This is a genomic window from Kocuria sp. KH4, from assembly GCF_053711175.1.
Map to the genome: position 1 here is coordinate 54,855 of NZ_JBSJYX010000002.1, position 56,289 is coordinate 111,143.

The following is a 56,289-nucleotide window of genomic DNA, read 5'->3' on the forward strand; positions in this document are numbered from 1 at the left end:
GGGCGGTCAGCGCCAGCGCATCGGCATCGCCCGGGCCCTGGCCCTGGACCCGGAGCTCATCATCCTGGACGAGCCGGTCTCGGCCCTGGACCTCTCCGTGCAGGCACAGGTGCTGAACCTGCTCAACGACCTGCAGCAGCAGCTCGGCGTCAGCTACCTCTTCATCTCCCACGACCTGTCCGTGGTCCGCCACGTGACCGACCGGGTGGCGGTGATGTACCTGGGCCGGATCGTGGAGACCGGCCGGACCGAGGACGTGTTCGAGCGCCCGCTGCACCCGTACACGGCCGCGCTCATGTCCGCCTCCCCCAAGCTGGACCCGGCGCAGCGGCCCGCGGAGCGGATCGTCCTGCGCGGGGAGCTGCCCTCCCCGCTGGACCCGCCGTCCGGGTGCCGCTTCCGCACCCGGTGCTGGCAGGCCCGGGACGTCTGCGCCACGGAGGCGCCGCCCCGGCAGGACGGGGCCTCGCTGGGGCGCACGGCCCTGCCGGCGCCGGGGCGGCGCGAGGACGTGGCGCACACCGCGGAGTGCTGGTTCCCGATGGCCGAGCCGGTCCCCGCCGGCTCCACGGCGCTGTCCGCCGGGGAGTGAGCCTCGGCGTCGTCGCCGCCCTGGCGGCGACGTTCCTCGTCGCCGCCGCGCTGCAGGGGTCGATCGGCTTCGGCCTGGGGCTGGTCGCCGCCCCGGTCATCGCCCTGGTCGACCCCGCGCTGCTGCCCGCACTCGTGATCATGCTGGCCACGCTGGTGACCCTCCTGGTGGCGGTGCGCGAGCGCGCGGACCTGGACGTGCGCGGCGCCGGGTGGGCGCTGTCCGGACGGATCCCGGGCAGCGTCCTGGGGGCGTGGCTGGTGGTCGCCGTGCCGACCACCGCCCTGGCGTGGCTCGTGGCCGGCAGCGTCCTGGTGGGCGTGGGCTCCGCGTTCCTGGGCTGGCGGCCCGGACCGCGCCGGCGGAACCTCGTGGTGGCGGGGGCGCTCTCCGGGGTGATGGGCACGGCGACCTCGATCGGCGGGGCGCCCATGGCGATCGTCTGGCAGGGGCAGCCGCCCGCCCGGCTCCGGGGGACCATGAGCGCGTTCTTCCTCGTGGGCTCCCTGGTGTCGATCGCCCTGCTGGTGGTCGCCGGGGCCGTCACCCCCGCCGTCGTGACGGCCGTGCTGGTGCTCAGCCCCGCCGTTCTCGCGGGCTTCGTGCTCTCCCGGTGGCTGAACCGGCTCCTGGACGCCGCCCGGCTGCGGCTACTGGCGCTGACCGCCTCCGCCGGCGGCGCCCTGCTGCTCGTGGCCCGGCTGCTGCTGGAGTGAGCCGGCCGGCGTCCCGCGCCGCACCACGTTGCGGAGATCCTCGCCGCGACCGAGCCGGACGACGTTGTCCGCGATGTCGTCGGCGCGGCGCTCGAAGGTGCTGCGGGCGTGCCCGGAGTGGTGGGGCGTGAGGAGCACGTTGTCCAGGTCCGCGAACGGCAGGTCGGCCGGCGGGGTGCGCCCGGGGGCGGGAGCGCCCCACCAGACGTCGATCGCCGCCCCCGCGATCGTCCCCTCCGTCAGCGCCCGGTACAGGGCGGCCTGGTCCACCACCGGGCCGCGGGCGACGTTGACGAGCAGCGCCCCGGGCCGCATGGCGGCGAGCTCGGCCGCACCGATCATGCCCTCGGTGGCCGCCGAGAGCGGGACGGTGACGACGACGACGTCGGACTCCGCCAGCAGGCGGGGGAGCGCCGCGGTGCCGCCGATCCAGCGCGGATGCACCCCCTCCGGGGCCGGGGCGTCGGGGCGGTGCCGGACCGCGGCGGTGGACATGCCGACGGCCTCGGCGAGCCGGACGGTCTCCAGACCGATGCTGCCCAGCCCCACGACCCCGAGGGTCATCGTGTCCAGCGTGGGGTGCAGCGGAATCAGCGGGTCGGTGGCGATGGTGCGCCAGGTGCCGCGGCGCAGCTCCCGGTCGGCCGGGATCAGCCGGCGGGAGAGCGCCAGGACCGACATGAGCACGTGCTCGGCGATGGGCCGCGCGTGGTGGAAGGTGTTGGCCACCGCGGCGCCGGCGGGCAGGGCGTCGACGGCGACCCGGTCCAGCCCGGCGCCGGTCACCTGGACCAGTCGTGCCGCCCGCGCGGATCCGGCCTCCGCCGCGTCCAGGCGGGAGCACACGATGACCTCGCCGGCGGCGATCCCCGCGGCCCGGGCGGCGGGGGGCGCCTCGGCCAGGAACCGCCAGCGGTGCCCGGGGGCCGCGGCGGCGAGCCGGTCCGCGAAGCGGCTGAGGATCGGGTCGGTGACGACGACGTCCAGCGCGCCGCCGGGGCGGGCGGTCACCACCGGGGGCTCCGGAGCTCGTAGCCGGGGTGGAGGCGCCGCATGTAGCCGGTGTCGTCCCGCTCGCGGAGGCCGCAGTCGAGGTACTGGCGGTGCAGCCGCTCGAGGCCGTCCGGGTCGAGCTCCACGCCCAGGCCCGGCGCGGTCGGCACGGCCACCGACCCGGCGTGGACGGACAGGGCACCCGGCCGGACGACGTCCTCCCCCGGGTCCTTCCACGGCCAGTGCGTGTCGCACGCGTAGTCGAGGTTGGGGGTGGCCGCGGCGAGGTGGACCATGGCCGCGAGGCTGACGCCCAGGTGCGAGTTGGAGTGCATGGACAGGCCGAGGCCGAAGGTCTCGGCGATGCCGGCGAGCGTCTGCGAGCGGCGCAGGCCGCCCCAGAAGTGGTGGTCGGAGAGCACGACGTCCACGGCCCCGGCGCCGAGGGCCGGCGGCAGGTCGGCGAAGCTCACCACGCACATGTTGGTGGCCAGCGGCAGGTCCACCTGCCGGCGGACGGCGGCCATCCCCTCGATCCCCGGGGTGGGGTCCTCGAGGTACTCGAGGACCCCCTCCAGCCGCCGCCCGATCCGCACGGAGGTCTCCACCGTCCAGGCCGCGTTGGGGTCGATCCGCAGCGGCAGCCCGGGGAACTCCGCGCGCAGCGCCTCGACGGCCTCCGCCTCGGCGTCGGGCGCCACCACCCCGCCCTTGAGCTTGAGCGCGGTGAACCCGTAGTCGTCCACCATGCGGCGGGCCTGCGCCACGATGCCGTCCGGGTCGAGGGCCTCGCCCCAGGAGTCGTCCGGCCCGCCGGGGTGTCCCGCCCACTTGTAGAAGAGGTAGCCGCTGAACGGCACGGCGTCGCGCACGCGCCCCCCGAGGAGCTCGCTGACGGGAACGCCGAGCAGCCGGCCCTGGATGTCCAGGGCGGCGACGTCGAAGGGCGAGAGCACCCGGTCGGCCGTGGAGGAGCCGGTGACCATCCCGCTCATGCCGTGGCCGCCCGCGACCGTGTCCACGGCGAGGGCCCGGGTCACCCGGGCCCGCAGGTCGTTGGTGTTGAAGGGGTCCGCGCCCACCACCGCGTCGGCCGCCAGGCGCAGGCGCTGCAGGTGCCCGGCGTCCCCGTAGGTCTCGCCGAGGCCGGTGACGCCGGCGTCCGTGGTGACCTGCAGGACGGCGCGCAGCGCGAAGGGCTCGTGCACCCCCACCGTGTTCAGGAGGGGCGGGTCGGCGAAGGCGACGGGGGTGACGGTGACCCCGGTGATGACGGTCTGCCCGGCGTGGGCGGACGGCGCGGCGGACGATCGGGTCGCGGCGGTGAAGGGCATCGGAAGCGGTCCTCTCCTGGAACGGCCCGGGAGACGGGCCGTCGGTCGTCCTCACGCTAGAGAGGCCCACCCATGCCTGTCCAAGCTAAAATAGGCACTCGATCATTCAAGGAGTGGATTGATGTACTCGCTGATCCAGCTCGAGTCGTTCGTGGCCGTGGCCGAGGAGCTCCACTTCGGCGCCGCGGCCGCCCGGCTGAACATGACGCAGCCCCCGCTGAGCCGACAGATCCAGCTGCTGGAGCGCGAGCTCGACGCCCAGCTGTTCAAACGCAGCAGCCGGAAGGTCCAGCTCACGGAGGCGGGCCAGACCCTGCTGCCGAGCGCCCGGCAGATCCTGGACCTGTGCGCCAAGACCGAGCTGGACGTCCGGCGGGTGGCCACGGGCGACGCCGGCTCCATCGTCATCGGCTACACCTCGATCGCCGGGCAGTCCAGTCTGCCGAGCATCCTGCGGCTCGCGCGCCGGCACATGGAGGGCGTGCACCTGGTGCTGCGCGAGGCCGTCTCCGTGGACCAGATGGACGCCCTCTCCCGCGGCACCATCGACATCGGCCTCCTGCGGCCGATCGTCAACCGCGTCGGGGTGGTCACCCGCCCCCACATGGAGGACCGCCTGGTGGCAGCCTTCCCCGAGGGGCACTTCCTGGCCACGGGCCGCGGTGTGCGGATGCGCGAGCTCGACGGCCTGCCCCTGATGATGTACTCCACCTCCGAGGCCCGGTACTTCCACGACCTGGTCATGCGGCTCTACGAGAGCGCCGGGGCCCACCCAGTGGTCACCCAGCTCGCCAGCCAGGTCCCCGCCCTGCTGGCCTTCGTGGCGGCCGGCCTCGGGGTGAGCCTGGTGCCCGCCTCGGCCATGGACTTCTCACCCCCGGGAGTGGTCTTCGAGGAGCTGACCGGTCCGGCCGGACTCACGGACCTGAACCGGGCGGACCTGCACATCGCCTGGAACCGCTCCAGCAACAACCGCGCCGTCGCCCGCCTGCTGAGCCTGATCCTCGACGACGACGAGGCGGTCCGGGCCCTCACCGATGGCGGCGGCCCCGAGACCGCACCGACCCGCTGACCACCGATCAGCCGACCGACGACCCCCCTGACCGACGATCCGACGATCCGACGAGGAGCCCCATGGACCGCATTCCCGACGCCGTCGACACCCCGGACGTGCTGATCGACCGGGACGTGCTCGGCCGCAACGTCGAGCGGATGGCCGCGGCCGTGCGCGCGCGAGGACTGGCGCTGCGCCCGCACGCCAAGACGCACAAGGTCCCGGAGATCGCGGCGCTGCAGCTGGCCGCGGGCGCGGTGGGCCTGACGGTGGCCACGATCGGGGAGGCCGAGGTCTTCGCCGCGCACGGGGTGCAGGACCTGTTCCTGGCCTATCCGCTGTGGGTGGGGCCGCGGCAGGCACAGCGCCTGCGCCGGCTGAGCGCCACGGCGCGGATCAGCGCCGGCGTGGACTCCGCGGAGGCCGCCGCGGCCATGGGCGAGCAGCTCGGGGACGCGGCCGGGGACGTCGCCGTGCTCGTGGAGGTCGACAGCGGCCACCACCGCAGCGGGGTGCACCCGGACGCCGCCGGGGACGTGGCCCGGGCGGCGGTGCGGGCCGGGCTGCGCGTGGAGGGGGTCTTCACCTTCCCGGGCCACAGCTACGCCCCGGGCATGCCGGCCGAGGCCGCCGCCCAGGAGCAGCAGGCCCTGGAGCGGGCCGCCGGTCGGCTGCGGGAGGCCGGGATCGAGGTCCTGCGCCGCAGCGGCGGCTCCACGCCCTCGGCCCTGCTGACCGAGGGCTCCGCCGCGACCGAGGTGCGCCCGGGGGTCTACGTCTTCGGCGACGCCCAGCAGCTGGAGCTGGGCCGGTGCGCCTGGGAGGACGTGGCCCTCACCGTGGCCTCCACCGTGGTCAGCCGGCACGAGGGCGGCCACGGGGTCCCGCGGCGGATCGTGCTCGACGCCGGCAGCAAGGTCCTCGGCGCCGACCGGCCCGCCTGGGCGACCGGCCACGGGCGGCTGCTCGACCACCCGGACGCGCGGATCACCGCGCTGTCCGAGCACCACGCCACGGTCGTGTGGCCGGAGGACTCCCCGCTGCCCGCCCTCGGGGAGCGGCTGCGGGTGGTCCCCAACCACGTGTGCATCACGATGAACCTCGTCGACGACGTGGCCGTGGTGCGCGACGGCGTGCTCCTGGAGCGCTGGGCCGTGGCCGCCCGCGGCCGCAACTCCTGAGGCGCCCCTCCCCCGCTCGGCGCTCCCGGCGCCCCGGAGCCGCCGGCTCAGCGGGGCGGTGACTCAGCGCGGCGGCGGCGGAACCGGGGCGCCCTTCGGCGGGGCGATCCTGGCGTGCACGGGAGCAGGGGCGGCGGCCGCGGTTCCCCGCTCGCCCGTCGTCGCCCCCGGCCAGGCCCGGCCCGGGGCCGGGTCCCACCTGGCGTCGACCACCCGGCGCTGCACCAGGACGGCCAGGCCCAGCAGGGCGAGGCCGATCAGCAGGATCACCACGATGCCCCCGGCCGAGCCGATCTTGGCCGCGGAGCCGACCGCGATCCCGAACCAGCCGAAGTCGGCGTCGCCGAAGGTGGTGTTCTCGGCGCCGAAGGCGCCCAGGACGGAGAGCAGGAACGCGGGCAGGAACGTGATCAGCAGGCCGTTGACGAAGCCGCCGGCGAGCGCCCCGCGGCGCCCGCCGGTCGCGTTGCCGTAGACCCCGGCCGCGCCGCCGGTGAAGAAGTGCGGGACGAGTCCCGGCAGGATCAGGGCGATCCCGAGGGCGGGGTTGAGCCACGCGGAGAGGACGAACAGCCCGATCAGGCCCCCGACGAAGCTGGAGACGAAGCCCAGCAGCACGGCGTTCTGCGCGTAGGGGAAGACGATCGGCGCGTCCAGGGCCGGGACGGCCCCGGGGACCACCTTGGCGGCGATGCCCTGGAACGCCGGGACCAGCTCGCCCAGGATGGTCCGGACGCCGAAGAGGATCACGGCCACCGCCACGCCGAACTGCAGCCCCTGGGTGACCGACATCATGAGGTAGTTGCCCACGCCGGTGGCGCCGCCCTCGAACGCGGTGAAGGCCTCCTCGGAGCCCGCCCGGACCAGGAAGAGCACGGCGAGGACCACGTACATCAGGGCCATGGACAGCGCGGTGGCGACCATGGAGTCGCGGAGGAAGCGCAGTCCCTCCGGCAGCTTCGCGTCCTCGGTGGAGCGGCTGTTCCGGCCCACCAGCCGGCCCACGGCCCCGGCCGCGATGTACCCGGCAGTGCCGAAGTGCCCGATGGCCACGCTGTCGTCGCCGGTGATCCGGCGCGTCCACGGGTGGGCGAGGGCCGGCAGGGACACCATGAGGATGCCCAGGAGCAGGGCGCCCAGGGACACGGTCACCCAGCCGTCGTAGCCGGCGGTGGCCAGGATGATGGTGAGCATCGTGGCCATGAACAGGACGTGGTGCCCGGTGAGGAAGACGTAGCGCAGCGGGGTGAACCGGGCGAGCAGGAGGCTGACGGCGAAGCCGAGGATCATCAGCCACGCCACCTGGGCCCCGTACTCGGCCTGGGCGATCCCGGCGATGGCCTCGTTGGTGGGGATGACGCCCTGGGCGCCGGTGGCGCCCAGGATCATGGCACCCAGGGGCTCCAGGGAGGCGACGACGAGGGTGGCGCCGGCGCCGATGAGCAGGAAGCCCAGGGTGGCCTTGATGGCCCCGCCGATGACCTGGCCGGTGCTCTTGCGCAGGGCCACCAGCCCGACCGCGGTGATGATGCCGATGAGGAAGGCGGGGACGGCGAGGATCTCGCTGACCAGGAACTCGGGGATGCTGACGAGCCAGTTCATTGCGGGCCTGCTTTCAGACGTCGTAGAGGTCGCGCAGGGCGGCGTCGAGCTCGGTAGTGCTGGTGAAGTTCTCGATCACCTTCACGGGCACGCCCACGTCCCCGAGGGCGCGGGCGATCTCCCCGGAGGTGAGGACGAAGTCCGCCTCCTTGGCCTTGCCGCGGGCCGAGATGGTGTCGGTGGCCTCGACGGTGAGGTAGGGGCTCCAGCCCCAGCGGTCGAGCACCTGCTCGAGGGTGTTCTTCAGGAACAGGCTCGTGCCGAGCCCGTTGCCGCAGACGGTGAGGATCTTGTGGCGGCTCTCCACGACCGCCCCGCGCGCCGGCTCGGGGGCGGGCTCGGGGGTCGGCTCGGCGGCCGCCTCCGTCGTCGTCGGGCCCGAGGGGGCCGGTCCGGTGGCCGCGGGCGCCGGGGCGTCCTCCGCGAGCAGGGCGAGCACCTCCTCGGGCGTCGCCGCCCGGTCCAGGGCCGCCCGGGTCCCCGGCGCCGCCAGCAGGGTGGCCAGCTGCCGCATGGCCTGCAGGTGCTCCTTCCGGTCCGTCGCCGCGAGGGCGACGACCAGGCTGACCGGGTCGTTGGACGCGTGCCCGAACTCGACCGGGCGGGCCAGCCGGACCCAGGACATCGCCGTGCGGTGCACGGCCTCCGAGGGCCGGGCGTGGGCGAAGGCGAACCCGGGGGCGACGACGATGTACGGGCCGTTCTCCTCGACGCTGTCGATCATCGCCCGCGTGTACGCGTCGGTGGTCGCGCCCTCGCGCTCGAGCAGCTCGCCCGCCGCGGTGATCGCGGCGCGCCAGTCGGCGGCCGGTTCGTCGAGGCGGATGGATGCGGGATCGAGCAGACGACCGATGTCAGACATGCCCACCATCCTAGGCCGGGGCGTCACCGGTGCCGGCGCGGTGCCGGCCGTCGGCGCTCAGTCGAGCTCGACGACGGTGACCGGCAGGGGCAGGGACTGCGCGTCGAAGGCGATCTGCTCGGAGAACGGGTTGCCGTCCTCGTCGCGGCCCACGCACAGGGCGAGCACCGTCGCGGCGTCGGGCCCGACCATCAGGGTCCAGTGCTGGCCGTTCGCGTCCACGGCGTGGGCCTGGTGGTCGAGGTCCACGCCGCCCTCCAGGTCGGCGAAGCGGACCCGGTAGTCCTCCAGCTCCTCGGGGGTCTGCAGCACCCCGGCGGAGACCACCGCCTCCTCGTCGCCGGTGACGGCCGGGGCCACCGGGTAGGCGATGCGGAAGGGCGGCTCGAGCACCTCCAGCAGCTCCCGGGCCGGGCTGGCGTCGTCGCCGCGCAGCCAGAGCCGGCCGGTCCCGTCGACGAAGCCGGCGTACTCCTCGTCGTTGGGGTAGAAGCACAGGAAGCCCGAGCCGGGGATCCGCGCGGCCAGCCCGGCGAGGTCCTCGGCGCGGTCCACGGCGAGGAATCGGGTGAGGGGCTCCAGCGGCAGGGGTTCCACGGGTGTTGTCTCCTTGGCGTTCGGCGGGCGGCGGGCCGACCGCGTGCTGGCCGATCCCGGACGCCCTACGCTACGCCGCCGGGGGCCGGTCGTGGGCCGGACCCGCGCGGACGGCCGCCGCCCTACGCGCAGTCCAGCGCGGTGCGCAGCGCCTCGAGGTTGCCGCGCATGACCTGCTGGTAGTCGGCGTTCTCGTCGCCCTGGGCCTCCACCGGGTCCAGCACCGCGGTCTCGATCCCGTGCTCGGCCGCCAGGGTCTCGGCGACCTTCGGGTTGACCAGGGACTCGGAGAACACCGTGGTGACGCCCTCGGCCTCGACGACCTCGCCAATCTCGGCCAGCCGGGCGGGAGAGGGCTCGGTCTCGGGGTCGAGCCCGGCGATGCCCACCTGCTCGAGGCCGTACTTGTCCGCCAGGTACCCGTAGGCCTCGTGGGAGACCACGATGGTGTTCCGCTCACAGGTGGCCAGCCCTTCGGTGAACTCCTCGTCCAGGGCGGTCAGCTCCGTGGTCAGCTGCTCGGCGTTGGCCTCGTAGGCGGCGGCGTTGTCCGGGTCGATCTCGGCCAGCTCGTGGGAGACCTCGGTGGCGACCGCGGCGAGCCGCTCGGGGTCCAGCCAGAAGTGCGGGTCCTCCCCGCCGTGGTCGTGGCCGTCGCCTCCGGCCGCCTCGGCGTGCTCCTCCTCGGCGTGCCCCTCGGGGCCGTGGGCCTGCGCGCTGTGGGCCTCGTCCGCGGCCGCGTGCTCCTCCGCCGAGTGGGCCTCCCCGCCCTCCACCCCGGCGTGCGCGGCGTCGAGGGCGTGCTCGGGAGCCGCCTGGGCCACGGCGTCGTCGACCGCCGGCTGGAACCCGGAGAGGTACACCACCGCGTCCGCGGTGCGCAGCCCGTCGACCGCCGCGGGGGACAGCTCCAGGTCGTGCGGCTCGGTCCCGGCCGGCGTGAGCGACTCCACCGTCACGAGGTCCCCGCCGACGCGCTCGGTGACGTACTGCAGCGGGTAGAAGGACGCCTGCACCGTCAGCGCCTCCCCCGCTCCGGCGGCCCCCGACGGGTCGGCGGAGTCCGCGGCGCACGAGGACAGGGCGAGGGCAGCGGCCAGGGAGAGGGGCGCGATGAGGGCACGGGAGGAGACCATGAGAACAATTCTCAGACGGGCTGAGAATCATTGTCAAAATGCCTCCGCAGTGCGGACGCTCAGGGGGCGCGCCGGCAGGCGTCGCAGACCCCGTGCAGCTCGATCGCGTGGGAGACGTCGGTGAAGCCGTGCCGTCGGGCGGCCTGGACGGCCCACCGCTCCACCGCCGTCTCGGCCACCTCCACGGTGTGCCCGCAGCGGCGGCACACCAGGTGGTGGTGGTGCTCCGCGCGGGCGCACCGGCGGTACCGCATCTCTCCGCCCGGGGCGGCGAGAGCGTCGACCTCCCCGGCCTCGGCCAGGGCGCCGAGGTTCCGGTAGACGGTGGCCAGGGAGACCGGGTCCCCCTGCTCCGCCAGCATGGCGTGGAGCTGCTGGGCGGAGCGGAACTCGGGGGTGCGGTCGAGCAGCTCCGTGAGGGCGGAGCGCTGCCGGGTGGTCCGTGACATGGTCATGCTCCTCGCAGCCGGAGGTCGTCGTCGACGTCGTGGGTGTCCGCCGCGGCGGAGGGCCGCACCCGACCCAGCAGGGGGCGGACGAGCAGGGCGAGCACGTAGCAGCCGATGGACAGCACCACGATCATGGCGCCCGGGGACAGCGGCTGGACGTACGTGATGGCCAGGCCCGCCACGCACACCGCGGCCCCGACGGCCATGGCCGTGCCCATGGTCCCGGCGAAGGAGCGGGCGAGCAGCTGGGCGACGGCGACCGGGACGATCATCACCGCGGAGACCAGGAGCACGCCGACCACGCGCATCGACACGGACACGGTCAGGGCGGCCATGACGGCGACCAGGATGTTCAGCGCCCGGACGGGCAGGCCGGTGGCGAGGGCGAACTCCTCGTCGTGGCACAGGGAGAACAGGGCCGGACGCAGCCCGAGCCCCACGCCGAGGACCACCGCGGCCAGCCCGGCGGTGAGCCAGACGTCCAGGGTCGTGACCGTGGCGATGGAGCCGAAGAGGTAGCCGGTGAGGTTGGCCGACGTCCCGCCGGCCAGCCCGATCAGCAGCACCCCGCCGGCGATGCCGCCGTAGAACAGCAGGGCCAGGGCGACGTCGCCGCTGGTGCGCCCGCGGGTGCGCATGACCTCGATGAGCACCGCGCCCACGACGGCCGCGACCACCGCCCCGGGCACGGCCAGGGCGTCGTGCGGGGTGAGCCCGGCCGCGGAGCCGGCCAGCCAGCCCATGGCCACCCCGGTCAGGGCCACGTGGCCGATGCCGTCCCCGAGCAGGGCCAGGCGGCGCTGCACGAGGTAGGTGCCGATCACCGGCGCGGAGACCCCGACCAGGACGGCGATCAGCAGCCCGCGCTGCATCAGGGGACTGGCCAGCATGGCGCTGAGGGTCTCGATCATGGTCACTGCGGCTTTCCGTGGAGATCGGGGGCGGAGGGCACGGGGGCGGGCGCGTCCCCGTGCGGGTGCAGGTGCTCGTGGTCGGGGGCGTCGTGCCCCGGGGCCGGCTGCGGGGGGCTGCCGTCGTGGACGACGTGCCCGTGACGCAGCACCACGGCGCGGTCCAGCAGCGGGGCCAGCTCGCCCAGTTCGTGCAGCACGACGAGCAGCGTGGTGCCGTCGGCCTGCAGCCGCGCCAGGATGCGGGCCACGGCCTCCCGGGAGACCTGGTCCACCCCGGACAGCGGCTCGTCGAGCAGCAGCAGCCGCGGGCGCCGCACCAGCGCCCGGGCGATCAGCACCCGCTGCTGCTGGCCCCCGGAGAAGATCGCCACGCTCTCGTGCGCCCGGTCGGCCAGGCCCACCTGGTCGAGGGCGTCGAGGCACCTCTGCCGGGCGCCGGCGCCCGGGCGCAGCCGCCGGTGGCCCGTCAGGCCCGCGGACACGACCTCCAGCGCCGTGGCCGGCACCCCGGCGCCGACGCCGACCCGCTGGGGGACGTAGCCGATGCTCGGCCACGGCACGCTCCGGCGGGCGGTGACGTCGGCGCCGAAGAGCCGGGCCTCGCCGGACGCGACCGGCACGATGCCGAGCAGGGCCTTGAGGAGCGTCGACTTGCCGGAGCCGTTGCCGCCCATCAGGGCCACGGCGGCGCCGTCGGCGACGGACAGGTCCACCCCGCGCAGCACGGGAGTGGCGCCGTACGCCACGGTGAGGCCCTCCGTGCGGATCGCCGGGTCGTTCCCCGGAGCCGGGGCCGCCGGCGCGGATCGCAGTTTCATGCGATCCATTCTCAAGAAAATGAGAACGATGGTCAATTCGCCGACGTCCCGGCTCTCGTCTTTGTTTGAGAATGATTCTTATGTAGGGTGACGGACATGCGCCTCGTCATGGTCAGTTCCCTGGACGCCCTGAGCCGTCAGCGGGCCTGCGCGTCCCTCGCGGAGGCCCTGCCCCGCGCCGTCGTGGTGCTGCAGGACCTGCTCGACGACGGCACGGTGGTCCGCCGGACGCTCCGGCCCGGCTTCGCCGCGCACCGGGAGGCGACCCCGCTGGAGCACGGCTGCCCCGGCTGCGCGGTTCGCCTCGACCTCGTCCCGGCCCTCGCGGGCCTGCAGGAGGCCGGCGCCGAGCACGTGGTCGTGGGCCTGCCGCCGGGCGTGCCGACCTCGACGGCGACCCGCGCCCTGCACCACCTGCTCGACCGCCCGCCGACCGTGGAGTCGGCGGTGCTCGCCTGCTCCCCGGCCGCGGTGGAGGACCGGATCTGGGACGGGCAGACCCTCGCGCAGGCCGGCTGCACCGCCGTGGACGGGGACGAGCGGACCGGCGGGGAGTTCCTGGTCGAGGAGCTGGCCTTCGCCGACACGGTGCTGCTGGCCGATCCCGAGCTGGTGCCCGTCGGCGCCGAGGAGCGCGCCCGCGGCGTCCAGCTGCTGCGAGAGCTGGCCCGGCACGCGGACGTCGTCGAGCACGGCGGGGACGTCCGCCCGGGGCGGCACCGTCCCGCCGAGGCCCGGCACCGCGCCGCCTCCGGGTGCCTGGAGCCGCCCCGGGGCGCGCCGTCCTCACCGTTCAGCACCGTGGTGCACCGGGTGGAGCGCCCGCTGCACCCGGAGCGCTTCCGGCACGCGCTGGCCGCGCTGGCCGCGGGCTGCTGCTGGCTGCGCGGGCACGTCTGCCTGGCGGTCGCCCCGGAGCACCGCATCCTCGTCCAGGGGGTCGGTCCGCGGGTGTGGCTCGAGAACGCCGGCCCGTGGCCGGTGGAGCCGCGCGACCCGCACGGCCTCGACCTGCACGGCCTCGGCCCGGACGTGGTGCCGGCCGGCCCCGGGGAGCACGCCACGGTGCTGGCCGCCACCGGGGCGGACCTGGACGCGGCCGAGATGACCCGGCTGCTGGCCGCCTGCCAGCTCACGGAGGAGGAGCTGCGGTCCGGGATCACCGGACTGAGCGACCCGTTCGGCATCAGCTCGCCGAACTGATATCGAGGGGCCCGCACCGGGCTTCCCCTCACCGACCGCCAGCACGACAACCAGGAGGAACGACATGAAAGTACGCAACTCGCTGCGCGCCCTGAAGAAGGTCCCCGGCGCCCAGGTGGTCCGCCGCCGCGGCCGCACCTTCGTGATCAACAAGAAGAACCCGCGGATGAAGGCGCGTCAGGGCTGAGCCCGGGACCTCACGACGACGAACGGCCGCCGCCCGACCGAGGTACGGCGGCGGCCGTTCGTCGTCGTGGTGGCGGGCTCAGCCCCGCACCGGCTCCACCGGCACGGCCGGCGCTGCCGGATCCGTGCCGGGCGCAGGAACAGGGACCGCGGCAGGATGCCCCAACCCGGGGCGGGAGACCCGCCGTGACCCCTCGGCGCTGGAGAGGGCGACGGCCAGCACGGAGGCCAGCACCAGAGCTCCGGCGGGGCCGAGCACGGTCCACGGGGCGCGCTCGACGTAGCCGATCCCTTCGGACAGCAGCAGCCCCCACTCCGGGGCCGGCGGCTGCTGTCCCAGGCCCAGGAAGCCGAGCGCGGCGATGGCCAGGGCGGTGCCGGGCAGGCGCAGGACGGCGTGCCGGGCCACCTCGGGCAGCAGGGCGGGCAGGACCGTGCCGGTCAGGATGCGAGCGCGGCCCGCGCCCAGCAGGGGCAGCACCCGCACGTAGGGGCGGGCCGAGATCTCGGCCACCAGGGCGGCGGTGTGGGCGGCCAGTGGCGCCCAGCTCACCAGTGTGACGGCCACGGCCGCCCCGGCCGCCGAGGGGCCGGCCACCGCGACGACGAGGATGCCGGCGATGATCGGGGGCGCCGCATTGGTGACCTCCACCGGACCGGTGGACCACGCCCCCGCCATCCCGACGACCAGCCCGATGAGCAGGCACGCGGCGACCACGAGCAGGGCCAGGCCCAGGGTGTCCAGCGCACCGTGGCCCACCCGGGCCAGCACGTCCCGCCCGGCGGCGTCCGCCCCCAGCGGCAGCGCCCAGGAGGGCGCCTCGAGCCGGGCGTGGGCGGAGGTGTAGGGGTCCCGGAACAGCCCGGCCACGATCAGGGCGAGCAGCGCCCCGCCGGAGACCGCCGGCACCACCCACCACCACCGGCGCGGGGCCGGCGGCGGGCCGGGGACGGGCAGGTCCCCGGAGCGGGCGGCCGGGCCGAGCAGGGATCGGCGGATCAGGGCGGCCAGGGCCCCGAGGGCCGCCGCAAGGACGAGGAGCAGGAGGACCCCTGCCTGCAGAGCGGGAATGTCCTGGGCCGCGGCGGCCCCGAGCAGGGTCCGGCCCAGGCCGGGGATCGCGAAGACCTCCTCGACGGGCACCGCCCCGCCGGTGAGCCCGACGACGACGAGGGCGATCTGCCCGATCACCCCGGGCAGGGCCCGGTGCAGGGCCGCGAGAGCGATCCGGGCCCTCGAGTGCCCGGCCACGGCCCAGGTGTGCACCCAGCGTTCGGTGAACGCCCCGGCCAGCGCGGTCGAGAGCAGCCTCCCGATCAGTCCGCCGCCGGGCAGACCGAGGGCCAGGGCCGGGAGCACCACGTGCTCGGGCCCCCGCCACCCGTAGGGCGGAAGCCAGCCCGCCCACACCGCGACCACGATCAGCAGGACGGCCGCGAGCAGGAACTCCGGCAGCGCGGTCAGCGCGGCGGCCGCCGCCCCGGCCCCGCGGGCGGGGCGCCCGGCCAGCCCGGCGCGGACGGTGGGCAGGCAGGTCAGGGCGGCCACGACCAGGGCGACGGTCAGGGCGGCGCCCATCAGGGTCAGGGAGACACCGAGGGCGTCCAGGACACCGGGCAGGACCGGGCGGCCGCTGATCCAGGAGGTCCCGAAGTCCCCGGTGAGGACGCCGGAGGCCCAGTCGGCGAAGACGGCCACCGGGCCTCCGTCCAGGCCCAGCTCGGTCCGGATCTGGGCCAGCACCTCCGGGGTGGCCGGCCGGTCCGCGTAGCGGGCGCGCAGCACGGTGTACTCCGGGGAATTGCCCGACAGCCACGGCAGGGCCCCGATCAGCACGACCACGGCGGCGAAGGCCAGGGCCCGCGAGATCAGAGCCGCGGCCCCCGACCGGCTCGGCACACGGAACCTCACTCGGCGACGGTGGTCTCGGCGGTGATCAGCTCGCGCTCGCGGGGGTCACGGGCCGCGCCCTCCACACCGTCCTGCTCGCCCTGGATGACGCGCTCGTGGAGCATCGGGACCGCGGCGTCCTCGGCGAGGACCGCGGCCTCCGCCTCCATGATCGCCGTCCGGCGCTCCTCGCCGGGAGCGGCCTTCCCGGCCTTGTCGAGGGCGGCGTCGACGGCCTCGGAGCAGAACTGGGAGATGTTGAAGGATCCGTCGCAGCCGAAGTCGCTGACCATGTAGGCCACCGGGTCCCCGGAGTCCAGCACGGTGGCCCGGGAGAGGATGAAGGCGTCGAACGCGCCCTCGAGGGCGTCGGCCTCGATGTACTGGTACTCCCGGACGTCGAGCTCCACCTCGAAGCCCGCCTTCTCCAGCTGCTGCTGGAGCTGCACGGCGACCTCGGGCAGCTCGGCGCGGTCGGTGAAGGTGCCGATGGTGATCTTCCGCCCCGCGGGGTCCCCGGCCTCGGCGCGGCCGGCCAGCAGCTCACGGTAGGCGTCGGTGTTCCGCTGCTCCGCCGCGTAGGGGATGGCGGGTCCGAGCAGGCCGGCGGCCACGTCGGCGCGGCCCTCGTAGACCCCGTCCACGATGCCCTGCGGGTCGAGGGCCTCCCGCGCCGCCGCCCGCAGGGCGGGGTCGGCGAACGGGCCGTCCTGGGTGTTCAGGTACAGGGTGTTGGTGCGCGGCATCGGCACCTCCGCCAGGAGGTCCTCCTCGACCTGGGCGGCCTGGCCCACCGGCACGGCCTCGACGACGTCGGCCTCACCGGTCCGCAGCGCGGCGGCCCGGGCCGTGCCGTCGGGCACGAAGGACACGTCGATGCCGGCGGCGGCCGCGGCGCCGTCCCAGTGGTCCTCGTAGCGCTCCAGGGTGGCGCCGGAGGTGCCGTCGACCGCGGTGAGCTCGAACGGCCCGGTGCCGTGGCCGACCGGGTCCACCGCGGTGCCCTCGTAGGCGGCCGGGGCGAGGACCGACAGCTGCGGGCTGGACAGCCGCTGCGGGACCAGCGGGTCGGTCTCGGCGGTGGTGACCCGCACGGTGTCGCCCTCGGCCGCCACGGTCATCTCGACCCCGTCGAGGATGCGCGGGGCCGGCTCGGCCGTCACGGCCCGGTCCAGGGAGGCGGCGACGTTCTCGGCGGTGAGCTCCGTGCCGTCGTGGAAGGTGACCCCGTCCCGGATCGTGAAGGACCAGGTGGTGTCGTCGACCTGCTCCCACGCGGTGGCCAGCATGGGCTGGGCGTCCCCGGCCTCGTCCAGCCGGACCAGGGTCTCGGCGGTGGACCAGCGGGAGAGCTTGAAGGCGTCATCGCTGAGCGGGGACAGCCCCGAGCGCGGCGGCTGGAGCATGGCCAGCTCCACGCGGGCGTCGGTGGTGTCGCCGGAGCCCTCGGCGGAGGGGGCGCCGGAGCCCTCGGAGAAGCAGCCGGTGAGCAGCAACAGGCTGACCCCGGCCAGGCCGAGGCCGGTGGTCCGGCGGGCGGAAGGGCGGAGGAGGACGGAGGGGCGAGAGGGCATCAGCGGGCTCTTTCGGTGTGCTGGACGACGGATGGTCGGGTGGACGGTCGGGTGGATCGGGGACGGCGAGGTGGTGCGGGGACGCCGGACCTCGGGGCCCGGCGAGCGGTGGGCGCCCGCGGAGAGCAGGGCGAGCAGGATCGACGGGGTGTCGCGAGGTGCCGGGGGACGGCAGGGTGCGGGTCTCAGGCGGGCAGGCGCGGAACGGCGTCCACCAGCTGCCGGGTCGTCGGATGGCGGGGGCTCTCGAGGAGCCGGTCAGCCGGCCCCTCCTCCACCACCTGCCCGCGGTCGAGCACCAGGGCGCGCTCGCACAGGGAACGGACCGCGGTGAGGTCGTGGGAGATGAACAGCAGCCCCAGACCCCCGCGCACGTGCTGGTCCTGCAGCAGATCCAGCACCTGGTTGCGCAGCGGCAGGTCGAGGCCGCTGACCGCCTCGTCGGCCAGGAGGATGCGGGGGCGGGTCACCAGGGCCCGGGCGATGGCCACGCGCTGGGCCTGGCCGCCGGAGAGCTCGTGGGCCCGCCGGCCCAGGTGCTCGGCGCCGAGCCCGACCTGCTCCAGGGCGTCCCGGACCAGGTGCGGGTGGTCGCCCGGGACGCGGAAGCGCCGCAGCGGCTCCAGCAGCTGGCGCTCGACGCTGCGCCGCGGGTCCAGGCTGGAGGCCGGGTCCTGCGGAACGTACTGCACGGCCTGCCGGGCCCGCCGGATCCGCTGCCGGCCGGTCAGGGGCATGTCGTCGAAGAGGACCTCACCCTGATCGGGGCGCTCCACGGCCAGCAGCAGGGACAGCAGCGTGGACTTGCCCGATCCGGAAGGCCCCACCACGCCCAGCGCCTCACCCTCGCGCACCTCGAGGTCGACCCCGCGCACCGCGGTCACCTCCCCGGAGCGGGTCCGGTAGGTCCGGGTCAGTCCGGTGCCGCGCAGCGTCGTCGGCCCTGCCGGCCGGGTCACGAGGCCGCGCCCAGCGGTGCGGTGACGGACCCGAGGCCGGCGCGGGCGTCCGGGCCCGCCGGCGCCGCAGCGGGCCGGAGACCGGCGCGGGCGGCCGCGACCAGGGCCGCGGTGAACGCCGCCCGCGGCGACCGGAGCACCTGCTGCATCGGACCGGCCTCGACGACCCGCCCCCGGTCGAGCACCACGACGTCGTCGCAGAGGTCGGCGGCGACCGCCAGGTCGTGGGTGATGAACAGCAGCGCGCTGCGCCCCGGGCCCGTGCAGCGGCGCAGCGCCTCGACCACCTGGCGCTGACTGATCATGTCCAGGGCCGTGGTGGGTTCGTCGGCCACCAGCAGGTCCGGGGTCGCGGCCATCGCCAGGGCCAGGCACACGCGCTGTCGCTGCCCGCCGGACAACTGGGAGGGGTGGGTGCGCAGGATCCGCTCCGGGTCCTCGAAGCCGACCTCGCGGAGCAGCTCGGCCACGGTCCGGCCGGCCTCCGCCGTCCCGATCCGGCGCCGTCGGGCCACGGCGGGCAGGAGCTGCCGGTCCAGACGCACGACGGGGTTGAGTGCGGCCTGGGAGTCCTGGAAGACCGCGGCCATCCCCGGGCGCCGCCCCGGCGCCTGGCGCCAGGGCAGCTCACGGCCGTCGACCCGCAGGGCACCCCGCACGTCGAACTGAGGCCCCAGCAGTCCCAGCAGCGCCAGCACCGTGAGGGACTTCCCCGAGCCCGAGGCCCCGAGCAGGGCCACCCGTTGTCCGGGCTCCACCTGGAGGTCCACGCGGTGCAGCAACGACTGTCCGGGCACCGAGACCTCGAGGCCCCTCACCTCCACGCGGGCGGCACTGCGCACGGTCTCTCCTCGGATCGGACTCACCAACGACTCTTCATCGTAATGAGTATCATTCTCAGAACACAAAACGCGGTGCTCCCGACCGACGGGCGCTGGGGCCGCCGCGCGGAGCGTGCCGGGGCGCACCGGGGTGGATCGGCACGCTCCGGAACGCCGAGCGCCGCCGCCCCGGCCTCACCGCGGCGCGGCACCGGCGACCGGGGGCGGGAGCAGGACGTGCACGGCGCATGTCGCAGGCGCACCCAGGCCCTGCAGCAGGACCTCCACGGCACCGTCCTCCACGTGGGCGGCGGTCAGGTCCACGGTGACGGCCGTCCCCGGAGTCAGCGCAAGCGCCCGGCGGACGACCGGGCGCAGGCCCTGTTGGTTGACCCCGGTCAGGCGACCGGCGACGAGGACGTCGACCCGGCTCCCGTCGAGCTCGATCCGGACGAGCACCGAGATCCTGGCCGGCACGGAGTGCTCGTGCCGCACAGCCCCTCGGACACAACCCGGCACCACGGACGCGGAGGACCGATGCGCCCCCTCGCGCCGCCGGCGCGGCAGCGGTCCGCCCGGCTGCTCCACCCGCTGCCTCCGCGGCGGTCCCGTCGGGCGCCCTTTCGTCACGTCCAGGCACGGGCCGTGACCGCCAGGTGGTCTGCGGGCGCGGCGCGGAGACCGACCCCCCGGGCCGGGCAACGGATCAGCAGCCGAGTCCGGCACGGAGGGCCTCGAGGTTGTTGCGCATGACCTGCTGGTAGTCCTGGTCCGCGTCCACCTGCGACTCCACCGGGTCCAGCACCGCACTGTCGATGCCGTGGTCCTCGGCCAGCGTCCGGGCGACCTTGGGGTTCAGCTGCGACTCGGTGAACACCGTGGTCACCCCCTGCCCCTGGATGACGTTCCCGACCTCGGCCATCCGCGCCGGGGAGGGCTCGGCCTCCGGATCCAGGCCGGCGATGCCGAACTGCTCCAGCCCGTACTTCTCGGCCAGGTACCCGTAGGCCTCGTGGCCGGCCACGACGGTGTCCTGCTCGCAGGACGCCAGTCCGGTGCGGAACTGCTCGTCGAGGTCGTTCAGCTCCCCGGCCAGTGCGGCCGCGTTGGCGTCATAGGCGTCGGCGTTGTCGGGATCGGCCTCGCCGAACTCGTGGGCGAGCTCCTCGGCCACCGCGGCCAGCCGCTGCGGATCCAGCCAGAAGTGCGGGTCCACCCCACCGTGGTCGTGGTCATGGCCCTCGTGGCCGTGGTCGTGGCCCTCCTCCCCGTGGTCATGACCGTGGTCATGACTGTGGTCGTGGCCGTGCCCGTCGTGCGCGTGGTCGTGCTGGGGCGCGGCCATCAGGTCGGCGGGTCCGGCCGCATCGAGCACGTGCTCGGGAGCCGCCTGGTCCACCGCGTCGTCCACCGCGGCCTGGAACCCCGACAGATAGACCACCACGTCGGCCTCGCGGAGTCCGGCCACCGCCGCGGGGGACAGCTCCACGTCGTGCGCGTCGGCCCCGGCCGGGGTCAGCGAGTCGACGGCCACCAGGTCCCCGCCGACGCGTTCGCTGACGTACTGCAGGGGATAGAAGGACGCCGCCACCGACAACCCTCCTCCTGACCCGGCCTCAGCGGAGGACGTCGGCTCCGAGGCGGCACCGGAGCACGCGGAGAGGGCGGCGACCGACAGGAGGGCGGACGAGGACAGCACGACACGAGGCATATTCATGAGAACGAGTCTCATCTAAAGTGAGAATCATTGTCAAAACTCGACCACCCCCGAACCGCGACGCAACGCGGCCGCGAGACTTGAGAACGATTCTTATTATCATCTAGGGTTCGAGCATGCACACTTCTTCTCGCACCCTGACCTACTCCGGGCTCGTCGTGGCCGCACTGGCGCTGTCGGCCTGCTCTCCCGGAACGGCGGAGACCGAGCCCGCGGCCGACACGTCCGCAGCCGCCACGACCTCTGCGACGTCTCCGGCGTCACCGTCCGCCTCCGACGGGCCGGACTCGCGCCAGGAGGTCGCCTCCCTCACCCCGCGGGCGGTGCTCACCTACGACGGCGGCCTGATGACCCTCGACACCGAGTCCGGGGAGGTCCTCGGGACCGCCGAGCACGAGGGCTTCCTGCGGCTGAACAACGCCGGGGACGGCCGGCACGTGCTGGTCAGCGACGGCGACGCCTTCCGGCTCTTCGACACCGGCCTGATCGACCAGGCCCACGGCGGCCACTCCCACTACTACGAGCAGGCCCCCGCCCTGACCGGCACCGCCCTGGAGGCCCCCGAGGCCGCGCACGTGGTGGTGCACGAGGGGAGGACCGCGCTGTTCGCGGACGGCACCGGGGACATCCAGGTCCTGGACTCCGCCGCCTTCTCCGACGGGGTCGTGGAGGACGGCGAGGTGGAGCGCCACGCCACCGAGGCGGCCCACCACGGGGTGGCCGTGCCGCTGACGGACGGGAACCTGCTGCTCACCCAGGGCACCGAGGAGAGCCGCGACACCGTCCAGGTGGTGACCCCCGAGGGCGAGGTCGTGGCCGAGACCACCGACTGCCCCGGCGTGCACGGGGAGGCCGCGGCCGCTCCGACCGGGCAGGGCGACGTGATCTCCCTGGGCTGCGAGAACGGGCCCGTGGTCTACCGCGACGGCGCCTTCCACAAGGTCGCCGTCCAGGAGGACTACCAGCGCTCGGGCAACCAGTTCGGCTCCCACGAGTCCCCGATCGTGCTGGCCGACTACAAGACCGACCCCGACGCCGAGCAGGAGCGCCCCACGAGGATCGGGCTGATCGACACCCGCACGGATGAGATCCGCACGGTCGACCTCGGCTCGGCCTACTGGTTCCGCTCCCTGGCCCGCGGGCCCGAGGGCGAGGCCATGGTGCTGACCTACGACGGGCAGCTGAACATCCTCGACGAGGAGACCGGTGAGGTGCTGCACGAGGTCGCCGTCGTCGAACCGTGGGAGGAGCCCGAGGAGTGGCAGGAGCCCGGCCCGGCCGTCAAGGTCGCCGGGGACCGCGCCTACGTCACCGACGCCGCGGCGCAGAAGCTGCACGTGGTGGACATCGCCGCCGGCACCGTGGTGGACAGCTTCGACCTGCCGGAGACCCCCACCGAGATCGCCGTGGTCGACGGTGAGCCCGAGTCCCCCGCCGCGACCGGAGCCGGGCACGAGGGCCACGACCACGACGGTGACACGCACGAGGGCCACGACCACGACGGTGACACGCACGAGGGCCACGACCACGACGGTGACACGCACGAGGGCCACGAGCACTGAGCCGCCGCGCCGCTGACAGGGCGCCCGTCGGCCGGAGCATGACGACGGGCGCCCGCCGGCTGAGCACCGGACGCCACGGCCTCGGAAGGAGCCACCCATGACACGCCGCACGCCCCGCCCCCGGAAGCCGCCGAGGCACGAGTCGCCGGCTGATGCCGGCGGCCCGCTGGTGGCTGTATGCCGAGGTCACCGGTGCGCGGGCCTGCGCCGGCTGACCGGGACGGCCGATCAGGTGGAGCGCCTCCGGGAGGTGGTGCAGGGCACGGCGGGAGCCGTGCTGATCTCGTCGCCGTGCATGGGCCGGTGCGAGATGGCCTCGCTGGTCGCCGTCGCCCGGCGCGACGGGCCCAGCGGCCAGGTCGGCCCCACCGTGTGGCTGAGCGGGCTCGAGGACGCGGACCGCGCGGAGGCCCTGCACCGCTGGGTGGCTGCCGGCGGCCCCGCGCGGATCCACCAGCCCGAGCACGGCGCGCCGCGGTGCCTGCGGGACGCCGTGATCGGCTACGGACCGCCTCCCGTCGTCGAGCGTCGTGCCCGCTGACCCGTTCCGACCGCGAGGCGGTCACCGATGCGGAGCGAGCTCTCCGGAGGTCAGGCCGCCGTGGCCGCGTGCAGGTAGGCGTCGATCGCCTGTCCCGCACTCCGGAACCAGGGCCTGGCGTCGTCGTAGCCGGACCAGCCGTCGGTCAGCACGGCCACCACGTACTCCTGCCCGTTCAGCCGGACGAGTCCGGCGTCGTGCGAGACGTGGAGGAGCAGGCCGGTCTTGTGCGCGAACGCCACGTCCGGGGACAGTCCCGTGGACAGGGCGTAGTCCAGCTGCTGGGCCGCGAGGAAGCCGAGGAGCAGGGTGGTCGACGGCCCGGCGAGGAGCTCGCCTCCCCGCAGCCGGTCGAGGAGGTCGGCGACGTCGTCCGGTGTGGTGGTCATGGCCACGGTCCCCGCCTCCCCGGTGTCCGGGTCGTAGGTCGTGGACTCGAAGCCCTGCCCCTGGGCGAACGCCTGGACCTCGTGCCAGCCGAGCCACCGCCCGAGGGCCGCCCCGGAGACGTTGTCCGACCAGGTGATCATCCGCTCCACGGCCTCCCGGACGGTGAGGGTCGTGCCCGGCACGGTGTCGGTCAGGGCGATCACCCCCCGGTCCACCCGGTCGAGGACCGCATGGGCCAGGAAGAGCTTGTACAGGCTGGCGCTGGTGAAGGAGCGGTCCGGGTGGCGGGTCACCACCTCCGCGCCGGCCGGATCCAGGAGCACGAGCCCCAGCTCCCCCGGCACCTGCGCGGCCAGGACCTCCAGATCCGCCTGCAGGCGGGTGACCGCCGGATCGGTGGTCACCGCGGCGGCGACCGGCGCCGCGGGAGCCGTGCCGGCGCCGCCCCCGGCGAGGAGCAGCAGTGCTGCGACGGCCGCCGCGAGGCGCCCCCGGCGCGTGCGCGATCGAGTTCCTGAATGCATGGTGCGTCTCCGTTCCCCCACGGACGAGGCGCGGCCGGGACGGTTCCCCGGCGACAGGGCCATTCTGTGCCCCGCGGCGGTCTCCCACCACCCCCTGGGGCGCATCCGTTCCGCACGGCGGCTCCGCCCCCAGGACCACGGCACCGGCAGCGGGCTCAGGTCCCGGGTCCCGGGCGGCGACGTCAGCGGTGCAGTTGCACGCTCAACCGGGGCATCAGGACCTGGGCCAGCGGGCCGATGGCCAGCGCGTAGAGCACCGTGGCCACACCCACGGTGCCGCCGAGCAGCCACCCGGCGACCACCACGAGCACCTCGATCGAGGTGCGCACGATCCGCACGGACGCGCCGGTGCGCCGCACCAGGCCGGTCATCAGCCCGTCCCGCGGGCCGGGACCCAGGTGCACGCCGATGTAGGCGGCGGTCGCCACGGCGTTGAGGAGCACCCCGGCGAGCACGAGCAGCACCCGCAGCGGCAGCGACCCGACCGGGGGCAGCACCGCGAGGGTCGCGTCGAGCACCAGCCCGACCACCACCGCGTTGCTGAGGGTGCCGATGCCGGGACGCTCGCGCAGCGGGATCCACAGCAGGAGCAGCAGCACGCTGACCACGACGACGACCGTGCCCATGCTCACCCCGAACTGCCGGGAGAGCCCCTGGTGCAGCACGTCCCACGGGATGACGCCGAGCTCCGCCCGGACGAACAGCGCCATGGTGATGCCGTAGAGCACCAGCCCGGCGTAGAGCTGCACGAGCCGCCGGGGCAGCCGGCGCGGGCCCGGCCGGTCGTTCGAGCGGGCCGGGTTCCGCGGACGCCTGTGCATGCCGACCATCCTCGCACCGGCGGGTCGGTCACGGCGCACCGGGCCGGCCGCGCTCAGACCTCGTCGAGCCGCCGGTACCGGGACGGGGTGGTGCCGGTGGTGGCGCGGAAGTGCCGGTTGAAGTTGGACAGGTTGGTGAAGCCCACCCGGTAGCAGATGTCCGAGACCGGCAAGTCGGTGCCGCGCAGCAACCGGCAGGCCTCGGTGAGGCGCATCCGGGTGACCGTGCGGTTGAAGCCCACGCCGGTGGCCCGGGCGAACAGCCGGGAGAACGCGTCCCGGCTCAGCCCCACGGCCTCGGCCACCTCCGGCACGAGCATCCGCCGGTCCAGGTGCTCGGTGATGTGGCCCAGCGCCCGGTTGAAGATCTCGGCCTCGGCGGCGTCCAGGCGGTAGGAGCCGCCGTGGCTGTCCAGGTAGCGGCGGTCGGCCTCCGGGGACTCGGCGAGGACGCCCAGCAGCTCCGCCACGGCGGCCAGCCGGCGGAGTCCGAACGTCCCGTGCACCGCCTCCAGCGCCGCCGCACCGGCGAGCGCGGTCCGGCCGGTGAACTCGATCCCCCGGGCCGCGACCTCCAGCAGCGGCCGGAGGGCCTCGAGCTCCGGCAGCGTCCCGGCGGCGGCGAAGAACCGCTCCTGGTCGAACTGGAGCACGGCGTCCCGGTGGCGGACCACGGCGTCGTCGTCGCGGTGGGAGATCCAGTTGTGCGGCAGGAAGGAGCCCATGATGCTGAGGTGGCCGGGGCCGAAGGGCCCGGCGTAGTCGCCGGCCATGACCGTCCCGGAGGACTCCCGGATCAGGTGCACCTCCACCTCGGGGTGGTAGTGCCAGCGGGCCAGGGGGTGGGGCCAGTCGTGCTCGTGCCACCGCACGGAGCTCGACGGGTCCGGGATCACCAGCTCCCGGACCGGGGAGGCGGCGTCCTCCGGCGTCGTGCTCCGTGCGGCGGCAGCCACGGTCAGGCCCCGGCCACCCGGATCTGGATCTTCGTGTCGGTGGGCCGGCCCTCGGCGCCGCGCTCGAACGCGGCCACGGCGTCGGCGAACGGATACGTGGCGCTGATCAGGGCGCCCAGGTCCACCGCCGGGGACGCGGCGAGCTCGATGGCCCGCTGATAGGAGTTGGCGTAGCGGAACACGGTCTCGATCCGCAGCTCCCGGGCCTGGGCCGCGGCGACGTCCAGCGGCACCGGGTCCACCGGGATGCCGACCAGGACCACGGTCCCGCCGGGCGCGGGAATTCCCCACAGGTTGCCGAAGACGTGCGGGCTGCCGCTGGCCTCGAAGACCACGTCCGCGCCCCAGCCGCCGGTGGCCTCGCGCACCACCTCGCCGAGGTCCTGGCGGGAGACGTCCACGGGGTGGATGGTCGGATACGCCTCGATCTTGGCGAACTTCTCCGGCGCCACGTCCGAGATGTACACCCGGGACGCCCCGCTCGCGGCGGCCGCGATGGCGGTGAGCACGCCGATGGTGCCGGCGCCCACCACCACGACGACGTCGCCCGGCGCCAGGCCGGCCTTGGTCACCGCGTGCACCGCCACGGCGAAGGGCTCGATCAGGGCGCCCTCCTCCAGGGAGAGCTGCTCGGGAAGCTTGTAGGTGAAGTCGGCGGGGTGGATGATCTCCGGCTGCAGGCAGCCGTCCACCGGGGGCGTGGCCCAGAACTGCACGTCCGGGTCCACGTTGTACATGCCCAGCCGCGCGGCCCGTGAGCGCGGGTTGGGGATGCCCGGCTCCATGCAGACCCGGTCCCCCACGGCCAGGTGGTCCACGCCCTCCCCCACCTCCAGCACCGTGCCGGAGGCCTCGTGGCCGAGGACCATCGGGGCCTCGACGACGTAGGGCCCGATCCGCCCGTGCGTGAAGTAGTGGACGTCGCTGCCGCAGATGCCCACGGTGTGCACGCCGATGCGCACCTCGCCGGGGCCCACCGGGCGCAGGCCGGGAACGGGGCGGACCTGGATCTCGTGCTGGCGTTCGAGGACGACGGCGTCCATGGGGCTCTCCTGGGTGTTCGAGGTCTTCGGTGCGGTGCTCGCAGGGCTCGTGGTGGTGCGTGTCGTGGGGTTCATGGTCTCAGGTCTCCTCAGGCGGCGACGGCAAGGCGCTCGCGGCGCGGCAGCATCCGGCCGGTCGCGGTGGTGATGCCGGGCTGGGGCGGGTGGATGAAGAAGGTGGTGACGGTGCCGAGGAGCATCAGGCCCGCGAAGACCCAGCACACGCCCACCGGGCCGAGGACGGGCAGCAGCAGGGTGGCGATGCCGGGGCCGAGGAACGTGGTCAGCCCGGAGGCGAGGTTGTGCGCGGAGATCGCCGCGCCGCGGTGCTCGGGGGCCAGGGCCGGGAAGATCGCGCCCATCGGGACGAACGCGGTCACCGACAGGGCGAAGAGCACGGCGGCGCCGACCATCAGCGGGAAGCTGGGGCCGAACCACACCGGGACGTAGGCGAAGGCCAGGACCGCGAGGGCCATGCCGCCGAAGCCGAACCAGCGCATCTGCCGCATCCAGCCGTAGCGGTCCCCGAGCCGGCCCCAGACGATGTTGGTGCCGATGGTGATGGTGTTCATGATCGCCCACAGCATCATCCACTCGGGCAGGGAGAACCAGGCCGCGCCGCCGATCTCGCCGGTGGTCAGGTACAGCGGCATCATCATCGGGAACGCGTAGAGCGTGAGGTTGCACAGCACCCGGATGACCACGGAGAGGGCGATCTGCCGGTTCTCCACCAGGATGGTCACGCCGCGCAGCAGCTCGCGGGTGCGCTCCGCGCCGTGCAGCTTCTGCGAGAGGTCGGTCTCGGGCGGGGCGCCGGGCACCAGGACCGCGCACATCAGGGTGCCGGCCGCCACGAAGGGCAGGGACGCCCACAGGGTGGCGTACTCGCCGATGACCGGGACCAGCAGACTGGGCACGTAGGCGCCCATCACGCCGATGCCCAAGGAGAAGGACGCCCAGAACCAGCCCATGGCCGAGGCCAGGCGGCTGGGGTGCACCGACTGCGCGATGAGCACCACGAAGGAGTACATGAACAGCGGGTAGGCGACCCCGCGCAGGCTGTAGATCAGGATGGTGCCGAGCACGCTCTGCAGCCCCACGGTGAGGAACAGGACGTGCAGGACCATCCAGAGGACGCCGCCGAGGACCATGAGGCGCTTGGCGCCGACGACCTCGGCGAGCACGCCGGTGGTCCACGCCGAGACGGCGACCACCAGGCCGTAGACCGTGAAGACGAGACCGGCCTGGGTGGGCGTGAAGCCGCTCTCGACGAGGAAGCGGGACAGGAACGTGAGCTCAAAACCATCACCGGTCATGAAGACGGCGAGGGCGAGATAGCCGAAGAGCAGGCGGCGGGGCATGCCGAACATGCGGGCACTCCTTCGTGGACACCAGGTGGAAGGCACCTGGCGAGCAGAAGAGCGGGCAGCCGGTGCGCGATGCCCTCCACGCTACGGAGGTGTGACGCGGGCCACTAGCCGATTAATCTGGCGCGGACTGATACTTTTGCGCGCCCACAACGAGGGTGCATGATGACGCCAAGGCGCACCGGTCTGGCATCCCATTGCGCTGAACTCCGTGAAGGTTCGCGTCACGCCGAGGATGGGCCACGAACCAACGCTGAGCGTCCTGCCTGGGGGCGGATACCGGCCTCTCGATTCACCTTTTCCGGGCTTCTCTGGCGGTGACGTCCTGATTGCACATCCACTGCGCAGCATGCTCTTGCTTCCAATTCACCACGACGCCCCCGAAAATCCCGTGTGAGCCCCGGGCACCGCAGTGCTCAATCTCTACGGAAAAGCGCTCACCCTTCGATCGGCGATCAGGCTTTTCTGACGGTAAGGGTGACGTTGGTGCAGGAGCCGGCAATCCGGGTCAGTTCTGCCTTTTCCCTGGAGTCGACCTTCAGACCCCAGCGGATCTTCACCGCCACCCACTCCCCCACATAGGCGCAGCGGTGCTTGGGCGGCATCCACTCTTCCGGGCCGCGGGCCTGCTTGGTGGAGTTCAGCTTGGAGGTCTGGGCGCTGAGGGTGCGGTGATCCCCGAGGTCGTTGTAGAACGCCACACGCTTGGTCTTCGTCCAGTTCCTGGCCCCGGAGCCCCAGGCCTCGTGCACGGGGACGGTGTGGTCGATCTGCACGGTAGTGGCCGAGGTGTGGGTTTTTCCGTCCCAGGTGGTGACCCAGCGCCCGCCTTTGACGGTACAGCGCTTGGCGGTGGTGAAGCTGGTCTTCACCTTGGACTCGTTCTGCAGTACCTCGGCCCGGGTGTTCTGGCAGTCGCGATTGGCGTCGTTCCAGTCGCCAAACTGACGGTCCCGGTCATAGCCGGCATTGTTCTCCGCAGCCACCGGAAGGGACTTCACCGCGGTGCGCAACGGGGCGCTGTAGGTACCCGCGGCTTCGGCAGGCATTACACCCCCAGCAAGGAGCAGTCCTGCCGCAACCACCGAGGCGGCGGTCGCCCGGTGCGGGCCACCGGCAGCGGGCAATTTGGAAACGGCAGCGCGGGCACGGGAAAAGAGTCCGAAAAGCATCGGGGGCCTCCAGAATGGGGGGTGAGGCGCCGTCGGGGGCGTCTTCTCATCTTCGCATTACGACTGCAAATGGCGATGGCGTGTCGTCCCATGTGTGATCACACTTATGGGGACATTTCTCCACGGTCCGCCTAGAGCCTCCCCATCCGTGCGTACTGACCACGAACTCGATCTGCAGGATGGCATAGGCGGAAGCACCCCGAGCCATTCCCAGATTCCGCTCGAGCACCGTAGCCGCGACACTCGAAGGCCTGCCCTCGACGGGGCCAGACCATGTACCGCATCTAGGCTGCGCCTATGCGCCCAACACCCTCCACTGCCAACGAGCGACTCTTCCCCGGTTTGTACGAGCATCTCGAGGATGAGCGGCTTACTGAGCACCTAGCGACGTTGGCACCCGGAAGGGTGGCGCTCGATGATGTTGACGATGCGGACAGCCCCCATGTCTTAAGCCGCTACCTGGCGCATCGCATTCACAGGCATTTGCAGTCAGTTCCAGCACGGCATCGCGTCGACGAGGCAAACCGCATTCTGGAACTTCTTGGCCAAGAAGCAGATGAAACATTCTATATTGCCCCAGGTCCTCGCCAATTGATTGCCGTCTCCCAGGAGGCCGGCAAGCCTTTGCAGAGGCCAGCAACGCCTCTGTCAGACGCGGCACTGCTCACCAACACTCCACACGAACCACAGGTGGGCCGGGAAATTGCCAAGGAGCTGGAAAGTGCCGACCGGGTGGATCTTCTGATCGCCTTTGTGAAGTGGTCTGGGCTCCATGTGATGGATAAGGAGCTACAGAATGTGAAGGACCGTGGCGTACCTTTCCGGGTGCTCACCACGGTCTACATGGGGGCCAGCGACGCCAAGGCCATCAACGCATTGGCGCGCAAGTACGGCGCGGAGGTGCGCGTCAGCTACGAAACCCGCAATACGCGCCTGCACGCCAAGGCGTGGATGTTCCACCGCAGGACCGGCTTTAGCACGGCCTATGTCGGCAGCTCGAATCTGTCGCACGCCGCCATGCTGGACGGGCTTGAGTGGAACGTCCGCCTCTCCTCCGTCGCGACGCCGGCGCTCCTCCAGAAGTTTGAGGCGACCTTCGAGAGCTACTGGGCGTCAGAGAGCTTTGAGCCCTACCACCCGGACGATGACGGCGAACGCCTGGCGAGAGCCCTCGCTGAAGGTGGCGGGCGAATGTCTTCGGACGTGTCCATTGCGCACTTGGACGTTCAGCCCTACCCCTATCAAGCGCAAATGCTTCAAGAGCTGGAGGCCGAGCGGGTCATTCACGACCGCCACCAAAATCTCGTGGTTGCCGCGACAGGCACGGGGAAAACCATTCTCGCGGCTTTGGACTATCGCCGACTGCAGGACGGCGCCCTCAACGAGCTTTCGTTGCTCTTCGTGGCCCACCGACGGGAAGTCCTCGAACAGGCGCGTCAGACCTACGCCACGGTGCTGCGCGACGGTGCGTTTGGCGAACTCATGGTCGACGGCCATCAGCCAGTTCGAGGAAAGCACGTCTTCGCGTCGATTCAATCCCTCCACGCCAAGAGCCTGGATCGCTTTGCCCCCGATGCCTTTGACGTGGTGGTCATCGACGAGTTCCACCATGCCGATGCTCCGACCTACCGAAAGATTATTGAGCATTTCTGCCCCCAGGAGCTCCTCGGCCTCACCGCCACACCCGAACGCGGCGATGGCGTCAACGTCGCGGAACGGTTTTTCGAGGGCCGCATTGCCAGCGAACTGCGCTTGTGGGATGCCCTCGACCAGCAGCTGCTCACACCGTTCCACTACTTCGGCGTCTCCGATGGTGTCGACCTGTCATCGCTTCAGTTCCGGAGGGGGCGATACGAGGATAAGGAACTGGATGCCGTCTACACGGGCAATGACGCACGCACCGCCAAGGTGTTGCAGGCTCTCAACGACAAGGTGCTCGATCCGCACCGCATGAAAGCCATCGGCTTTTGCGTTTCTGTCAAACATGCGGAGTACATGGCGCAGAAGTTCACGGCGTCTGGGCTGCCGTCCGCGGCATTGTCGGGTCAGAGTTCCAGCGATGAGCGACGGACCGTGCTCAAGGCGCTGCAGCGTGGAGAACTGCGCGCGGTTTTTGCCGTCGATCTGTTCAACGAGGGTCTGGACATTCCGCAAGTCGACACCATCCTCATGCTGCGACCGACGCAATCCTCCACGTTGTTCCTGCAACAACTGGGACGCGGTCTGCGACTGGCTCCTGATAAGCCGGTACTGACTGTTCTGGACTTCATTGGGTTTCAGCACCGCGAGTTCCGATTCGATTTGAAATACCGTGCCGTGACGGGGTCGAGCCGGACACGCCTGGCCAAGGACCTGGAGGACGGCTTTTCCTTCCTTCCCTCTGGCACGCAGATCGTCTTCGACACGGTCGCCCAGTCCGTGGTGCTCAACAACGTCAAACGCCAGCTACGCCTGACCACGAGGCAGGTGGTCGACGAGATCAAAGACCTGGCGGCGCAGCAGCCAGTGCCCGAGTCGTACAGCCTGCGCCAGTATCTGACGGACTCTCTCTCGGAGGCATCGGACATTTACCGCCGAAGCAAGTTCGACGGTCGGCCGACAACTTGGAACACCCTCCGTCGTGCTGGTGGATTAGTTCCCGATGTTTTGTGGCCGACCGCAGATCGGGAGGGTGAAGTTCTCAGTCTGCTGCAGCGCGCCAAGGCGTTCCTCAGTGTGGACGACCCTGCCCGCCTCCGGTCCTATGAGCTTCTCCTTCAACCGGATGCACCGCCGGTATCCTCTCTGCCGCTCAAGGAGCAGCGAATGGCACGCATGCTCTACTACTCCTTCTGGCCGCAAGGCCCGAAGAGCGGTGGGCCGAACGACCTGGAAAGTGGCCTCCATCTGCTTCGATCGCACGCCATCCTGCGGAACGAGCTGACGCAGCTCATCGATGTCACCAATGACAACGCCCGCAACCTGCCGCGACCGCTGGGTACCGGGTATACCGACATTCCCTTGCAGACCCATGCCCACTACACCCGGGAGGAGCTTCTGGCCGGTTTGGGCATGGGAGAAGAGGGACAGCGCACTCCTGGCACAGTGCGAGAAGGAGTGTCCTGGATCCCGTCATCACGCTGCGAGGCACTCCTCGTCACACTCCACAAGTCGGAGAAGGACTTCTCACCCAACACCATGTACAAGGACTACGCGATCTCTGAGACGCTCTTCCATTGGGAGTCCCAAAACCAGACCACTCCGGAGTCCGCAGCGGGACAGCGATATCAACGCCACACCGCGCAAGACAGCCACATCATGCTGTTTGTCCGCGAATCCCCGACGCAGGAGGCCGGCACCTCGCCATACGTTTTTTTGGGTCCCGTCGACTACGTGTCGCACGAAGGATCCAAACCCATGTCGATTATTTGGAAACTACGCCGCCCGATGCCGTCCCCGACGTTTTCGGTCGCGAGCACGGTAGCGCCCCTCAGTTAGGGTCGCGGACGGCGAGGTTCAGAACTCGATCACCTGCCGCACCGCCCGCCCGGCATCCAGCTCGTCCATCGCCTCGTTGATCTGGTCGAGGGTGATGTGGGAGGTGATCAGCTTCTCCAGGGGCAGCGCGCCGTCGCGCCACATCTGCTCGTACTTGGGGATGTCCACCGCCGGCACGGCGGAGCCGAGATAGCTGCCGATGATCTGGCGGGCCTCGGCGGTGATCTTCAGCGGCTCGATCTGCGACATCGCCCCGGGTGCCGGCAGGCCCACGGTGACGGTCACCCCGCCCACGGCGGTGGCGTTGAACGCGGTCTCGAACGCCCGCGGGTGCCCGGCGGCCTCGATCACCACGCGCGGCTTGTCCGCCAGCGCCACGAGCTCGTCCGGGGTGAGCGCCTCGTTGGCGCCGAACTCCTGGGCCAGCTCCAGCTTCTCGGGCAGCGCGTCCACGGCGATCACCCGGCGGCAGCCCACGGCCTTGGCGACCAGCACCGCGGCGAGACCCACGCCGCCGAGACCGACCACGGCCACGGCGTCGTCGGGGGTGGCTCGCGCCGCGTTGAGCACGGCCCCTCCCCCGGTGAGCACCGCGCAGCCCATGACGGCGGCGATGGGGGCCGGGACGTCCTCGCCCACGGGCACCACGGAGCGGCGGTCCACCACGGCGTGGGTGGCGAACCCGGAGACCCCCAGGTGGTGGTGGACGGTGCCGCGGGCCTCGGAGCTGAGGTGCCGGGAGCCCTCGATCAGGGTGCCGGAGGCGTTGGTCTTCGACCCGACCGTGCACGGCAGCAGCCCCTCCGTCCTGCACGCGGCGCACTCGCCGCAGCGCGGCAGGAACGCCATCACCACGTGCTGGCCCGCCGTAAGGTCGGTGACCTCGGCGCCCACGCGCTCGACGACGCCGGCCGCCTCATGCCCCAGCAGCATCGGCAGGGGCCGCGGCCGGTTGCCGTTGACCACGGAGAGGTCGGAGTGGCACACCCCGGCGGCGGTGATCCGCACGCGCAGCTCGGTGGGCCCGGGCTCGCCGAGCTCGAGCTCCTCGACGCGCAGCGGCTGCGACGCGGCGTACGGGGCGGTGGCCTCCATGGTCTCCAGGACGGCTCCACGAATCTTCACGACGACCTCCGGTGTGGGTGCTGGGCGGTGACGCCGTTCACCGTACCGCCCGGACGTCCGGCGATCGAGGCCGTGCGCCGGACCGTCCCGCCCGGGGGCCCGGCCCGTCCCGGTCCGTGCGGGGAAATCGGCAGTATGCGTAGTATTTAGGGCGCGGCACATCAGAAGAACCCCGTCGCCGCCGGGACCCCCGACCGGAGAAGGAAGACCCCCCATGATCGGATTCATCGTTGCCGGACTCGTCATCGGCGCCCTCGCTCGGCTCGTCAAGCCCGGCAAGCAGCACCTCGGCCTGCTCGCCACGCTGCTGCTGGGCCTGGCCGGCTCGGTGATCGGCGGCGTCATCGCCAGCGCGCTGGGCACCGGCGACATCTTCGAGCTCAACGTCCTGGGCTTCATCGTGGCCGTGATCGCCGCGGTGCTGCTGATCGGCGTGGCCGAGAGCCTGGCCGGGCGCAACAGGGCGGCCCGCAGCAGGGCCGTGCGCTGACCGCTCAGCCGAGCAGCACGGGCAGGAGCAGGCCGACCACCGTGAGGACGGCGCCGGTCCAGAACAGCCACCGCGTCATGCGGTAGGGGGCCGTGAGCGCCCACCGGCGCGGATCGCGGACGCGGTAGTAGACCGTCACCTCGGCCCCCGGGGCGGGGGCCGGCGCCGGCGGGTCCGGCCACGGCTCCTCGTGGATCTCGTAGCGCGTGGTGTGCCAGCGCAGGCAGGACTCCCCGTCCGTGAGCACGTGCAGGGCCTCGGTCCGGTGCCAGCCGAGGTAGAGGCACCGGATGAGCAGGGCCGCCACCAGCAGCGCCGCACCGGTGTTGGTGGCGGCGGCACTGAGCACTTCGAGCAGAGCCGCTCCACGGAGTCCGGTCACGGACCCGAGCCTAGTGACCGGCCGTCCGCGTCGCCGCGCGACGCCCCCGGATTCCCAGGCTTCTCCCGGCCGGTGCGCCGGGCCGCGGCCTCAGGCGGTCGCCGGCGGAGCGGCCCGGTCGGCCAGTCCCCGCCGGCGGGCGAGGACGACCAGGACGGCGGCGAGAGCCGAGATGACCAGCATCGGCACCAGCATGAACGGGCCGCCGGCGCCGGCCGAGCGGTCGATCCCCTCGCTCATCTGTCCCGCGGCGGTGGCCACGAGGAAGAGCATGACGTTGTTCGCCGCGTGCACCAGCGAGGCCGCCTCGAGCCCGCCCGTGGCCTGGCTCAGCAGGGACATCGCGATCCCGAAGACCAGGTAGTAGACGATCAGCCACACGTCGGTGGCGAAGTGCGCCACCGAGAACAGCACCGCGCTCACCAGGGTGCCGAGCACCAGGGACGGGACCGTGCCGGAGACCCAGGAGCCGGCCGCGCGCTGGATCACCCCGCGGAAGATGTACTCCTCGGAGGCCGCCTGCAGGGGCGTGGTCAGCAGGACGACCGCGAGGAAGGCCCACGCGGTCGCATCCAGGGAGAGCGAGCCCGGCACCTCCGCGAGGGTCACCAGCCCCACGTAGACCACGAACAGCGGCACTACGACCAGGGCGGCCCGCCCGCACCAGCCCCAGCGGAAGCGGCCCAGCACCGAGTGCAGGGTGCCCACCGGCTGCCGGTGCAGGAACCGGTGGAGGAGCAGGGCGACGACGGCCGAGAGCACCAGCGTGAGATTGCTGGCCAGCAGCAGCACCGGCGTCATGGTGATCCGACCGCTCGCCAGGTCGTCCATCGTGGTGGCGCCCAGGACGAGGTCGATCCCCATGGCGCCGAGGGTCAGCACGAGCGAGAACAGCAGCACCGCCGCGCAGAGCACCAGGATGCTGGTGAGGCCCTTCCACCAGCGGTTGCGGGGCGTGCGGTAGAACTCCGCGTAGGTGACCGGCGCCGTCGTCGAGATCCCGAACTGCGGGACCGCGCCGCCGGGGCGGCCCGGGTACGGAGCCGCGGGCCACCCCGCGGGCGGGCCGGGAGGCCGGACGCCCGCGGGCGCGGCAGGGGCACCGGGCTGCCAGGGCGCCGGTCGCCGTGGAGGCTGGGAGGTCATGCCCCCAGCGTAGTTCTCGGCACCGACCCCGGACCCCTGGAACTTCGGGACGCCGGGGCCGGCCGGTGCCGCGGACGGTTAGGCAGGACCGGCGGCCGGGGAGGGCAGGTAGTGCTCCAGCGGGGAGAACGCCGGCTGCGAGGAGGCGTCGCCGACGGCGTGGGCGCCCACCGCGTTGGCGGCGCGCAGGGCCGTCCCGTGGTCGAGCCCGGCGGCGAGGGCCAGCACCAGGGCGGCGCAGAAGGCGTCGCCGGCGCCGACCGTGCTGACCACGGCGACCTCGTGGGCGGGGGCGGAGGCGACTCGCCGCCCGTGCGCGTAGAGGGCCGAGCCGCGGGCGCCGTAGGTCACCGCGACGAGCTTCGCGTCGGCCAGTGCGGGGATGCGGGCGTACTCGGTCTCGTTCACGATCACGAGGTCGCACCGCTCCACGAGCTCGGCCGGGAGGGGCCGGGCCGGGGCGGCGTTGAGGGCGAAGAAGCCCGGGGTGCGCCGGGCGGTCTCGAGCACGGCGTCGAGCTCGATCTCCAGCTGGCAGAGCACCACGTCCTCCGGCGCGAGGGTCACGCCCTCGAGGGACACCTCGGCGTTGGCCCCGGCGCAGACGGTGATCTGGTTCTCCCCGTGGCGGTCCACGGTGATGAGGGCGGTGCCGGTCGGCGCCGCCACCCGGCGCACGCCGGTGGTGTCGACGCCGGCGGCCGCCATGCTGCGCAGCAGGGCGCCGCCGTCCGGGTCGTCGCCGACGGCCCCGACCATCCGGGCGCGGCCGGCGAGCCGGGCGGCGGCCACGGCCTGGTTGGCGCCCTTGCCGCCCGGCTGCCGCTGCAGGTCCGCGGCGGCGACGGTCTCCCCGGGCGCGGGCAGCCGCTCGCACACGGCCGTGAGGTCGAGGTTGATGCTGCCCACCACGGTGAGCGCGGCCCGCGCGGGATCCGCGGCCGGGCCGAGCCGGCGGAGCGTGTCCAGCAGGTGCGGCGCGAAGTCCTCGGCCAGCTCGAGCACCACGCGGCACCGGGCGCCGGCGGGGGCGGGATAGCCGGCGAAGCGCCCGCGCAGGTCGCAGATCGTCTGGCCGCGTCCCGGCCCGTCGGTGGTGTCGACCTGGACCGCCGCCCGCGGCGCGAGGGACGGTTCCACGGTGCCGGCCGCCAGCGCCGCGGCCAGGGGGTCGTGCAGGGCGGACAGGGGCCGGCCGTAGACCCCGGTGTAGAAGCCGGCGTAGCGCTCGAGCATCGCGGCGAGCGCGGACAGCGCGGGGTGGTCGACGGCGGCGAGCTGCTGCCGCTGGTCCTCGTCCAGGCGGTGGTCCATGGTGACGTCCAGCGGCACCAGGGTCACCTCCCACGCGGCGGCGAGCACCTCGGCGGCGGCCTCGGGGTCGTGCGAGATGTTGGCCTCGGCGACCGGCGTGCGGTTGCCGGGGACCAGGGCGGCGCCGCCCATGACGGTGACGCCGGCCACGAGCCCGGGCAGCTCGGGGTCCCGCCGCAGGGCGCGGGCGAGGTTGGTCAGCGGACCGGTGGCCAGCACGTGCAGCTCGCCCGGGTGCTCGTGGGCCAGCCGGCTCAGCATCGCGTCCGCCGCCTCGGCCACCGGGTCCGCGGACGCCCGCGGCAGCTCCACGTCCCCGGCGCCGTTGCCGCCGTGCACCGCCGGGCTGCCACCGCCGAACCGGCCCCGGAGGGCGTCCCGGGCGCCGACCGCCACCGGGATCTCGGAGCGGCCCAGCAGGGCCAGCAGGTCCACCGTGTTGCGGGCCGCGGTCCCGGCGTCGGTGTTGCCGCTGACGGTGCCGATGCCCCGCAGCTCGACCGAGGGGGTGGCCAGCAGATAGGCCAGGGCGACGGCGTCGTCGATGCCGGTGTCGCAGTCCAGATAGAGGAGCCGGGCGGCCGGGTCGGTCATCGCTCTCACCTTCGGGTCGGTCGGGACGGGGGGCCTCGCAGCACTCCGGTCAGCGTACGCGGAGGGCCCCGCCGGCGGCGCCGGATGCCAGGGGGTCCTCCGCGGTGACTACGCCTGGGCCGGGTCCTCGCCGAGGACGTGGCCGCGCTGCTCGGCGTAGAACTCCGCCTCCGCGGGCTCGGGGCGGTCCTGGCCGTTGAGCAGCCGGTGCCACAGCGGGTAGTAGGCGGGCAGCTGGGACGCGGCCGTGATCCGGTCCCGGGCCTCCTGCGGCAGCGTCAGCTCGGCGGCGTCGAGGTCCTCCTGCAGGTGCTCGAACCGCCGGGCGGCGATCACGGTGCCGTCGATGCCCGGGCGGCCCAGGATCCAGGAGATCACCACCTGGGGGATCGTCCAGCCCAGCTCCCGGGCGATCCCGTCGAAGAGCTCGATGAGGTCGTAGGCGCGGTCCCGGTCCACCACGTGGGGCTCCGGCCAGCCGGTGCCCTGGCGGGTGTCGGACGGGGTCTCGGCGCCGCGGCGGACCTTCCCGTTGAGCAGGCCCTCCCCCAGCGGGCTCCAGCCGAAGGTCGCCAGCCCGAGGTCGCGGGCGGCCGGGACGATCTCGTACTCGATCTCCCGGGCCTCGGGGGTGTAGTAGGCCTGGTGGGCGACCGGGCCCTCCAGCCCGGCCAGGCGCGCCTCGTAGACCGTCTTGGCCAGCTGCCAGCCGTTGTAGTTCGAAACACCCCAGTAGCGGATCTTCCCGGCCCGGATCAGCTCGTTGGCGGTGGCGATGGTCTCGGTGATCGGGGTCTGCCCGTCCCACTGGTGCAGGTAGAGCAGGTCCAGGTGATCGGTCCGCAGCCGCTTCAGGCTGTCCTCGACGGCCCGGGTCACGTGGATGCGGCTCGCGCCGCCGTCGTTGGGGCCGTCCCCGGTGGGGGTGCGGGCCTTGGAGGTGAGGACGACGTCGTCCCGCCTGCCGCCCAGCACCTGGCCGAGCACCCGCTCGGCGTCCCCGCCGGAGTACAGGTTGGCGGTGTCGATGAAGTTCACGCCGCGGTCGAGGGCCTCGTCGATCTGCCGGCGGGCCTCGTCCGGGCCCAGCCCCGCGATCTTCTCGAACCCTCCGCCGGAGCCGAAGGGGATGGTGCCCAGGGCCAGCCGGGAGACGGACAGGCCGGAACTGCCGAGTCGGGTGTATTCCATGGAAGGACTCCTCTGCTCGTGGTGCGGTGGTGGAGCGGATGCCCCGGGCGGCCGGCGGACCGGGCGCGCGGGGCACGGTATGCGGCAACGACGGACCGGGGCTCAGGAATTCCTGGAGCGCGCCTCGGCGGTGGTCAGCCGGTGGGCCAGCGTGGTGAACTCGCCCACCGCCTCGGTCCAGTCCCCCAGCAGCGCCCACAGGTCCAGACCCTGGCACCGGCGCTGCTCCACCCGGTCCGTCAGGGCGGCGAGGACGGCCGAGCGCAGCTCGGTGTTGATGTTGATCTTGCCGATGCCCGCCAGCGGCGCGCGGACCAGCATGGTCTCGGGGATCCCGGAGGCGCCGTGCAGCACGAGCGGGGTCCGCTCGGCGACCTCGCAGATCTGCTCCAGGCGGCTCCAGTGCAGCCGCGGGGTGCCCCGGTAGTGCCCGTGCACGTTGCCCACGGCCACGGCCAGCAGGTCCGCCCCGGACCGGGCCAGGAACCCGGGGACCTCCCCGGGATCGGTCATGCCCCCGGCCTCGGAGACCCGGGCCGTGTCCTCGTCCCCGGGCAGGCTGCCGAGCTCCGCCTCGACCACCACGCCGGGGCCCACGAGCTCCCGGGCCCGGGCGACGAACGCGGCGTTCTCGGCGGCGGGCAGGGCGGAGCCGTCGGCCAGGACGGCGTCGGCGCCGGCCGCCACCGCGTGCTCGACCAGGTCCAGGTCCACGGCGTGGTCGAGCTGGACGCACACCGGGGTGGCGGCGTCGTCGGCCAGCCCGCGCAGCGCGGTGATGAGGCGGCGCCCGCCGGTCCCGGCGGCGGCCTTCGGGGGGACCAGGAGGATCACGGGGCGGTCCGCGCGCTCGCTGGCCTCCACCACGGCCCGGGCGGTGGTGAAGTCGTAGGTGCTCAGCGCCGGCACGGCGGTGCGGGCGGCGAGGGCGGAGGTGACGACGTCGAGCAGGTGGGCGCGCATGGGCACGGTCCTTCGGGATCTGCGGTCAGCGGTCGGCCGGGGACGCGTCCCCGAGCACGTAGGTCTTGAGGTCGGCGAGCGTCTGCTGCATGTGCTCGTCCATGGCCTGCCGGGCCCGGGCGGGGTCGGCGGAGGCCAGGGCGGTGACGATCTTGCGGTGCTCGGCGATGGCGTGGGCCTGGATCTGCGGCACCCGGGAGGTCTGGGCCCGCCGCTCCGTGAGCACGCGGTGCAGGGGCTCGAACAGCACGGCGACGAACACGTTGCCCGAGGCCTGCAGGATGCGTTCGTGGAAGCGCAGGTCGGCGGTCACGAAGGCCGCCACGTCCCGGGCCCGGTGGGCGTCCTCCATGGCGTCGGCGTCCCCGGCCAGCCCGGCCAGCTCCTCGGCGGAGAGCCGCCCGGCGGCCAGCTCGCAGGCGCCGGTCTCCAGGAAGCGGCGCAGCTCGATCAGCTGCACGGCCGCCGCCGCGTCGTCCTGCGCCGCCGAGACCGCCCGGATCACGGCGTCGAGGGACGCCCACCGGGACACGGGGTTCACGAACGTGCCCCGCCCGCGCTCCACGCGCAGGATGCGCTGGGCGGCCAGCGTCTTGATCGCCTCCCGCACCGTCATGCGGCTGACCTGGTGCTCCGCGCTCAGGTCGATCTCGCCGGGCACCACCGCGCCGGGCGGGAGGTCCCCCGCGATGATCCGGTCGAGGAGGGCGTCGGCGACCTGGTCGACCAGGGACGGGCGGGCCATGGTGCTCCTTCTCGGGGCGGGGGGACGGCTGACAGCGGCGCCGGTGCACGCTCCCGCCTCTGTACAGAAAGCGTAGCAACCGCCCCGCGGCGGAGGTCCGGCCTTCCGCCGGGAGTAGGATCGGGCGTTGACGACGTGGCGCAGCTCACATAAGATGTCTGACATCTTACAGGTCGGCCTGCGGGCCCGGAGCTCACCGAGGAACTCATGACCACCACCACACTCGTCCTGCTGGGACTGGCCGCCGTCGTGGTCATCCTGGGCCTGATCATCAAGGGCAAGGTGCACCCCTTCCTCGCCCTGATGATCGCCGCCGCCGGGCTCGCCCTGGCCGCCGGCATCCCGCTCGCCGAGGTCGTCCCCACGCTGACCACCGGCATGGGCAACACCCTGGGCAGCGTCGCCCTCATCGTCACCCTCGGCGCCATGCTGGGCCGCATCATCGAGGTCTCCGGCGGGGCCGACGTCCTGGCCCGCTGGCTGCTCGACAAGTTCGGGGAGAAGCGCGCCCCCTTCGCCCTGGGCGCGACCGGCTTCATCTTCGGCATCCCGGTGTTCGTGGACGTCGGGCTGATCGTGCTCATCCCGATCGTCTTCGGCGTGGCCCGCCGGCTCGGCGGCAACATGCTCGCCTACGCCCTGCCCATCGTGATCGCCATGCTGACCGTGCACGTCATCGTGCCGCCGCACCCGGGCATCGTGGGCGGCTCCGAGCTGCTGGGCGCCGACATCGGCCTCGTGCTGCTGCTGTCCTTCGTCCCGGCGATCCCGATGTGGCTGTTCGGCCACTGGCTGGCCATGCGGCTGGCCCGCACCGCCCACGTGGAGATCTCGCAGGACGACGTCCTGCAGAGCGTCGGCGGCACCGGCCACACCGGCGTGGTCAAGACCAAGGCGCCCAGCACCGGCCTGGTGCTGGCGATGATCGCCCTGCCGCTGCTGCTGATCATGCTGCAGACCACCAGCGCGCTGGTGCTGCCCGAGGACAACGGGATCCGCACCGTGCTCTCCATGGTCGGCGCGTCCCCGATGGCCCTGCTCATCGGCGTGATCACCGCCTCGGTCCTGCTGGGCTACCGCCGCGGCTGGGGCCGCGAGGAGACCGAGCACGTCATCAACTCCGCGCTGCCGCCGGTGGCCGCGGTCATCCTCATCACCGGCGCCGGCGGCATGTTCGGCTACGTGCTGCGGGAGACGGGCGTCTCCGAGGCTGTGGCGGAGGTCCTCGGCGGGACCGGGCTGCCCGTCATCGTGCTGGCCTACCTCATGGCCGCCCTCATCCGGGCGGCGCAGGGCTCGGCCACCGTCGCGATCCTCACCACCGCGCCGCTGATCGCGCCCCTGGCCGCGGCGCAGAGCCTCTCCCCCGTCCAGATGGCCATGCTCGCGCTGTCCATCGGCGTGGGCTCCATGGCCCTGAGCCACGTCAACGACTCCCTCTTCTGGGTCTGGAGCCGCTACTTCCGGGTCCCGACCGGGACCGCCCTGCGGACGTACTCCGTGCTGTGCACGGCCACGTCCGTGGTCGGGTTCCTGGTGGTCTCCGCCATGTGGCTCGTCCTCTCCTGACCACCCCGACGCCCCGCAAGGAGTCCTCCGCATGACCACCCCGCGCACGCTGCTCGTGCTCGACGACGACCCCACCGGGTCCCAGTGCGTCCACGACGTCGACGTCGTCCTCGAGCTCGACCCCGCCCCCGTCCTCGACGTCGTCCGGCACCCCGGGCGCACCTGCTTCGTGCTCACCAACAGCCGCGCCCGCCCGGAGGCCGAGGCCGTGGCGCTCAACACCGGGCTCGTCGCGGCGGTGCTGCGGGAGCTCGCCGCCGAGGGGCGGCCCCTGCCCCACCTGGTCTCCCGCAGCGACTCGACCCTGCGCGGGCACGTCGTCGCCGAGCCCACCGCCCTGGCGGACGTGCTCGCCCAGCACGGGGTGGCGGTCGACGGCTTCCTCTTCGCCCCGGCCATGATCGAGGCCGGCCGCTACACCGAGCACGACGTCCACTACGCCGTCCTGCAGGGGAAGCCGATGCCCGTGGGCGAGACCGACTTCGCCGCCGACGCCACCTTCGGCTACTCCTCCTCCGACCTCAAGGACTTCCTCGTGGAGCGCTCCGGCGGGGCGATCGAGCGGGACGCGATCCTGTCCGTCGGCCTGGAGGACATCCGCACCGGCGGCACGGAGGCGGTCGCGGACATCCTGCGCCGGGCCCGGGACCGGGCCTGGGTGGTGGTCAACGCCACGGACTACGCCGACCTGGACACGGTGGCGCGGGCCCTCGCCGTGCTCGAGGCCGAGGGCCGCACGTTCGTCACCCGCTGCGGGCCGTCCTTCGTGCGCCCGCTCGCCGGTCTCACGGACTCGCGGGTGCTCGGGCCCGAGGACATCACGGTGGGTCCCGGGCGGCTGCCCCACGGGCTCGTGGCGGTCGGCTCCCACGTGGGGCTGACCAACCGCCAGCTGGCCGAGCTGCGCGCCCGGCGGGACCTCGCCGAGGTGGAGCTGGACGTGCCCACCCTGCTCGACGACGCCGCCCGGGACGCCCACGTGGCCGCCGCGGTCGCGCGCGTCGTCGAGGCGCTGGCGAGCCGCGACGCGGTGGTGTGGACCAGCCGCGAGCTCGTGCGCACGGAGGACCCCGACGAGTCGCTGGCCATCGCCCGCTCCGTCTCGGACGCCCTCGTGGAGGTGGTGCACGGCGTGGCCCGGTCCCGTCCGGCGTGGGTCGTGGCCAAGGGCGGGATCACCTCCCACGAGGTCGCCCACCGGGGCCTCGGCATCCGCCGGGCGAGCGTGACCGGCCAGTTCTTCCCCGGCCAGATCTCCCTGTTCCAGCCCACCGACGCCCCCGCCGCCACCCGGGGCGGGCCCTACGTGGTCTTCCCCGGCAACGTGGGCGGGGAGTCCGCCCTCGCCGACGTGGTGGACGTCCTCGACCGGGCCGCCGAGCGCGCCCGGGCCACCGCACAACCCCGCACCTCTGCATCCCAGGAGAACCCGTCATGAGCACTCCCCTGTCCGTCGGCTTCCTCGGCCTCGGCGCCATGGGCGCCCCCATGGCCCTCACCCTGGCCCGTGCCGGCTTCCCCGTCCGCGGCTTCGACGTCTCGCCCCGCGCCCAGGAGCACGTGGGCGACGCCGTGGCGCTGCTGGCCGACCCCCGCGAGGCGGCGGCCGGCGCGGACGTCGTCGTCGTCATGGTCGCCACCGGCGCCCAGCTGCACGACGTCCTGTTCGGCGAGCGCGGCATCGCCGGCTCCCTGACCCCGGAGACGGTGCTGCTCGTGATGGCGACCGTGGGGCCCCAGGCCGTGGAGGCCTGCGCGCAGGGCCTCGAGGCCCGCGGGGTGCGGCGGGTCGTGGACGCCCCGGTGTCCGGCGGGACGGCGCGGGCCGCCACCGGCGACCTGCTCGTGATGGTCGGCGGCGCCGAGGAGGACGTGGCCGCGGTCCGGCCGCTGCTGGACGCGATGGCCGCCAACGCGCCCGTGGTCGGACCCCGGGTGGGCGACGGGCAGCGCTTCAAGGTGGTCAACCAGCTGCTGTGCGGCGTGCACATCGCCGTGGCGGGCGAGGCCCTGGCGCTGGCCGACTCCATGGGCCTGGACCCGGCGCAGTGCCTGGAGGTGCTCTCCACCGGGGCCGCCACGTCCTTCATGTTCGAGGACCGCGGCCCGCGGATGCTGCAGGGCGACCAGGCGGAGGTCCGCTCCGCCCTGGACATCTTCGTCAAGGACATGGGCCTGGTCACCGACGCCGCCCGGGCGGTCGAGCAGCCGGTGCCGCTGGCCTCGGCGGCCGAGCAGCTCTACGTGCGCGGCCGCCGCGAGGGCCACGGCCGGCACGACGACTCCTCGGTCTACGACATCCTCCGCTCCCGGTAGCCTCCCGTCCGCCCCCGGGCCGGTCAGGCCCGGGGGCCCGGGGCGGCGACGAGCTCCTCGCGCAGCTCCGCCACCGCCGCCCGGACCGCGGTCATCACGGCCTGCACGGCCGGGCGGCGCAGCAGGTCCGCCCGGGAGACCACCCAGTACTCCACCGGGAACCACAGCTCCTCCGGGAAGAGCCGCACCAGCTCCGGGACGCGCTCGGCGAGGTAGCAGGGCAGCAGCCCGATCCCGGCGCCGGCCCGGGTGAGCTCCACGTGCACCACCGAGGAGGTGGCGCCCACGCCCTGGCGCATCCGCGGGAACCGCCGGCGCGGGATGTCGAGCTCCGCGACGTCCTGCATGGAGTCCACGAAGTAGACCAGCGGGTGGTCCTGCACCTGCTCGGGGGTGCGCAGCGGCGGGTGGGCGGCCAGGTAGTCCCGCGCCGCGTAGACGCCCAGGGAGTAGTCGGCCAGGTGGAAGGCCTCCTTGCGGGAGACCTCCGGACGCCCGACGACCACCTCCAGGTCGATGCCCACCGGGTTCGTCTGCGCCCGCCGGGCGGCGTTGATCATCTCCAGCCGCACCCCGGGGTGCTCCTGCACGACGTGCCGCATGGCCGCGCCCATGACCACGCCCCCGAAGCCGTCCGGGGCCAGCGCCCGCACCACGCCGCTGACCGAGTGGCCGCGCCCGCCCTGCCCCAGGGGCAGGGCGTCCACGGCGTGCTCGATCTCCTCGCCGGCGGCCACGAACTTCCGGCCCAGCTCGCTGGGCTCCCACATGTCCCCGGAGCGCACGAGCAGCCGGGCGCCCACGGCCCGCTCGAGCCCGGCCACCCGCCGGGACACGGTGGTGTGACTGAGCCCGAGCTCCGCCGCAGCACCCGTGTAGGAGCCGTGGCGGACCACGGCGAGCAGCAGCAGGAGGTCGTCGGCGCCGTGTGACAAGGGGCTTCTCCTCCGGGGCGGCGCACAGCGCCGGGAACTGCGCACATCTGGATGTCATGTGCATTTTTGCACAGGTACTGCGAGCGCATGGTCATTGTGAAGCGCACCACAGATCCGCACACTGTAGGCAAACAATGTGACCACCGTCACCGTTCACCCAGCAGCAGGAGCATCCCATGAGCACTGAGGACAGGGTCGCCGCCTCGGCGGACCCGAACGACTCGCCGGAGAACCGGGGCGGGCTGAAGAAGGTCGTGGCGGCCTCCATGGCCGGCACGGTCGTGGAGTGGTACGAGTTCTTCCTCTTCGCCACGGCCTCCACGCTGGTCTTCGGCCAGCTGTTCTTCGTGGACACCGGCAACCCGCTGGACGGCATCCTCAAGGCGTTCCTGATCTACGCCGTCGGCTTCATCGCCCGCCCGCTGGGCGGCATCGTCTTCGGCCACTTCGGCGACAAGTACGGCCGCAAGCACCTGCTGCAGATCTCGATCGTCATGGTCGGCGCCGCCACCTTCCTCATGGGCTGCCTGCCCGGCTACGACCAGGTCGGCTACTGGGCCGCGGCCATGCTGGTGGTGCTGCGCTTCGTGCAGGGCTTCGCGGTGGGCGGCGAGTGGGGCGGGGCCGTGCTGCTCGTGGCCGAGCACTCCCCCAACAAGGAGCGCGGCTTCTGGTCCAGCTTCCCGCAGGCCGCCGTGCCGCTGGGCAACCTGCTGGCCACCGTCGTGCTGCTCACCCTCTCCTTCACCCTCTCCGAGGAGGCGTTCCTGGCCTGGGGCTGGCGCGTGGGCTTCTGGCTCTCGATCGTCATCGTGGCCATCGGCTACTACATCCGCACCCACGTGACCGACGCCGCGATCTTCAAGGAGGCCCAGCAGGAGGTCCTCGAGAAGAAGTCCGCCGCCTACGGCGTGGGCGAGGTCTTCCGCCGCTACCCCCGCGGCGTCTTCGGCGCCATGGGCCTGCGCTTCGCGGAGAACATCCTCTACTACGTGGTGGTGACCTTCTCGATCACCTACCTCTCCACCCAGCGGGACGTGGACACCAGCCGGATCCTGCTGCTGCTGCTGATCGCCCACGTGATCCACGCGATCTGCGTGCCGATCGTGGGCCGCTTCACCGACCGGGTGGGCCGGCGCCCGATGTACGCCGCCGGCGCCGCGCTGGGCGCCGTCTGGGCCTTCGTCGCGTTCCCGATGTTCGACACCGACAACAGCGTCGTCATCCTCGCGGCCATCACCCTGGGCCTGATGATCCACGCGCTCATGTACGCCGGGCAGCCGGCGATCATGGCCGAGATGTTCCCCACCCGGATGCGCTACTCCGGCGTCTCCCTGGGCTACCAGGTGACCTCGATCGTGGCCGGCTCGCTGGCCCCGATCATCGCGACCGCCCTGCTGCGCGAGTTCGACTCGTGGGTGCCGATCGCCGTCTACATCGCCGCGGCCTGCCTCGTCACCCTGATCGCGGTGGCGACGCTGCGCGAGACCAAGGGCATCTCCCTCCAGGACGTCGACGCCGAGGACCGGCGCCGGCTCTCCGAGGAGAAGGCCGCCCGGGACCGGATCTCCTGATCCCCGCCGACCCGCACCGCCCGCGCCCAGCGGCGGACCGGTTCCCCGGTCCGCCGCTGGGCGCGCTGTGCACGACCCCCGCCGTTCACGACCTCACCGAAGGGAACACACGATGACCACCATCACCTGGATCGGCCTCGGCCACATGGGCAACCCGATGTCCGCGAACCTCGTCCGGGCGGGCCACGAGGTCCGCGGCCACGACGTCAGCGCCGCCGCCATGGCCGCCGCCCGGGACCGGGGCGTGCAGACGTTCGACAGCATGGCGGAGGCCCTCGAGGGGGCGGAGGTCGTGTTCACGATGCTGCCCAAGGGCGAGCACGCCCGGGCGGTCTACCTCGGGGACACGGGCGTGATCGCGCTCGCGCCGAAGGACGCGCTGCTCGTGGACAGCTCCACGATCGACGTGGAGACCGCGCTGGAGCTGCACCGGGCCGCCCGGGAGGCCGGCTTCCGCTTCGTGGACGCGCCGGTCTCCGGGGGGATCAGCGGCGCCGCCGCCGGCACCCTGACGTTCATGGTCGGCGGGGAGGCCGACGACGTCGCGGCCGCCTCCGCCTGCATCGAGCCGATGGCGCGCAAGATCGTGGCCACGGGCGAGGCCGGCACCGGCCAGTCCGCCAAGATCGTCAACAACATGATGCTGTTCATCTGCCTCGAGGCCTGCGCCGAGGGCTCCGTGCTCGCCGACCGGCTCGGCCTGGACCCGAAGGTGTTCTGGGACATCGCCTCGGTGTCCTCCGGCAACTCCTGGGCTCTGCAGACCTGGTACCCGGTGCCCGGCCTCGTGGACTCCGCCGCGGCCAACAACAACTTCGAGGCGACCTTCAGCGCGGCCCTCGCCGCCAAGGACGCCGGCCTGGCCCTGATGGCCGGCGAGCAGACCGGCGTGCGGCTGCCCGCCGCGGAGCTCGTGGCCGAGCGGCTGCAGCAGCTTATCGACGAGGGCTACGGGGACAAGGACTGCTCCCTCATCACCAAGTACGCCGCCCCGGACGGGAAGATCCCGGGCTGGGACCCGGAGAAGGCCTGAGCGACGACCACCCACCAGGAGGACACCATGCAGGACACCAAGCAGAGCGCCGAGGCCCGCGCGCAGCAGGACGCCGAGCAGGGCGCCCAGGACCCCCGGGGCGCCGGGGAGGTCATCGAGCACTTCATCGACGGGAGGCGCCACGGCGGCTCCGAGCGGACCGCGCCCGTCTACAACCCCGCGACCGGGCAGGTGGCCCGGCAGGTGCTGCTGGCCTCCGCCGAGGAGGTCGCCACCGCCGTGGAGGCCGCCGAGGCCGCGCTGCGCGGCTGGCGGGCCACCAGCCTGGCCAAGCGGACCGCGATCATGTTCAAGGTCGAGAACATCATCCGGGAGCGCACCCCGGAGCTGGCCGAGATCGTCACCGCCGAGCACGGCAAGGTGCTCTCGGACGCGGCCGGGGAGATCGCCCGCGGGCTGGAGAACGTGCAGTTCTGCACCGGGCTGATGCACCACCTGAAGGGCGAGCACCTCGAGCAGGCCGCCACCGGCGTGGACGTGCACCAGATCCGCCAGCCGGTGGGCGTGGTCGCGTGCATCACCCCGTTCAACTTCCCGGCCATGGTGCCGCTGTGGATGATCACCACCGCGATCGCCGCCGGGAACACCGTGGTGCTGAAGCCCTCGGAGCGGGACCCGTCCGCCTCCGTGTGGATCGCCGAGGCCTTCGCCGAGGCCGGCCTGCCCCCGGGCGTGCTCAACGTGGTCCACGGGGACAAGGTCGCCGTGGACGAGCTGCTGACCAACCCGCTCGTGAAGGCCGTGTCCTTCGTGGGATCCACCCCGATCGCCCAGTACATCTACGAGACCGCGGCCGCCCACGGCAAGCGCGTCCAGGCGCTGGGCGGGGCGAAGAACCACATGGTGGTCATGCCGGACGCCGACCTCGACGGCGCGGCCGACGCCGCGGTCTCCGCCGCCTACGGCTCCGCCGGGGAGCGCTGCATGGCCATCTCGGTGGTCGTGGCCGTGGGCGACACGGCGGACCCGCTGATCGAGAGGATCACCGAGCGGGTCGGGAGGCTGACCATCGGCCCGGGCACCGACCCCGCCTCGGAGATGGGCCCGCTCATCACCCCGCAGGCCCTGGAGAGGGTCAACGGCTACGTGGCCGGGGCGGAGGCCGAGGGCGCGACCGTCGTGGTCGACGGCACGAAGCAGGAGTTCGAGGGCGAGGGCTTCTTCACGGGCGTGTCGCTCATCGACCACGTGAAGCCGGGGATGAAGGTCTACGACGAGGAGATCTTCGGCCCGGTCCTGTCGGTCGTGCGGGTCGGCAGCTACGACGAGGCCGTGCGGCTGATCAACGCCAACCAGTTCGCCAACGGCACCGCCGTGTTCACCCGCGACGGCAAGACCGCCCGGGAGTACCAGTTCGACATCGAGGTGGGCATGGTGGGGATCAACGTCCCGATCCCGGTGCCGATCGGCGCGTTCTCCTTCGGCGGCTGGAAGAAGTCCCTGTTCGGCGACACCCACATGTACGGGCCGGAGTCGTTCAACTTCTACACCCGCCGCAAGCTGGTCACCACCCGCTGGCCGGAGCCCTCCGAGTCGCAGGTCAACCTGGGCTTCCCCACCCACTGACGGGACCCCGCCGGCCGGGACCGGCCGGGGCGGGAGCGGCATCGTCGCCGGCCGGGCGCCTCGCTAGGCTGGGAGGACTCCCCGCACCCGCCCCGGAAGGACGCCCGTGAAGACGATCGTCGCGAGCCTGCTCGTGCTGGCCCTGGTGCTGACCTCCGCCGGGGTGCTGCTGACCTCGCTGGACGCCCAGGAGTGGCTGCCCACGGTGGTGCTCGCCGCGCTGGCCTACCTGGGCACCTTCGCGGTGTACCGGCGGATGCGGGACCGCTACGCCGACCGGGAGGACTGAGCCCGGCGGGGCCCGGAGCCGCCGGGGCGCGGCGCCGGGCCCGCCGTGCCCCGGGGCGGTCAGGCGCGGTCGAAGTCGGCCTTGCGGATCAGCCCGTGCACGCCGACGGTGCGGTCCACCACCTGGGAGATCGCGAAGTCGGCGGCGGCCGAGAGGTAGGCGTAGGCCACGGCCCGGTCCATGCCCTTGTCCTGCTCGAGGAAGTCCAGGGCGTTGAGCACGGCCCGGCGCATCGCCACGTTCAGGTCGGAGTTCTGCGCGCCGCCGCCCGCGCCGTCCGGGTCGGAGAGCCCGATGGGGATCCAGTGCTCGGCGGTCTCGGCGAACGGGTAGTGGTGGGCCACGGACGGGGCGTCCCCCTCCCCCGCGCGGCACACGGTGAGCCGGAAGGTCCCGCGCAGCGAGCCCTCCATCGCGGTGAGCGCCACCTCGCCGTCGCCCATCGCCATGTGCGGGTCGCCGACGTAGAACAGGGCGCCGTCGGTCTGCACGGGCAGGTAGAAGGTGGAGCCCACCCCGAGGTGGCGGATGTCGATGTTGCCGCCGCCGAGGGTGGGCGGGATCGAGTTCAGCAGGTCGTCCGTGGGCCCGGAGCCCCGCTGGTGGGCGACGCCCATCATGCCCATGAACGGGCGCAGCGGGAAGCGCACCGCCCCGCCGGCCATGACGCCCTGGCCGTGCTCGACCGGGGTGAACGTGGAGACGTTGCCGTACTCCTGCGGGTTGCCCGTGGACCGGCCGTCCGAGCCCACGGCCGGCAGGACGTCGTCCACGAGGAGGTCCGCCACCGGGCCCCCGCGGGAGGGCCCCGGGAGCGCGCCCTTGCCGTGCCGGCTGGAGACCACCCCGTAGGGCACCCGCAGGTCCGCGCGCAGGGTCTCGATCTTCAGGACGTCACCGGGCCGGGCCTCCTCCACGAACACGGGCCCGGTGACCACGTGCGGGCCGTCGCGGTCGAAGTCGCGCTCGGTGCGGTCGTAGTCGCGGGCGATCTCCACCGCGTCGTCGAGCACCCGGGACCTCGGGACGCCCTGCCCGGCGAAGAACTCCACGGGGTCCCGGCCCTGGTCCTCGAGGATCCCCTCGTGGGAGACGGCGTCGATGGTGATAGTCCGCCCGGAGCGCATGCGCAGCGCGGGCTCGGCGTCCACGGACGGCACGTAGCCCCACAGGACGCGGTCCACCTCGGAGGGCAGGTAGTGGTCGCCGGGGATCGGCCCCCGGCCCGGCTGGAGGACCGTGCCGCGGAAGCCGGGGCGCCCGCCGCCCGCCGCCGGGCCCCGGCCCCCGCCGCCCGAGGCGGCGGCCGCGGCGGCGCCGGCGCCGGTGGTGGTCACGGCGCCGGCGGCGGCCACGCCGGCGGCCGCCCGGAAGAAGGTGCGCCGGCCGAGGCCGCGCTGGAGGTCGTCGGCGGCTCGTCGTGCGAGGTGCTCGCGCATGGGGGTCTCCCGGGGTCGGAGGAGGAGTTCGTCGGACGAGCACGACCCTAGGGAGACGGTGTTACGGGATCGGCGCCCCCGTGTTTCAGCGCCGTGACGGAGCGGGGAGCTGGACAGGTCACCGGGCGCCCCGGCCGTGGTGCTCCGGCCGGCGGCAGGCAGCCCGACCTCGTTGTCGGAGCCGCGCACGGACGCCCGCGTGACCTGCGTCACCCAGCGTAGGGGCTCGGACGGGGTCGTGGTGCATGCATGCGCAATGTGACCGCCGCCGGGACACTACGGAGAGGATCGGCGCGGGCCCCGGCGGGATCAGGAGAAGTCGGCCTTGCGGATCCGCCCGTGCGCACCGACCGTGCCGTCCCCCAGGCGGGTGACGGCGAACTGGGCGGTGGCCGAGAGGTAGGCGTGGGCGATCGGCCGGTCCAGGCCGCGGTCACGCTGCAGGAACTCCACGCCGGCGCTCACCGCCCGGTGCATGGCCGTGGTCATGCAGAAGGACCGCGCGTCGTCCGCGGCTGCGCTCCCGTCCGCCGCCGTCCCGGGCGCGTCGACGCGCGAGTGCCCGACGACGATCCAGTGCTCGTCGGTCTCGGCGAACGGGTGCCGGTGCGCCACGGACGGCAGGTCCTGCGTGCCGGCCGGGCACACGGTGAGCCGGAAGGAGCCGCGCGGGTCCTGCTCGGCCGAGCCCAGGGACCGGCACAGCTCACGGGGGCAGAAGGCTGTGCCCTGGGTGCGGACCGGCAGGTAGGCGGTGCACCCGGCCTCCAGCGGCGCGCTCCCCCCGGCCAGGCCCAGCACCTCGACCCGCAGCACGTCCCCCGGCCGGGCCGCGGCGAGGAACGCCCGGCCCGTGGCGAGGTGCGGGCCGGCGCCGTCGAGGGCCGGGAGGTTCTCCGCCGGCTCCGGGGCGGGCGCCGGCGGGACGTCCCGAGATCCCGGGACGCCGGGACCCGTGGCGGCAGGCCGGGGGCCCCCGTACCCGGGCACGCCGATGCCGGTGGACGGGTGGGCGGCGCGGGCGGCGGCGGCGCGGGCCCGGGCCCGCTCCTCCTCGGCACCGGTGGGTTCCACCGCGGTGCCGCCCACCACGCGCAGCGCCGGTCGCCGCCCGTGCGGCAGCGTGGGCGCGGGTCCTGGTCCGGCGTGCTCGGTCATGGGTGCTCCTCGGGGGCGGGGCGGGGGATGCTGCTCCGAACTGTAGGAAAGCCGTGTTACTGCACCGGGCACAGCACGTTTCCGCGACGTGACGGCGCCCATAACGAGACGAAGCATGCCACGGACCGCCGCACAAGCCCCATAGATGACGATTGCGACGAGGACGCCCCCGTGACGCCGTCACGGGGGGGTGGACTGACGAAGATCACACCGGCCGGCCTGGGAGGCCGCGGGGACGCCCGCGTAGCATCAGGAGTTCCGCCACTCCGTCGCGGGCTCGATGACGCGCTCGTCGCCCGAACCGCCGCCCTCCGGAAGGTCCCGCCGTGTCCGCACCCCGCACCGCCCTGCTCCAGGTGGTCAACGCTCCCGGCCCCGCCGGCACCCGTCTCGCCCTCTTCGCCCTGGCCATGGGCGGGTTCGGCGTGGGCACCACCGAATTCGCCTCGATGGGCCTGCTCCCCTTCATCGCCGAGGACCTCGGCGCCTCGATCCCGGCCGTGGGCCAGTCCATCTCGCTCTACGCCCTGGGCGTGGTGGTGGGCGCGCCGCTGATCACCGCGCTCGCCGCCCGGGTGGAGCGCAAGACGCTGCTGCTGGGGCTGATGCTCACGTTCGTGGTGGGCAACGGCCTCTCGGCGGCCGCGCCCTCACTCGAGTGGCTGTTCGCGGCCCGGTTCCTCTCCGGCCTGCCGCACGGGGCGTACTTCGGGGTGGCCGCGGTGGTGGCCTCCTCCCTGGTGGCGCGCGAGCGGCGCGGCACCGCGGTGGCCCGGGTGATGCTCGGGCTGACGATCGCCAACATCGTGGGCGTGCCGTTCGCGGCGGCCCTCGGCGGGGCGCTGGGCTGGCGCTCCGCCTACCTGCTGGTGGTGCTGCTGGGCGCCCTGACCGTGGCGGCGCTGGCCCTCTGGGTCCCGCGCACGCGCAACGAGGGCATGGCCTCCCCGGCCCAGGAGATCCGCGCCCTGGCCCGCCCGCAGGTGGTCCTGACGCTGCTGGCCGGCTCCGTGGGCTTCGGCGGGATGTTCGCGGTCTACACCTACATCTCCCCCACCCTCACCGAGCTCTCCGGCCTGGACATCGGCACCGTGCCGTGGGTGCTGGCCGTGTTCGGCGTGGGCATGACCGTGGGCTCCCTGCTGGCCGGCCCGCTGGTGGACCGCTCGATCGAGCGGACCGCCCTGGGCGCCGGCGCCGTCTCGGGGCTCGCCCTGGCCTTCTTCGCGCTGTTCGTCCACCTCCCGGCCGCCGCCGTGGTCGGCGCACTGTGGATCGGGATCATGGGCTCGATCTTCACGACCTCCCTGCAGGTGCGCCTGCTGCGCGAGGCCAAGGACGCCCCCTCCCTCACCGCGGCCATGAACCACGCCGCCTTCAACCTCGCCAACGCCATGGGCGCCTTCCTGGGCGGGGCCGTGATCTCCGCCGGCTGGGGCTACCGCGCCCCGGCCTGGGTGGGCGTGGGCCTGGCGCTGGCCGGCCTGCTCATCCTGGCCCACGCCGTCCGGCGGCGCCGGCAGCAGCAGCCGCTCGCGGCGGACTGAGCCCAGTCCCCGGGCACCCGCCGCTCCGCGGCACGACACAGCGGACGCACAGCTTCCACAGGAGCTGCGCCTACCCTGGTCCCGCACAGTGGTCCTGTCACCGCCGTCCGCCCGGAACCGGGAGCCCGCCATGTCCTACGCCTCCAGCTTCACCGTCCTCACCGAGGTCCTGCCCCGCCTGACCCACCCGGACGGCTCGCCCATCCGCGCCCTGGTCGTGGACGACGAGCCCGCGCTGGCCGATCTCGTGGCCATGGGCGTGGGCATGTGCGGCTGGGAGGCGCGGATCGCCCACGAGGGCTTTGATGCCGTCGCCCAGGCCCGGGCCTTCGCCCCGGACGTGCTGGTGCTGGACCGGATGCTGCCGGGACTGGACGGGCTGGCGGTCCTGTCGAGGATCCGCCAGTCCTTCCCGGAGGTGCCGGTGCTGTTCCTCACGGCCAAGGACAGCGTCGAGGACCGGATCGAAGGGCTGGCCTCGGGCGGGGACGACTACGTGACCAAGCCCTTCTCGATCGAGGAGGTGCTGATCCGCCTGCACCGGCTGGTCCAGCGCTCCGGGGCCGCCGCCCAGGACAGCGCCACCCTGGTGGTGGGCGACCTGGTGCTGAACATCGACAGCCGCGAGGTCACCCGGGCCGGGACACCGGTGGAGCTGACGGCCACGCAGTTCGAGCTGCTGCGCTACCTGATGGAGAACCCGCGCCGGGTGCTGTCCAAGGCGCAGATCCTGGACGCGGTGTGGCACTACGACTTCTCGGGGCAGGCCAACATCGTGGAGCTCTACATCTCCTACCTGCGCAAGCGGATCGACGCCGGCCGGGCCCCGATGATCCACACCGTGCGCGGGGCCGGCTACGTCATCAAGCCCGCCACCTGATGGCGGCCGGGCACCGCACCGCGCCGCTCCCCCGGCGCCGCCGGCGCCTGGCCACCCGGCTGATCGCCGGCGTCCTCACGATCCTGGCCGTGGTGCTGCTCGTGCTCGGGGCGACTATCGTCGAGCTGACCCGCCAGGACCTCGCCGAGCGGCTCGACGGGTCCCTGCGCCAGGCCACCGGCCGCGCCATCACCTTCACCCGCCCCGACGGTCCCCAGGACCGGGACCCGCTCGACGCCCCCGGTCAGCCCGTGGGGGTCCTGGTGGTGACCACTCAGGAGGGCGAGGTGGGCGCGGCCTCCTACCGGGCCGCGTCCGGGGAGGCCGAGCCGCTGCCCGGCGAGGACGTCGAGGCCCTGCGGACGGCGGGGGCCTTCGAGACCGGGACCCCGCACGGGCGCGGCGTCGGGGACCGCCGCCGCTCCGCGGGCACCGAGCAGGGCCGGCTGACCACGGTGGAGCTGTCGGTGGGCGAGTACCGGGTGGAGTCGGTCGGCCGGGACCACGAGGACACCGAGCAGATGCTCGTGGTCGGGCTGCCCACCGCGTCCGTGGACGAGACCGTCGGGGACCTGGTGGCCACCATGGCCGGTGGCAGCGTCCTGGCGCTGCTGACCACGGCGGTGGCCGGCACCGTGGTGGTGCGCCGGTCGCTGCGGCCGCTGGAACAGGTCTCGGCCGCGGCGGCCCGCGTGGCCCGCCTGCCCCTGGCCTCCGGGGAGGTGTCGCTGGCCGACCAGCAGGTGCCCCGGGACCTGGCCGAGCCGGGCACCGAGGTCGGGGAGGTCGGCCACGCCCTGAACTCGCTGCTGGACAACGTCGGCTCCGCCCTGACCGCCCGCCAGCACTCCGAGACCCGGCTGCGCCGGTTCGTGGCCGACGCCTCCCACGAGCTGCGCACCCCCCTGGCCGCGGTGCGCGGGTACACCGACATGCTCCGGCTCACCGAACCGCTCACCGACTCCGGCCGGGCGTCCCTGACCCGGGTCGAGCAGCAGACCCTGCGGATGAGCGCCCTGGTGGAGGACCTGCTGCTGCTCGCCCGCCTGGACGAGGGCCGCCCCCCGCAGCTGCGCGAGACCGACCTGGCCGAGCTCATGGCCGAGGCCCTCACCGACGCCTCGGCCGCCGGCCCCGACCACCGCTGGTCCCTGGACGTCCCCGCCGAGCCCGTGCCGGTGCGCGCCGACGCCGCCCAGCTGGGCCAGGTGCTGGCCAACCTGCTCTCCAACGCCCGCAAGCACACCCCGTCCGGCACCGCGGTCACCGCCACGGTCAGCACCGAGGACGGGTGGGCCCAGGCCTCGGTGCTTGATACGGGCCCGGGCATCCCGGCGGCGTTCCAGGACCGGCTCTTCGAGCGTTTCAGCCGCCTGGACACCTCCCGCACCTCCCGGGAGGGCAGCACCGGACTGGGGCTGTCCATCGTCCGCTCCGTGGTCACCGCCCACGGCGGGGACGTGGCCGTCGACTCCCGCCCCGGCCGCACCCTCTTCACGGTCCGCCTGCCGCTGCACGCCGTCCGGCCCGCGCCCGCGCCGTAGCGGCCCGCTCCCCGGC

Annotated in this window: 51 protein-coding genes and 1 pseudogene (1 of these 52 cut by a window edge); 20 read left to right on the top strand and 32 right to left on the bottom strand. The window is 73.4% G+C overall.

What is annotated here, in order from left to right; translation table 11 throughout:
* A protein-coding gene (locus ACWCOM_RS02370; RefSeq protein ID WP_454547133.1) for an ABC transporter ATP-binding protein crosses the window boundary here: on the top strand, positions 1-592 show its 3' portion. 500 nt of this gene lie to the left of the window's left edge; only the last 592 of its 1,092 coding nucleotides appear in the window; its start codon lies beyond the left edge, outside the window; its stop codon occupies positions 590-592.
* Positions 589-1,308 (top strand): sulfite exporter TauE/SafE family protein, encoded by a 720-nt coding sequence (locus ACWCOM_RS02375; RefSeq protein WP_454547134.1) that lies wholly within the window; start codon positions 589-591, stop codon positions 1,306-1,308. The genes ACWCOM_RS02370 and ACWCOM_RS02375 overlap by 4 nt, the downstream gene beginning before the upstream one ends.
* Here ACWCOM_RS02375 and ACWCOM_RS02380 read toward each other — a convergent pair.
* Positions 1,243-2,319: a 2-hydroxyacid dehydrogenase gene (locus tag ACWCOM_RS02380; RefSeq protein WP_454547135.1), complete on the bottom strand. Its 1,077-nt coding sequence runs from the start codon at positions 2,317-2,319 to the stop codon at positions 1,243-1,245. The two genes, ACWCOM_RS02375 and ACWCOM_RS02380, sit on opposite strands and share 66 nt — an antisense overlap.
* Positions 2,316-3,635: a glucarate dehydratase family protein gene (locus tag ACWCOM_RS02385; protein ID WP_454547136.1), complete on the bottom strand. Its 1,320-nt coding sequence runs from the start codon at positions 3,633-3,635 to the stop codon at positions 2,316-2,318. The genes ACWCOM_RS02380 and ACWCOM_RS02385 overlap by 4 nt, the downstream gene beginning before the upstream one ends.
* A gap of 121 nt (positions 3,636-3,756) precedes the next feature.
* Between ACWCOM_RS02385 and ACWCOM_RS02390 the strand changes: the two genes are divergently transcribed.
* Together ACWCOM_RS02390 and ACWCOM_RS02395 are read left to right on the top strand one after the other, a co-directional pair.
* On the top strand, positions 3,757-4,707 hold the full coding sequence (locus ACWCOM_RS02390; RefSeq protein ID WP_454547137.1) for a LysR family transcriptional regulator: 951 nt from the start codon (positions 3,757-3,759) through the stop codon (positions 4,705-4,707).
* Between the two features lie 62 nt (positions 4,708-4,769).
* Positions 4,770-5,870 carry a D-TA family PLP-dependent enzyme gene (locus tag ACWCOM_RS02395; RefSeq protein ID WP_454547138.1) on the top strand — a complete coding sequence of 367 codons (1,101 nt, stop codon included), beginning with the start codon at positions 4,770-4,772 and terminating at the stop codon, positions 5,868-5,870.
* 63 nt (positions 5,871-5,933) lie between these two features.
* Here ACWCOM_RS02395 and ACWCOM_RS02400 read toward each other — a convergent pair whose 3' ends face one another.
* The 7 genes from ACWCOM_RS02400 to ACWCOM_RS02430 all read right to left on the bottom strand — a co-directional run bounded on the left by ACWCOM_RS02400 (position 5,934) and on the right by ACWCOM_RS02430 (position 12,248).
* Entirely contained in the window at positions 5,934-7,472 is a 1,539-nt protein-coding gene (locus ACWCOM_RS02400) for a PTS ascorbate transporter subunit IIC (RefSeq protein WP_454547139.1), read from the bottom strand.
* Positions 7,473-7,485: 13 nt separating this feature from the next.
* Positions 7,486-8,334, bottom strand: coding sequence for a PTS sugar transporter subunit IIA (locus ACWCOM_RS02405; RefSeq protein ID WP_454547140.1), 849 nt, complete (start codon positions 8,332-8,334; stop codon positions 7,486-7,488).
* Between the two features lie 57 nt (positions 8,335-8,391).
* Positions 8,392-8,931, bottom strand: a complete 540-nt coding sequence (locus ACWCOM_RS02410) for a hypothetical protein (protein WP_454547141.1) — start codon at positions 8,929-8,931, stop codon at positions 8,392-8,394.
* 122 nt (positions 8,932-9,053) lie between these two features.
* On the bottom strand, positions 9,054-10,067 hold the full coding sequence (locus ACWCOM_RS02415; protein WP_454547142.1) for a metal ABC transporter substrate-binding protein: 1,014 nt from the start codon (positions 10,065-10,067) through the stop codon (positions 9,054-9,056).
* A 59-nt stretch (positions 10,068-10,126) separates the two neighbouring features.
* Entirely contained in the window at positions 10,127-10,516 is a 390-nt protein-coding gene (locus tag ACWCOM_RS02420) for a Fur family transcriptional regulator (protein WP_454547143.1), read from the bottom strand.
* 2 nt (positions 10,517-10,518) lie between these two features.
* The gene (locus ACWCOM_RS02425) at positions 10,519-11,427 is read right to left on the bottom strand and encodes a metal ABC transporter permease (protein WP_454547315.1); all 909 of its coding nucleotides are present in this window, start codon (positions 11,425-11,427) and stop codon (positions 10,519-10,521) included.
* Between the two features lie 2 nt (positions 11,428-11,429).
* Positions 11,430-12,248, bottom strand: coding sequence for a metal ABC transporter ATP-binding protein (locus tag ACWCOM_RS02430; protein WP_454547144.1), 819 nt, complete (start codon positions 12,246-12,248; stop codon positions 11,430-11,432).
* Between the two features lie 96 nt (positions 12,249-12,344).
* Between ACWCOM_RS02430 and ACWCOM_RS02435 the strand changes: the two genes are divergently transcribed.
* Both ACWCOM_RS02435 and ykgO read left to right on the top strand, forming a co-directional pair.
* The gene (locus ACWCOM_RS02435) at positions 12,345-13,451 is read left to right on the top strand and encodes a GTP-binding protein (protein WP_454547145.1); all 1,107 of its coding nucleotides are present in this window, start codon (positions 12,345-12,347) and stop codon (positions 13,449-13,451) included.
* A 64-nt stretch (positions 13,452-13,515) separates the two neighbouring features.
* Positions 13,516-13,638: a type B 50S ribosomal protein L36 gene (ykgO, locus tag ACWCOM_RS02440; RefSeq protein ID WP_026544400.1), complete on the top strand. Its 123-nt coding sequence runs from the start codon at positions 13,516-13,518 to the stop codon at positions 13,636-13,638.
* 78 nt (positions 13,639-13,716) lie between these two features.
* Here ykgO and ACWCOM_RS02445 read toward each other — a convergent pair whose 3' ends face one another.
* The 6 genes from ACWCOM_RS02445 to ACWCOM_RS02470 form a co-directional block, all read right to left on the bottom strand.
* Positions 13,717-15,537: an ABC transporter permease subunit gene (locus tag ACWCOM_RS02445; protein WP_454547146.1), complete on the bottom strand. Its 1,821-nt coding sequence runs from the start codon at positions 15,535-15,537 to the stop codon at positions 13,717-13,719.
* An 8-nt stretch (positions 15,538-15,545) separates the two neighbouring features.
* Positions 15,546-17,102 carry an ABC transporter substrate-binding protein gene (locus tag ACWCOM_RS02450; RefSeq protein ID WP_454547147.1) on the bottom strand — a complete coding sequence of 519 codons (1,557 nt, stop codon included), beginning with the start codon at positions 17,100-17,102 and terminating at the stop codon, positions 15,546-15,548.
* 185 nt (positions 17,103-17,287) lie between these two features.
* Entirely contained in the window at positions 17,288-18,061 is a 774-nt protein-coding gene (locus tag ACWCOM_RS02455) for an ABC transporter ATP-binding protein (protein ID WP_454547148.1), read from the bottom strand.
* Positions 18,058-18,903: an ATP-binding cassette domain-containing protein gene (locus tag ACWCOM_RS02460; RefSeq protein ID WP_454547149.1), complete on the bottom strand. Its 846-nt coding sequence runs from the start codon at positions 18,901-18,903 to the stop codon at positions 18,058-18,060. Before ACWCOM_RS02460 ends, ACWCOM_RS02455 begins: the two co-directional genes overlap by 4 nt.
* A 174-nt stretch (positions 18,904-19,077) precedes the next feature.
* The gene (locus tag ACWCOM_RS02465) at positions 19,078-19,377 is read right to left on the bottom strand and encodes a hypothetical protein (RefSeq protein ID WP_454547150.1); all 300 of its coding nucleotides are present in this window, start codon (positions 19,375-19,377) and stop codon (positions 19,078-19,080) included.
* Positions 19,378-19,588: 211 nt separating this feature from the next.
* Positions 19,589-20,599, bottom strand: a complete 1,011-nt coding sequence (locus tag ACWCOM_RS02470; RefSeq protein ID WP_454547151.1) for a metal ABC transporter substrate-binding protein — start codon at positions 20,597-20,599, stop codon at positions 19,589-19,591.
* Between the two features lie 116 nt (positions 20,600-20,715).
* Here ACWCOM_RS02470 and ACWCOM_RS02475 point away from each other — a divergent pair, with 116 nt between their 5' ends.
* The gene (locus ACWCOM_RS02475) at positions 20,716-22,161 is read left to right on the top strand and encodes a hypothetical protein (RefSeq protein WP_454547152.1); all 1,446 of its coding nucleotides are present in this window, start codon (positions 20,716-20,718) and stop codon (positions 22,159-22,161) included.
* 97 nt (positions 22,162-22,258) lie between these two features.
* Entirely contained in the window at positions 22,259-22,702 is a 444-nt protein-coding gene (locus ACWCOM_RS02480) for a hypothetical protein (protein ID WP_454547153.1), read from the top strand.
* Positions 22,703-22,752: 50 nt separating this feature from the next.
* Here the strand turns inward: ACWCOM_RS02480 and ACWCOM_RS02485 are convergent, their stop codons facing one another.
* The 6 genes from ACWCOM_RS02485 to ACWCOM_RS02510 form a co-directional block, all read right to left on the bottom strand.
* Positions 22,753-23,616: a serine hydrolase gene (locus ACWCOM_RS02485; RefSeq protein WP_454547154.1), complete on the bottom strand. Its 864-nt coding sequence runs from the start codon at positions 23,614-23,616 to the stop codon at positions 22,753-22,755.
* A gap of 182 nt (positions 23,617-23,798) precedes the next feature.
* Positions 23,799-24,437, bottom strand: a complete 639-nt coding sequence (gene yczE / locus ACWCOM_RS02490) for a membrane protein YczE (protein WP_454547155.1) — start codon at positions 24,435-24,437, stop codon at positions 23,799-23,801.
* Positions 24,438-24,490: 53 nt separating this feature from the next.
* Positions 24,491-25,393, bottom strand: a complete 903-nt coding sequence (locus tag ACWCOM_RS02495; protein ID WP_454547156.1) for an AraC family transcriptional regulator — start codon at positions 25,391-25,393, stop codon at positions 24,491-24,493.
* A 2-nt stretch (positions 25,394-25,395) separates the two neighbouring features.
* On the bottom strand, positions 25,396-26,511 hold the full coding sequence (locus ACWCOM_RS02500) for an NAD(P)-dependent alcohol dehydrogenase (protein WP_454547157.1): 1,116 nt from the start codon (positions 26,509-26,511) through the stop codon (positions 25,396-25,398).
* Positions 26,512-26,525: 14 nt separating this feature from the next.
* Positions 26,526-27,806 (bottom strand): MFS transporter, encoded by a 1,281-nt coding sequence (locus tag ACWCOM_RS02505; protein ID WP_454547158.1) that lies wholly within the window; start codon positions 27,804-27,806, stop codon positions 26,526-26,528.
* A 452-nt stretch (positions 27,807-28,258) separates the two neighbouring features.
* Positions 28,259-28,975: an HNH endonuclease family protein gene (locus ACWCOM_RS02510; RefSeq protein WP_454547159.1), complete on the bottom strand. Its 717-nt coding sequence runs from the start codon at positions 28,973-28,975 to the stop codon at positions 28,259-28,261.
* Positions 28,976-29,272: 297 nt separating this feature from the next.
* Here ACWCOM_RS02510 and ACWCOM_RS02515 point away from each other — a divergent pair, with 297 nt between their 5' ends.
* Entirely contained in the window at positions 29,273-32,452 is a 3,180-nt protein-coding gene (locus ACWCOM_RS02515) for a DUF3427 domain-containing protein (RefSeq protein WP_454547160.1), read from the top strand.
* Positions 32,453-32,470: 18 nt separating this feature from the next.
* Here ACWCOM_RS02515 and ACWCOM_RS02520 read toward each other — a convergent pair whose 3' ends face one another.
* Positions 32,471-33,577 carry a zinc-binding dehydrogenase gene (locus ACWCOM_RS02520; protein WP_454547161.1) on the bottom strand — a complete coding sequence of 369 codons (1,107 nt, stop codon included), beginning with the start codon at positions 33,575-33,577 and terminating at the stop codon, positions 32,471-32,473.
* A gap of 214 nt (positions 33,578-33,791) precedes the next feature.
* Here ACWCOM_RS02520 and ACWCOM_RS02525 point away from each other — a divergent pair, with 214 nt between their 5' ends.
* Positions 33,792-34,067 carry a GlsB/YeaQ/YmgE family stress response membrane protein gene (locus ACWCOM_RS02525; protein WP_454547162.1) on the top strand — a complete coding sequence of 92 codons (276 nt, stop codon included), beginning with the start codon at positions 33,792-33,794 and terminating at the stop codon, positions 34,065-34,067.
* A 4-nt stretch (positions 34,068-34,071) separates the two neighbouring features.
* Here the strand turns inward: ACWCOM_RS02525 and ACWCOM_RS02530 are convergent, their stop codons facing one another.
* The 7 genes and pseudogenes from ACWCOM_RS02530 to ACWCOM_RS02560 all read right to left on the bottom strand — a co-directional run bounded on the left by ACWCOM_RS02530 (position 34,072) and on the right by ACWCOM_RS02560 (position 40,402).
* A complete protein-coding gene (locus tag ACWCOM_RS02530) occupies positions 34,072-34,449 on the bottom strand; it encodes a hypothetical protein (protein WP_454547163.1) in 378 nt (125 codons plus the stop codon).
* Positions 34,450-34,539: 90 nt separating this feature from the next.
* Positions 34,540-35,595, bottom strand: a complete 1,056-nt coding sequence (locus ACWCOM_RS02535; protein ID WP_454547164.1) for a CPBP family intramembrane glutamic endopeptidase — start codon at positions 35,593-35,595, stop codon at positions 34,540-34,542.
* Between the two features lie 78 nt (positions 35,596-35,673).
* Entirely contained in the window at positions 35,674-36,564 is an 891-nt protein-coding gene (locus ACWCOM_RS02540; protein WP_454547316.1) for a ribokinase, read from the bottom strand.
* Positions 36,565-36,600: 36 nt separating this feature from the next.
* Positions 36,601-37,503: pseudogene (locus tag ACWCOM_RS02545) on the bottom strand (nucleoside hydrolase); the annotation flags it as partial.
* Between the two features lie 108 nt (positions 37,504-37,611).
* Positions 37,612-38,694, bottom strand: a complete 1,083-nt coding sequence (locus ACWCOM_RS02550) for an aldo/keto reductase (RefSeq protein WP_454547165.1) — start codon at positions 38,692-38,694, stop codon at positions 37,612-37,614.
* Positions 38,695-38,796: 102 nt separating this feature from the next.
* Entirely contained in the window at positions 38,797-39,657 is an 861-nt protein-coding gene (locus ACWCOM_RS02555; RefSeq protein ID WP_454547166.1) for a class II fructose-bisphosphate aldolase, read from the bottom strand.
* 25 nt (positions 39,658-39,682) lie between these two features.
* Entirely contained in the window at positions 39,683-40,402 is a 720-nt protein-coding gene (locus ACWCOM_RS02560; protein WP_454547167.1) for a FadR/GntR family transcriptional regulator, read from the bottom strand.
* Between the two features lie 207 nt (positions 40,403-40,609).
* Between ACWCOM_RS02560 and ACWCOM_RS02565 the strand changes: the two genes are divergently transcribed.
* From ACWCOM_RS02565 to ACWCOM_RS02575, 3 genes are read left to right on the top strand one after another with little or no spacing between them, the layout of a single operon-like run.
* Positions 40,610-41,971 (top strand): GntT/GntP/DsdX family permease, encoded by a 1,362-nt coding sequence (locus tag ACWCOM_RS02565; RefSeq protein ID WP_454547168.1) that lies wholly within the window; start codon positions 40,610-40,612, stop codon positions 41,969-41,971.
* A 31-nt stretch (positions 41,972-42,002) separates the two neighbouring features.
* Entirely contained in the window at positions 42,003-43,409 is a 1,407-nt protein-coding gene (locus tag ACWCOM_RS02570) for a four-carbon acid sugar kinase family protein (RefSeq protein WP_454547169.1), read from the top strand.
* Complete coding sequence (locus tag ACWCOM_RS02575) at positions 43,406-44,287, top strand: NAD(P)-dependent oxidoreductase (RefSeq protein WP_454547170.1); 882 nt, start codon at positions 43,406-43,408, stop codon at positions 44,285-44,287. Before ACWCOM_RS02570 ends, ACWCOM_RS02575 begins: the two co-directional genes overlap by 4 nt.
* A gap of 23 nt (positions 44,288-44,310) precedes the next feature.
* Here ACWCOM_RS02575 and ACWCOM_RS02580 read toward each other — a convergent pair whose 3' ends face one another.
* Positions 44,311-45,222, bottom strand: a complete 912-nt coding sequence (locus ACWCOM_RS02580; RefSeq protein ID WP_454547171.1) for a LysR family transcriptional regulator — start codon at positions 45,220-45,222, stop codon at positions 44,311-44,313.
* A 176-nt stretch (positions 45,223-45,398) separates the two neighbouring features.
* Here ACWCOM_RS02580 and ACWCOM_RS02585 point away from each other — a divergent pair, with 176 nt between their 5' ends.
* The 4 genes from ACWCOM_RS02585 to ACWCOM_RS02600 all read left to right on the top strand — a co-directional run bounded on the left by ACWCOM_RS02585 (position 45,399) and on the right by ACWCOM_RS02600 (position 49,705).
* Positions 45,399-46,796 carry an MFS transporter gene (locus ACWCOM_RS02585; protein WP_454547172.1) on the top strand — a complete coding sequence of 466 codons (1,398 nt, stop codon included), beginning with the start codon at positions 45,399-45,401 and terminating at the stop codon, positions 46,794-46,796.
* A 67-nt stretch (positions 46,797-46,863) separates the two neighbouring features.
* Complete coding sequence (gene mmsB / locus ACWCOM_RS02590; RefSeq protein ID WP_454547173.1) at positions 46,864-47,829, top strand: 3-hydroxyisobutyrate dehydrogenase; 966 nt, start codon at positions 46,864-46,866, stop codon at positions 47,827-47,829.
* A 27-nt stretch (positions 47,830-47,856) separates the two neighbouring features.
* Complete coding sequence (locus tag ACWCOM_RS02595; protein WP_454547174.1) at positions 47,857-49,416, top strand: CoA-acylating methylmalonate-semialdehyde dehydrogenase; 1,560 nt, start codon at positions 47,857-47,859, stop codon at positions 49,414-49,416.
* Positions 49,417-49,522: 106 nt separating this feature from the next.
* A complete protein-coding gene (locus ACWCOM_RS02600) occupies positions 49,523-49,705 on the top strand; it encodes a hypothetical protein (RefSeq protein WP_454547175.1) in 183 nt (60 codons plus the stop codon).
* Between the two features lie 59 nt (positions 49,706-49,764).
* On the opposite strand, the gene ACWCOM_RS02605 is transcribed toward ACWCOM_RS02600, so the two are convergent.
* Positions 49,765-51,144: an acetamidase/formamidase family protein gene (locus ACWCOM_RS02605; protein WP_454547176.1), complete on the bottom strand. Its 1,380-nt coding sequence runs from the start codon at positions 51,142-51,144 to the stop codon at positions 49,765-49,767.
* 309 nt (positions 51,145-51,453) lie between these two features.
* Complete coding sequence (locus ACWCOM_RS02610; protein ID WP_454547177.1) at positions 51,454-52,302, bottom strand: hypothetical protein; 849 nt, start codon at positions 52,300-52,302, stop codon at positions 51,454-51,456.
* A 326-nt stretch (positions 52,303-52,628) separates the two neighbouring features.
* Here ACWCOM_RS02610 and ACWCOM_RS02615 point away from each other — a divergent pair, with 326 nt between their 5' ends.
* The 3 genes from ACWCOM_RS02615 (at position 52,629) to ACWCOM_RS02625 (ending at position 56,273) form a co-directional block, all read left to right on the top strand.
* On the top strand, positions 52,629-53,849 hold the full coding sequence (locus ACWCOM_RS02615) for an MFS transporter (protein ID WP_454547178.1): 1,221 nt from the start codon (positions 52,629-52,631) through the stop codon (positions 53,847-53,849).
* A 130-nt stretch (positions 53,850-53,979) separates the two neighbouring features.
* Positions 53,980-54,729: a response regulator transcription factor gene (locus tag ACWCOM_RS02620; protein ID WP_454547179.1), complete on the top strand. Its 750-nt coding sequence runs from the start codon at positions 53,980-53,982 to the stop codon at positions 54,727-54,729.
* The gene (locus tag ACWCOM_RS02625) at positions 54,729-56,273 is read left to right on the top strand and encodes a sensor histidine kinase (protein WP_454547180.1); all 1,545 of its coding nucleotides are present in this window, start codon (positions 54,729-54,731) and stop codon (positions 56,271-56,273) included. Before ACWCOM_RS02620 ends, ACWCOM_RS02625 begins: the two co-directional genes overlap by 1 nt.
* Positions 56,274-56,289: the final 16 nt, after the last annotated feature.

Bases quoted from the DNA above. Each gene is read 5' to 3' on its own strand.
- ACWCOM_RS02395 (WP_454547138.1), top strand. From the start codon at position 4,770: ATGGACCGCATTCCCGACGCCGTCGACACCCCGGACGTGCTGATCGAC.
- yczE (WP_454547155.1), bottom strand. From the start codon at position 24,437: ATGCACAGGCGTCCGCGGAACCCGGCCCGCTCGAACGACCGGCCGGGC.
- ACWCOM_RS02390 (WP_454547137.1), top strand. From the start codon at position 3,757: ATGTACTCGCTGATCCAGCTCGAGTCGTTCGTGGCCGTGGCCGAGGAG.
- ACWCOM_RS02515 (WP_454547160.1), top strand. From the start codon at position 29,273: ATGCGCCCAACACCCTCCACTGCCAACGAGCGACTCTTCCCCGGTTTG.
- ACWCOM_RS02470 (WP_454547151.1), bottom strand. From the start codon at position 20,599: ATGAATATGCCTCGTGTCGTGCTGTCCTCGTCCGCCCTCCTGTCGGTC.
- ACWCOM_RS02425 (WP_454547315.1), bottom strand. From the start codon at position 11,427: ATGATCGAGACCCTCAGCGCCATGCTGGCCAGTCCCCTGATGCAGCGC.
- ACWCOM_RS02555 (WP_454547166.1), bottom strand. From the start codon at position 39,657: ATGCGCGCCCACCTGCTCGACGTCGTCACCTCCGCCCTCGCCGCCCGC.
- ACWCOM_RS02500 (WP_454547157.1), bottom strand. From the start codon at position 26,511: ATGAACCCCACGACACGCACCACCACGAGCCCTGCGAGCACCGCACCG.
- ACWCOM_RS02560 (WP_454547167.1), bottom strand. From the start codon at position 40,402: ATGGCCCGCCCGTCCCTGGTCGACCAGGTCGCCGACGCCCTCCTCGAC.
- ACWCOM_RS02485 (WP_454547154.1), bottom strand. From the start codon at position 23,616: ATGCATTCAGGAACTCGATCGCGCACGCGCCGGGGGCGCCTCGCGGCG.
- ACWCOM_RS02570 (WP_454547169.1), top strand. From the start codon at position 42,003: ATGACCACCCCGCGCACGCTGCTCGTGCTCGACGACGACCCCACCGGG.
- ACWCOM_RS02550 (WP_454547165.1), bottom strand. From the start codon at position 38,694: ATGGAATACACCCGACTCGGCAGTTCCGGCCTGTCCGTCTCCCGGCTG.
- ACWCOM_RS02620 (WP_454547179.1), top strand. From the start codon at position 53,980: ATGTCCTACGCCTCCAGCTTCACCGTCCTCACCGAGGTCCTGCCCCGC.
- ACWCOM_RS02510 (WP_454547159.1), bottom strand. From the start codon at position 28,975: ATGCTTTTCGGACTCTTTTCCCGTGCCCGCGCTGCCGTTTCCAAATTG.
- ACWCOM_RS02480 (WP_454547153.1), top strand. From the start codon at position 22,259: ATGACACGCCGCACGCCCCGCCCCCGGAAGCCGCCGAGGCACGAGTCG.
- ACWCOM_RS02625 (WP_454547180.1), top strand. From the start codon at position 54,729: ATGGCGGCCGGGCACCGCACCGCGCCGCTCCCCCGGCGCCGCCGGCGC.
- ACWCOM_RS02525 (WP_454547162.1), top strand. From the start codon at position 33,792: ATGATCGGATTCATCGTTGCCGGACTCGTCATCGGCGCCCTCGCTCGG.
- ACWCOM_RS02505 (WP_454547158.1), bottom strand. From the start codon at position 27,806: ATGTTCGGCATGCCCCGCCGCCTGCTCTTCGGCTATCTCGCCCTCGCC.
- ACWCOM_RS02565 (WP_454547168.1), top strand. From the start codon at position 40,610: ATGACCACCACCACACTCGTCCTGCTGGGACTGGCCGCCGTCGTGGTC.
- ACWCOM_RS02575 (WP_454547170.1), top strand. From the start codon at position 43,406: ATGAGCACTCCCCTGTCCGTCGGCTTCCTCGGCCTCGGCGCCATGGGC.
- ACWCOM_RS02450 (WP_454547147.1), bottom strand. From the start codon at position 17,102: ATGCCCTCTCGCCCCTCCGTCCTCCTCCGCCCTTCCGCCCGCCGGACC.
- ACWCOM_RS02405 (WP_454547140.1), bottom strand. From the start codon at position 8,334: ATGTCTGACATCGGTCGTCTGCTCGATCCCGCATCCATCCGCCTCGAC.
- ACWCOM_RS02535 (WP_454547164.1), bottom strand. From the start codon at position 35,595: ATGACCTCCCAGCCTCCACGGCGACCGGCGCCCTGGCAGCCCGGTGCC.
- ACWCOM_RS02610 (WP_454547177.1), bottom strand. From the start codon at position 52,302: ATGACCGAGCACGCCGGACCAGGACCCGCGCCCACGCTGCCGCACGGG.
- ACWCOM_RS02595 (WP_454547174.1), top strand. From the start codon at position 47,857: ATGCAGGACACCAAGCAGAGCGCCGAGGCCCGCGCGCAGCAGGACGCC.
- ACWCOM_RS02400 (WP_454547139.1), bottom strand. From the start codon at position 7,472: ATGAACTGGCTCGTCAGCATCCCCGAGTTCCTGGTCAGCGAGATCCTC.
- ACWCOM_RS02415 (WP_454547142.1), bottom strand. From the start codon at position 10,067: ATGGTCTCCTCCCGTGCCCTCATCGCGCCCCTCTCCCTGGCCGCTGCC.
- ACWCOM_RS02420 (WP_454547143.1), bottom strand. From the start codon at position 10,516: ATGTCACGGACCACCCGGCAGCGCTCCGCCCTCACGGAGCTGCTCGAC.
- ACWCOM_RS02435 (WP_454547145.1), top strand. From the start codon at position 12,345: ATGCGCCTCGTCATGGTCAGTTCCCTGGACGCCCTGAGCCGTCAGCGG.
- ACWCOM_RS02385 (WP_454547136.1), bottom strand. From the start codon at position 3,635: ATGCCCTTCACCGCCGCGACCCGATCGTCCGCCGCGCCGTCCGCCCAC.
- ACWCOM_RS02430 (WP_454547144.1), bottom strand. From the start codon at position 12,248: ATGAAACTGCGATCCGCGCCGGCGGCCCCGGCTCCGGGGAACGACCCG.
- ACWCOM_RS02585 (WP_454547172.1), top strand. From the start codon at position 45,399: ATGAGCACTGAGGACAGGGTCGCCGCCTCGGCGGACCCGAACGACTCG.
- ACWCOM_RS02605 (WP_454547176.1), bottom strand. From the start codon at position 51,144: ATGCGCGAGCACCTCGCACGACGAGCCGCCGACGACCTCCAGCGCGGC.
- ACWCOM_RS02475 (WP_454547152.1), top strand. From the start codon at position 20,716: ATGCACACTTCTTCTCGCACCCTGACCTACTCCGGGCTCGTCGTGGCC.
- ykgO (WP_026544400.1), top strand. From the start codon at position 13,516: ATGAAAGTACGCAACTCGCTGCGCGCCCTGAAGAAGGTCCCCGGCGCC.